Origin of the sequence: Pseudoalteromonas sp. CF6-2 (assembly GCF_021729425.1) — a bacterium.
GTDB classification, from domain to species: Bacteria; Pseudomonadota; Gammaproteobacteria; order Enterobacterales; family Alteromonadaceae; genus Pseudoalteromonas; species Pseudoalteromonas arabiensis.
Genome location: NZ_CP091442.1, coordinates 1,397,572 through 1,455,242, shown reverse-complemented (window position 1 = coordinate 1,455,242; position 57,671 = coordinate 1,397,572). Strand labels below are relative to the sequence as shown.

The window sequence follows — 57,671 nt, the reverse complement described above, 5'->3', positions numbered from 1 at the left end:
GTATAAATTAACAGTTAATTAGCTGGATGGATAAACAGTATGTTAATTGGGTTAGAAATTAAAAACTTTGCCATTGTGAGTAGTTTAAGTACGGAATGGCATCATGGTATGACAGCCATTACCGGTGAAACAGGTGCCGGTAAATCAATTGCAATAGATGCACTCTCATTGTGTTTAGGTGAACGAGCCGATGCAACAGCCGTTCGCCCTGGCACTGACCGTGCAGAAATTTGTGCGCAGTTTGATATTTCAACGCTTCCTTTAGCGCAGCAATTCCTAGAGCATCATTTGTTATCGAATGCTGATGGCGAATGTCTATTACGTCGTGTGATTTGCAAAAATGGTCGTAGTAAAAGCTACATCAATGGCAGCACAGTGACTGCTGCACAACTCAAAGAGCTTGGCCAGTACTTAATATCGATTCATGGTCAACATGCCCACCAGCATCTATTAAAATCTGATCATCAACTGCATTTACTCGATGCGTATGCTGGTCACACGACATTGCTTGCTGATGTTAAAGAGCGCTACAAAGCCTATCAAGCATTATTAAAAGAGTTTAACCAGCTTGAGCAACAACAACAGCAACAAGCTGCGCAAAAGCAGTTACTTGAGTATCAAGTTGCCGAATTAGATGAGTTTGCTTTACTACCTGGTGAGTTTGAAGAAATAGAAGCCGAGCATCACAAATTAAGCCACAGCCAAACTATTTTAGAATCATGCCAGCGTGAATTACAGCATTTATATGAAGCTGATGAACAAAGTGCATGCTCACTGCTACAGCACAGTGCACAGCAATTTATTGAACTTGCAGGGTATGATGAGAGCCTCACGGGTATCGCCACGCTTTTAAATGAAGCCGCAGTGCAAGTCGAAGAAGCTAGCCGAGAGATCCGTGGTTATGTTGACATGACAGATCTAGACCCAGCCCGTTTAGACGATGTAGAAACTCGTTTAACAGGCATCATGGACTTGGCGCGTAAGCATCACATTAAGCCTGAAGAACTTGTTGAGTTCCATCAATCAATCGCAAAAGAATTAGCATCAATTAGTTATAACAGCGACCGCCTTGGCGCACTTGAAAGCGAAATTAGCGACGCGCTTGAACAATACAAGCAAGCGGCTCAATTATTAAGTGAAAGTCGCCATCGTTATGCTGATACACTTAATCAGCTAATTAGCGATAGCATGGCTAATTTATCAATGGAAAATGGCAAGTTTGCGATTGATATACAACAAACACCCGACAAAACACCTAGCGCAATGGGTTTTGACACAGTCTCGTTTTTGGTATCGACTAACCCAGGTCAACCTTTACAAGCTCTATCAAAAGTTGCATCCGGTGGTGAATTATCGCGTATTAGTTTAGCTATTCAAGTGATTATTGCAGAGCGCGTGACCACGCCAACTTTAATTTTTGATGAAGTGGATGTGGGTATTTCAGGCCCGACAGCATCCGCCGTAGGAAAGCTGCTGCGCCAACTTGGGAAATCAACCCAGGTTATATGCGTTACACATTTACCTCAAGTTGCCAGCTCTGGACATCAACAGTTTTTTGTTGCCAAAGAAATTGCTCATGGCGAAACCTTTACGCAAATGAATACACTATCAAAAGATGGCCGTATAGACGAAATTGCACGTCTACTGGGTGGCGATAATATTAGCAAAACAGCAAGAGCAAATGCGAAAGAGTTAATAAGCGCACATGCATAATTTGTTAAGAGAAGTAATGGGCGCTTAAGCGCTCATAAATTGGACATTAAAATAATGATATTTCGCAAATTAGCTATATTTGTGACAGGTTCAATAGCGATGACATCAACCCCAGTAAGTGCATCACAGTCTATGGATACAGCAAGCCCTTTTATATCTGTTTGGCTGTATTTAGTCGAAGTATTGGTGATTGCTTTGCCTATTGTTGCTTTACTTTTACTGGTATTTAGTCGCTGGAAACACTTAAAATTTAAATTACAGCTACAAGCTGTTCTAAATGTGTCTGCTTTTTTGATGATCGCATTGGGCGGTATTTTAGGCTACTTTAGCCAAGCATTATCGACCATGATTTGGCTGTTTATGGGTAGCCACCTTATTGTAGTTGGCACAGCCTATTTACTCCTAAAACGTCATAAAATGAAAGTAAGGAATGCCTTGATTGGATGTTGGTAATGACCAATAGCGTAATAAATAAAACAACTAGCCTAAAGTAAAAAAGCAAGCTAAGCGCTTGCTTTTTTACTAACTAAGACAGCTTAATTAAACCTCTAGGTAATCCATAATACCTTCAGCAGCATTACGGCCTTCAAATATAGCAGTCACGACTAAGTCTGAGCCTCGTACGATGTCACCACCAGCAAATATTTTCGGATTAGTTGTTTGATGCGTAAACTCGCCTTTTTCTGGTGCGTTAATGCCGCCCCAATGGTTTATTTCAACACCATAAGGTTCTAACCAGTCCATTTTATGAGGTTTAAAACCAAACGCCATGAGCACTTTGGTGGCTTCAATAACATGTTCAGAACCGGCAACTTCTTCAGCACGACGACGACCATTTTCATCCGGCTCACCAAGTTGTGTTTTCACCATCTTAACGCCAGCGACTTTACCATGTTCGTCAACAACAATACCTTTAGGTTGTACGTTAAAAGTAAACTCAACGCCCTCTTCACGGGCATTTTTAACTTCGCGTTTTGAACCTGGCATATTTTCTTCATCACGACGATACGCACAGGTTACTTTCGTTGCGCCTTGACGGATTGAGGTTCTTACACAGTCCATCGCAGTATCACCGCCACCAAGCACGACTACTTTTTCGTTAGCCATATCAATGTAGGCTTGCTTATCCTCAGCATAACCCATAACACGATTTGTGTTACCGATTAAGAAAGGCAATGCATCAAACACACCATCGGCGTCTTCGTTCTCAAAACCTGCTCGCATACTTTGATAAGTACCCACGCCTAAAAACACGGCATCATATTCAGCCAAAATTTCATCAAGGGTAATATCAACACCCACTTCAGTATTTAGCTTAAACTCGACACCCATTTCAGTGAAAATTTCACGACGTTTTTGCATCACTTCTTTTTCAAGTTTGAATGAAGGAATACCAAATGTAAGTAAACCACCAATTTCAGGATGACGATCAAACACCACGGGTTTTACGCCGTTACGTACTAAAATATCCGCACAGCCTAAGCCTGCTGGGCCTGCACCAATGATAGCCACTTTTTTGTCAGACCAAACGACATAAGACATGTCTGGCTTCCAGCCCATCTTAAAGGCCGTATCAGTGATGTACTTTTCGATATTACCGATAGTAACAGCACCAAACTCTTCATCAAGTGTGCATGAGCCCTCACATAAGCGGTCTTGTGGACAAACCCGGCCACACACCTCCGGTAAACTATTGGTTCGATGAGAAAGCTCAGCTGCTTCTAAAATACGACCGGTACGAATTAACTTTAACCACTGTGGGATATAGTTATGGACTGGACATTTCCATTCACAATATGGGTTACCACAATCTAAACAACGGTCCGCTTGTGAATTAACTTGTGTTTCAGAAAACGGCTCGTATATTTCTACGAAAGATTGTTTACGTGCAGAAATTGGCTTTTTGCGCGGATCTACACGTTGTACATCGATAAACTGGTATACATTTTCGCTCATACTACCCCCTACTGAGCCTGAACACGAAGCTCTGCGCTGCTGCGCGCTCGGTGTCCGAGTAAACTTTTTACATCACTAGATTTTGGCTTGACCAATTTAAACATCGGCATGTATAAATCAAAGTTAGCTAAAATCTGCTCAGCGCGGTTTGAGCCAGTCAGCTCTAGATGCTCAGCAATTAGACCACGTAAATGTTCTTGGTGAGATGCTAAGCCTTCAAGCGTAACGATTTCAACAAGCTCTGGGTTAATGCGTTTTTCAAAGTCTTTGCCTTCATCAAGAATATACGCAAAGCCCCCTGTCATACCCGCACCAAAGTTAATACCCACTTTGCCAAGTACGCAAACCACACCGCCTGTCATATATTCACAGCCGTTATCACCCACGCCTTCTACAACAGCTTGCACACCTGAGTTACGAACAGCAAAACGTTCACCTGCAGAGCCAGCAGCAAATAACTTACCGCCTGTTGCTCCATATAAACAGGTATTACCTGCAATCGTGGCCTTATGGCTTTCAAACGATGAACCGAGCGGCGGACGAATTACCAGCTTACCGCCAGCCATGCCTTTACCAACATAGTCATTGGCATCACCAACCAGGGTCATTTCTAGCCCCCCCGCATTCCATACACCGAATGATTGACCCGCTGTACCATGAAGCTCAATAGAAACTGGGTCAGCAGCCATGCCTTGGTTGCCATGTTTTGAGGCAATATAGCCTGATAACATCGCGCCTACAGAACGGTCGGTATTACAAATACGGCTTACCAATGAGGTACCCGACTTTTCGTCAATTGCTTGCTTGGCTTTTTCAAGCAAGGTTTCATTTAGCTGACCTAAGTAGTGTGAGCTATTTGGCACACTACAATACAGGGTTTCACCTGTTGGGTTGTTAGGCGCAGCAATCACAGACGACAAATCCACTTTCTTTTGTTTCTCTGTCTTGCCTTCAATCGCTTCAAGTAAATCCAAACGACCAATTAAATCTGTTAAGCGTGCTACACCTAAACTTGCCATGATTTGGCGAGCTTCTTGTGCAATAAACTTAAAGTAGTTCATCGCCATTTCTGGCAAGCCATGATAGTGCTTTTGGCGCAGTGTATCGTCTTGTGTCGCAACACCGGTCGCACAGTTGTTTAAGTGACAAATACGTAAGTATTTACAACCAAGTGCCACCATAGGACCCGTACCAAAACCAAAGCTCTCAGCACCTAAAATAGCTGCTTTGATGATGTCTAGGCCTGTTTTGAGACCACCATCTGTTTGCAGACGAATACGGTGACGTAAACCGTTTTCAACTAATGCTTGCTGTGTTTCAGCAAGGCCAAGCTCCCACGGGCTACCAGCATACTTAACAGAAGTAAGCGGGCTTGCACCTGTGCCACCGTCATAACCCGCAATGGTGATTAAATCGGCATACGCTTTAGCAACGCCCGTTGCAATCGTACCAACCCCTGGTTCAGAGACTAATTTCACAGAAATCAGTGCATCTGGATTCACTTGTTTTAAATCGAAAATAAGCTGAGCTAAATCTTCAATCGAGTAAATATCGTGATGCGGCGGAGGCGAAATCAAGGTCACACCAGGCACTGAGTAACGTAACTTTGCAATATACGGCGTTACTTTTTCACCTGGTAATTGACCACCCTCACCTGGTTTTGCACCTTGCGCAACTTTAATCTGAATTACATCAGCGCTACGTAAATAATGTGGTGTTACACCAAAACGACCTGAAGCAACTTGCTTAATACGCGAGTTTTTCTCTGTGCCGTAACGAAGTTTATCTTCACCACCTTCACCCGAGTTTGAACAACCGCCTAAACGGTTCATTGCAATCGCTAACGCTTCATGTGCTTCTGGCGATAACGCACCAATACTCATTGCTGCCGAGTCAAAACGCTTATATAGCTCAGTTGCCGGTTCAACATCATCAATACTGATACCTGCATCTGGCACTTTTACTGCCAACATGTCACGCAAATTAGTGATCGGACGATTATTTACTAAATCAGCATAGGCAACATAATCACTGTATTCACCAGAACGCACTGCTTTTTGTAGCGTTTGAATAACATCTGGGTTATACGCGTGATACTCACCGCCATGCACATATTTCAATAAACCGCCATGGCTTAACAATTTACGCTTACTAAATGCCAGTTTATGAAGCTTGCGTTGATCGTCATCAAAATCAGTGAAACACGCCCCTTTAATACGACTTGCCACACCATTAAAACAGGTTTCGACGATAGCCTCAGACAAACCAACGGCTTCAAATAACATCGAGCAGCGGTATGACGCAACAGTGCTAATACCCATTTTCGACATGATTTTATAAAGACCCTTGTTTATCGCATTACGATACGCAAGCGTTACTTCACAATAAGTCTTATTGATCACCTTACTATCACTCATAGCAACCAGTGATTCATAAGCAAGGTATGGGTAAATTGCTGTTGCACCAAAGCCGAGTAATACAGCGAATTGATGAGCATCGCGAACACTGCCTGATTCAATGATAATGTTTGATTCACAGCGCAAGTTATTATCAACTAAACGTTTCTGAATAGAGCCTACCGCCATCGCAGCAGGAATTGGCAACTGTGTTTCGCTGAAGTTACGGTCGCTTAACACTAACATCACACAACCAGAAGCCGCTTTCTCTTGCGCTTCGTCACAAATACGTGTGATAGCGCTTTCAAGCCCCTCTTCTACTGTGTAAGTGATATCAATTTTGCAGTAGCTGTAATATTTATCATCAGCATTAAGTAACTGCTGCATATCTGCATACATCAAGATTGGTGTATCAAACTGCAAACGCTTAGCGTGACCAGTGGTTTCGTTAAATACGTTTTGCTCACTACCAATACAGGTTGCCAGTGACATAACGTGATTTTCACGAAGCGGGTCAATCGGTGGATTCGTTACTTGCGCAAACTTCTGTCTAAAGTAATCAAATAACGAGCGGTGACCTTCTGATAGTACGGCAAATGGAGTGTCATCACCCATTGAACCTGTCGCTTCTTGACCGTTTTCACCCATCACACGAATAACACTATCAAGCTCTTCGTTAGTGAAACCAAACATCTTTTGATATTTAAGCAATGTTTCGTCATCAAATGAACGATTACCCGCATCTTTTTCAGAGAGCTGCTCGAACGGTATTAAACGCTTAACATTTGCTTCGAGCCATGCTTTGTATGGATGACGTGACTTAAGATCTTGGTCAATTTCATCTGAATGCCAAATTTTACCTTGATGAGTATCAATAACTAACAGCTCGCCAGGGCCAACACGGCCTTTTTCAACCACTTCGTCTGGTGCATAGTCCCAAATACCCACTTCTGAGGCGAGTGTTATAAAACCATCTTGGGTGATCACATAACGCGCTGGACGTAAACCGTTGCGATCAAGGTTACAGGCTGCAAAACGACCGTCAGACATGACAATACCAGCAGGGCCATCCCATGGTTCCATATGCATTGAGTTAAAGTCGTAGAATGCACGTAGGTCTTCATCCATAGCACGGTTTTTTTGCCATGCAGGCGGTACAAGCATACGCATTGCACGGAATAAATCCATGCCACCCGCTAAGAACAACTCAAGCATATTGTCTAAGCTTGAAGAGTCAGAACCGCTTTCATTTACGAACGGTGCAGCTGATTGCAAATCAGGGATAAGTGGTGAGGCAAACTTATACGCACGGGCACGGGCCCACTGGCGGTTACCTTGAATGGTATTAATTTCACCATTGTGTGCTAAATAACGGAATGGCTGCGCTAATGGCCAACGAGGTTGTGTATTGGTAGAAAAACGTTGATGAAATACACAAATCGCACTGGTCATGCGAATGTCAGCTAAATCTAAATAAAAGTTAGGTAAGTCAACTGGCATCATTAAGCCTTTATAGACAGTGACCAAACCAGATAAGCTAGCAATATAAAAATGTTCATCGTTTTCAAGGCGCTTTTCTGCACGACGACGCGCAACATATAAACGGCGCTCTAAATCTTTCGGACGCCAGCCTTCTGGGGCGCTAACAAAAATTTGTTCAAAGCCTGGTAGTTGTTTTTTTGCAATTGGCCCTAAACATGACGCATCAGTCGGTACAACGCGCCAGCCTTGAATGCTCAAGGTTTCTTTTTCGAGTTCTTCACTCAACACATCTTTAGCTGTTTGCGCAAGTACAGGATCGGCATTCAAAAATACCATGCCTACGGCGTAGTTCTTTCCTAGGTGCCAGTCATGTTCGCTAGCAATAGCACGAAAGAAACTATCGGGTTTTTGCATTAATAAACCACAACCATCACCGGTTTTACCATCGGCAGAAATACCGCCACGGTGCTCCATACGATCAAGCCCTGTGATTGCTGTTCGGATCAAGCGGTGACTCGCTTGTCCATTGACTTGGGCTATCAAGCCAAAGCCACAATTATCTTTTTCTAATTTTGAGTCGTATAACATAGACCCCTCCCCTTGCTACAACGACCAGCCCTTTAGTCTCTTGTGACAGGGCTAGCAGACGAACAAAACTATCGCCAAATAATCTCTGAGTCAATAGAGTTTTGAATACATATTCATATTCATGAATATTTCTCATTTAAATGCACTTAGTAAATTCTATGCTAATTTTTTACATTTAGGCGTATTTTCACCGTTATTTTTTTATGACACTGGTGTCATATTTAACAACTTGTAAAAGAAAAATTTCAAAAACCACTCTTTACGTTAACGTAAACTGACAACTAAAATGAATAAATATTCACTTTTTGAATGATAATGCAGAATTTAGATATCACCTACTCATATAAACCAGACTCGCTAGGCACTTACTGTAACTCTTTAGATAACTATTTACGCTTACACTCCTAAAAGCTTGCTCTTTACGCGCACGTAAACCCACTTATTAAAAAGTGTCCGCTGCGGACACTTTTTCTGTCCGCGGACATTGAAATAACATCAATAAGATAAATAAACCCTTATAAATCAAAAGAATAAAAGTTGGCATATTGTTGGTATATAAAATTACATCAGCAGATTTAAGGACAGGACATGTTCACTTTTAGTTTATTTATTGCATCGCCACTCACCATGCTAGTAGTGGGTTTCATGATTATGTTAGTTGAGAACATTAAGGAACTATGATGATAAAAGATACCAGTGCTCAGGATATCTCGGTGACGAAGAAGAATAACTTTGCAAAACCAGTTGCACTAATTATCGGTGTATTATTAATTGGCTCGGTTGCTATAGGCAGTATTTTTGCGGACACCGAAGGCAGTATTTCCGTTGAGAAGGCAAGCCTACAAATCAGCAAAGTAACTCAGCAACCTCTCATTAGAGATGTCGCCGCCAGTGGCAAAATCGTTGCTGCAAATGCGCCCAAAGTATACAGCCCTGAACGCGGCTTTGTGGATTTGAAAGTAAAAGCAGGTGACAGCGTAAAAAAAGATGACGTCATCGCAATTGTAAAAAGCCCTGAGCTAACAAATGAGCTAAAACAGCAACAATCTGTACTTGCAAGGCTTGATGGTGAGCTTCAACGCAAGCAACTCGAAGCACGTAGACAAAAATTAAGCTTAACGAAAGCGCTCGACCTTGCTCAGGTTGAACTTAATGCTGCGGACCGTGAAAACCGTCGTGCCCAATTATCTATAAAGAAAAACTTAATAAGCCAAATTGATTTAGAAAAAGCAGTCGATGATTTAGCAAGAGCAAAACTTTCTTATAAACATGCTGAGCAAGAGGTTGCGCTTGCAAAAGATACCCTTGCCTTTGAGTTAAAAGCCGCAGAGCGAGATCTGGCAAGACAGCAGCTTATCGTTGATGATTTATTTCGCCAAGTAAATGACCTAACTATCATAGCCAGTGTGAGCGGCATCGTGGGGAATTTACTTGTGCAACAAAAAGAGGCCGTAACTCAAAGTCAGCCATTAATGACTTTGGTGGACTTAAGTAACTTTGAAGCCGAGCTTCAAGTGCCAGAAAGTTATGCTAATGAATTAGGTTTAGGGATGCAAGTCGAACTAACGCTCGGTGCTCGTCATGTGACGGGAACATTGTCAGCAATATCTCCGGAAGTAAACAACCGCGAAGTGACAACACGAGTACGATTTGATGATGAACTGGTTGGAATTCGCCAAAATCAACGTCTCACAGCCCGCATTCTCTTAGAAAATCGCGACAATGTTTTACAAGTAAAGCGCGGCACCTTTTTACAACAAGGTGGGACGCGTGCTTATCGAATTGATGGTGATATGGCTTACTTAATCGATATAAAAACAGGCGCTAGCAGTATTAACGCTGTGGAGCTCTTAGAAGGCGTTCAAGCTGGCGATCAATTAATCATCTCTAACTACGACCGTTATAAACAAGCACCGGTACTCGTTTTACGTTAACAACAAGGAATTATAATTATGCTTAAAATGAATAACATCAATAAAGTGTATCAAACTGAAATGGTACAAACTCATGCACTTCGTGATTTTAACCTACAAGTAGATGAGGGTGAATTTATTGCAGTGACAGGCCCAAGCGGCTCAGGTAAAACCACGTTTTTAAACATTGCAGGAATGCTAGAGCCATTTAATGAGGGCCAATATCTATTAGACGGAATTGATGTCGGTAAACTCAATGACAATCAACGTGCCGACCTTCGTAATCAAAAAATCGGTTTTATTTTCCAAGGTTTCAACCTCATCCCTGACTTGAACCTATACGAAAATATCGAAGTACCCCTTCGTTACCGTGGGATTAAAGCAGCCGAGCGTAAACGTCGAATTGAGCAATGTTTAGAGCAAGTTGGTCTAGCATCACGTGCAAAACACCTTCCTCAACAGCTCTCTGGCGGACAACAGCAACGTGTAGCTATTGCTAGAGCCCTTGCTGGTGAACCTCGTTTTTTACTTGCCGATGAGCCAACGGGTAACCTTGATAGCTTAATGGCTCGCCAAGTAATGGAACTACTTGAACAAATAAATCGTGATGGTGCAACTATTGTGATGGTTACTCACGATCCTGAACTTGCTCGCAGAGCACCTCGAAACATTCAGGTCGTTGATGGTCAACTCGCAGATCTAACCTTATATCAAGGCACTAAAAACTTAAAAGCGGCAGGGGTATAGTCATGTTCCTTCATTATTTAGATTTAAGCTGGCGTAGCTTTAAGCGCACGCCATTAGTGAGCTTTTTAATGGTGCTAGCCATTGCTATTGGTATTGGTGTCACGATGACAAGCCTCTCTGTTTATCACATGATGTCGGCGGATCCGATCCCTGAAAAAAGCAGCCAACTTTACAGCGTACAGCTTCAAATTATGGACGATGGCAGCACTTGGTGGACTAAGGACAACCTCCCCTTACAATTGACCTACCAAGACGCAGTGAATTTGAATAAAGCGGATGCAGGTGGCAAACGTGTAACTATGGTACGCACTGGTTTTTCAGTTTATTTAGACTCAGACAAAATAAAACCCTTTATAGGTCAAGCTCGCCTCACTACACCTGACTTTTTCGATATGTTTAATTTGTCATTTCTATATGGAGGTGTTTGGAGCGAGCAACAAGAGGCAAATGCCGCACCCGTTGTCGTGATCAGCAAAGAACTTAATGACAAATTATTTGCCGGCGAAAATTCGATTGGAAAAATTATCTACCTTGACGATGCCAGTTACGAGGTGGTGGGTGTTATTGATGATTGGGATATTACAACTAAGTATTACGATTTAAATAACGGCTCATTCAATAAAACAGAGCAGCTATTCCTCCCTTTTAGCCTTATGAAAGCTCGCCAGCTGGAAAACTGGGGTAACACAAATGGATGGAAACACGAAAAAACCAATACATTCAACGATAAGTTAAATTCAGAGTTAGTGTGGCTACAATTTTGGGTTGAACTTAAAACGCCTGAGGAAAAACAGGCTTACCAAGATTTCTTGATGGCTTACATGCAAGAACAGCAAAAGCTAGGTCGCTTCAATCGTAAGCAACTAGAGGCCAAGCTACGGGATGTAAATGAGTGGATGCAATACAACAATGTAGTCAGTGAAGATAATGAGATTCTTGTTGGTCTTAGCTTTATGTTTTTGGCTGTATGCCTTGCGAACATTCTTGGTTTACTGCTTGCGAAATTTTTACGAAGAGCTTCAGAGGTGGGTGTACGAAGAGCTCTTGGCGCAAGTAAACGACAAATTTTTTACCAGCACATCGTCGAAGTAGCCATGCTAGGATTTTTAGGCGGTATTTTGGGGATCATTCTTGCTCAAGTTGGCTTGTTAGGTGTGCGTCAAAGCTATAGCTATTATAAAAGCCTAGCAACCATGGATTTAAGCATGCTTTTGAGCGCTCCTGTTATAGCCATTAGTACCTGCGTTATTGCTGGACTTTACCCTGCTTGGCTGGTGTGCAAAACCAACCCTGCTATTTACCTGAAGAGCCAATAAGGAAAGTAACATGTTTGAAATTAAACCTATTTTTAACGCCTTATGCCGCTCAAAGGTTGGCGCAGTCTTATTACTTATACAAATAGCCATTACCACAGCCATTGTCAGTAATGCTGCATTTATTATCCAAGACAGAATTGGTTATTTAAGCCAACAAACCGGCTACCCTGAAGAAGATATCTTCGTATTCCATGTAATGATGTTTGGTCAAGACGTATCACTGTCTCAACAGTATGAACTCGATGAAGCCATGCTTCGCCAAATACCTGGCGTAGTCGATGCTGCGTATTCAAGTAATACACCGCTTTCAGGCAGTGGCTCATCATCAGACTTTAGTTTAAAGCCAGCGCCTGAAGAGGGTAAATCAGCGCGTACTTCTTATATGTTTATCGATGAGCATGGTCTCAATACTTATGGTGTGAAATTAATTGCAGGGCGCAACTACACAGAGGATGAGGTGATTGTCACTGACAATTACGATGAGCTCTCAAAGGTCACTGTTGTGACAAAAACCCTGCTTGATGAGTTATTCCCTGATGGCAACGGCCTTGGGCAAACCATTTATTTTGGTGATATCCCAATGAAAATCATCGGCGTGATTGATTTAATGAAAGGCCCATGGCTTAAAGATAGCCGCCCTGATAATGTCGCATTGCTCCCTTTTATTAAAGCAGGTAGTAATGCACGATTTGTAGTAAGAACTGAACCAGGCCAACGTCAATCTGTAATGAACCGTGTTGAAGAGGCCATGTTAAAAAACTACAACAAACGTGTTATTTCTCGCATTCGTGGCCTTGATGAAGACAAAGAACAATATATGGCAGAAGATACATTAATGATGCGTATGCTGATTGTACTTATTACTATCTTAGTCTTGGTGACTGCCCTGGGTATTTTTGGCCTGACTCTATTCAATATTAGTAAACGTACAAAACAGATCGGTACTCGCCGTGCATTAGGTGCAAGAAAATCTGCCATCATCAGCTACTTCTTAGTTGAAAACGCCATGATTTGTAGTGTTGGTTTAGTCATTGGCATCATTGCTGCTGTTTATTTAGGGCAGCTACTTATGCAGCACTTCTCTATTGCACAACTAGAGATTAGTTACGTACTTGGTACGGCTTTGTGTGTGTTTGTTATGAGCTTATTGGCTGTACTAGCTCCAGCAAAACGTGCGGCGAACATCTCACCGAGCATTGCAACCCGAACAATTTAGTTCTCCCAACCTATGCTACACTGGATTAACAGTGTAGCATTTACCTTGCACCTGATTAGGAAAATAACTAAAACAATAATATGGAAAAAATACTTATCGTTGATGACAACCCTGCTATCTTAGATGCGTTGTCATTATTACTCGAAATTCATAATTTTGAGGTTGTTACAGCAAGCAACCCTTTTGAGGCAACTCAGGCTGTACAGTACCAGCGTATTGCACTTGTTATTCAAGATATGAACTTTACCGCCGACACAACCTCAGGCGAAGAAGGCAAAGAACTCTTTTATGCCTTACGAGAGATTAACCCTCATTTACCGATCATTTTAATCACCGCTTGGACAGAGCTTTCCACGGCCGTTGAACTCGTCAAAGCAGGCGCTGCTGATTATTTACCAAAACCATGGGACGATACAAAGCTGCTTACCTGTGTAAATAATCTGATAGAACTGGGTAAGGCAAAACAACAAAACGAAACCTTTGCCCGCCACCAGCAAGAACGTGAAGCATCTGTACATAATGCCAATTTAGTTGGCCTAGTTTATAAAAGTACGGCCATGGAGCATATCGTCAATCTTGCCATTCAGGTTGCTAAGTCGGATATTTCGGTTTTGATCACAGGCCCTAACGGCAGTGGTAAAGAGCGGATTGCACAAATAATTCAAGCAAATTCATTATTGGCTGATAAACCTTTTATCACTGTGAATGCAGGAGCCCTACCAAGCGAACTTATAGAGGCTGAGCTATTTGGTGCAGAAGCGGGCGCGTATACCGGCATTACTAAACAACGTATTGGTCGTTTTGAAGCGGCCGATGGTGGCACCTTATTTTTAGACGAAATTGGTAACTTGCCGCTATCAGGGCAAATGAAACTATTACGCATTTTACAAACCGGCGAATTTGAACGTTTAGGTTCAACGCAAACCCGTAAAGTGAATGTTAGGGTTATTTCAGCAACCAATGAAGATTTAAGCCACGCAATTAAAACAGGTCAATTTCGTGAAGACCTCTACTACCGCTTAAATGTGATTGAGTTAAATTTACCACGCTTAGCTCATCGCCCAGATGACATTTTAGCCTTAGTTGCACACTTTTTACCTGAGCGCACACTGTCACTTAGCACTGAAAAAGCCCTCCTCGCCCATAATTGGCCTGGTAATGTGCGTGAACTTGAAAATGCTTGTAAGCGCGCAGCGGTATTGAAACCTACAGGCACCATTGAACTTGCCGATTTTGGCTTACAAGTTGAAAAAGAAAATACACTGAAGAGCAAAACGGAGCCAACAAAACAAGACATTGAACTAGCGATGCGAGAATACCAAGGTGTAATTGCTAAGGTAGCACGCCATTTTGGTCTTAGCAGACAGGCTCTATACCGTAGACTTGATAAATTTAAGATAGAATATTGATGCTCCGCTATAAACTCATCGCTTTATGCATTATGGCAGCGGTTCTGCCGCTACTGGCCACTAGCTACTTTTTGGCTATACCTTGGGCAAATATAGTACTCGCTTCTTTACTTTGTGCTTTTATATCTGGCTTTCTTGCTTATAAGTTGAGTGCGCCATTGGTCAATGGCATGGCCGCCCTTGAAACTGGCTTGCTGAATTTTAAAGATGGCGAACTTGCTTCATTACTTGCATATAACGGCAAGGACGAATTAGGCAATTTATGCCACCTTTATAATCAAACCGCCAAACAACTTCGCCAAGAAAAGCAATGGATTTACCAACGCGAATTAATGCTCGATAAAGTATTACAAAGCTCGCCGCAAGCGGTATTGCTGGTAAACGATCAAGACTTTATTGTATACAGCAACCACAGCGCACGCAGCCTATTTGAAAAAAAATCAGCACTTGAAGGATTAACACTCAAAAGCTTGCTTACGCACAGCTCTGAGCAACTTACACGCGCCGTCAACAAAGGCATTGATGGATTATTCACTTTAGATAGAGTAGATCAAGAATCACAAACTTGGCATATGGCTACCGGCCGATTATTACTAAACAACCAATTTCACCAATTACTTGTCTTTAAGCAATTAACGAGAGAGCTCAGTCGTCAAGAAGTCGAAGTGTGGAAAAAGGTCATCCGCATTATTAGCCATGAACTTAATAACTCGCTTGGTCCTATGTCATCCATGCTACATAGTGCTCAACTACTCACTAAAGAAGTTGATGAGCCACGTTTAAAACGAGTGTTTACAACAATAGAAGATCGTATCAAGCACTTAAATGAATTTGTACAAGGTTATGGTAAATTTGCCAAACTGCCCACCCCGCAATTAATCACAATAAATTGGACTAACTTAATTGAGCAATTAAAAAATCAGTGGCAGGTCAATGTGACTCTTAATGAGGATGTATCAACTCAGGCCGATCATACACACCTGGAACAACTGCTGATAAATCTGTTAAAAAATGCCCATGAGTCAGGCTCAAACCCAGAAGAGGTCAGTTTAACGGTGCAACAAGAAGCTAGCGGCACCCACATCACAGTGAGTGATAAAGGCAAAGGCATGAGTGAAGCCGTAATGGCCAATGCGCTTATTCCCTTTTACTCAACCAAAGCGACAGGCAGTGGCCTAGGTTTAGCACTTTGCAGGGAAATAGTCGAAGCACACCACGGGCAAATTAGCCTACACAACCGTGAGCAAGGTGGTTTGAGTGTACATGTTTTGCTGCCTGCTTAATAAAATTGCTATAAAAAAAGCCGCAAATGCGGCTCTTTCCTACACTAAATTCGATTATTCAGCGTCTTCTTCTTTGTACTTTGCAGCAGTTTCTGCAATCAGTGGTTGTAATTCACCACGCTGAAACATCTCAATAATAATATCACAACCACCGATAAGCTCGCCTTCAACCCAAAGCTGTGGGAAGGTTGGCCAGTTAGCGTATGCAGGTAACTCTGCACGGATATCAGGGTTTAGTAAGATGTCAACGTAAGCAAATGGTTCACCACACGACATTAGTGCTTGTGATGCTTGAGAAGAAAAACCACAGTTAGGTAATTTTGGTGATCCTTTCATATACAAAAGGATTGGATTTTCAGAAATTTGCTGTTTAATTTTATCGATGGTTTCCATTTACAACCTCAAAATACATTGGCTTACTACTTTGGCCTTGAAAAAGATTCACTGTGGCCTCAGATATATTACTTAGAATGGCAAACACAGCCACAATTTTAAATAGTCGTAGCAATAGCATTGCTGTTTGCTAAAACTTGAGTAAAATACTCAACAATTATAGTAACACTATAATACCACTTGGTATAGGTGAGTACGCTGTTTAGCTTGCTATTACCTATAACTAGGTGGACTATCAACCAAGAAGATGGAGATAAAAAATGGCATTTGAACTACCGTCACTACCATACGCAATCGATGCATTAGAGCCACATATTTCAAAAGAAACGCTAGAGTTTCACCACGGTAAACACCACAACACATATGTTGTGAAACTAAATGGCCTGATCCCGGGCACAGAATTCGAAAATAAATCTCTAGAAGAAATTGTATGTTCTTCAGAAGGTGGTGTATTTAACAATGCTGCACAAATCTGGAACCACACTTTCTACTGGAACAGCCTATCTCCAAACGGTGGTGGTGAGCCTACTGGCGCTATCGCTGATGCGATCAACGCTAAATGGGGTTCTTTCGAAGCATTCAAAGACGCATTAAACGATAAAGCTGTAAACAACTTTGGTTCAAGCTGGACTTGGTTAGTTAAACTAGCTGACGGCACACTTGATATCGTAAACACATCAAATGCTGCAACTCCGTTAACTGATGAAGGTGTAACACCAATCCTTACTGTGGATCTGTGGGAACACGCTTATTACATCGATTACCGTAACGTTCGTCCAGATTACTTAAAAGGTTTCTGGGCACTTGTTAACTGGGACTTCGCGAACGCTAACTTCGCTTAATCTTCTGTAACAAACAGTAATCAAAAAAAGGCGCTTCGGCGTCTTTTTTATTGCTAGTGCACGCCCTTCCTAAGCCGCAGCCAAGCCCTCACTCAAAAACCCTAATCAAGATGAGCTTTTTTCAATTAAATTCTTAATTTTCTTGCGCAAAAAGTCAAAATCCTGACTAAGCTTTAAATAACCTTTGCTTTTCTCTTAATCTAATTACACGTCATTTTAGCGGGTTTCCGGAGGTCTCTATGAGTATTTTTGAGCATTACCAATCACGATACGAAGCAGCGCAAGAAGAAGAATACAGTATTGAGGAGTTTCTCGAAATCTGTAAGAAGGATAAATCAGCTTATGCCAGCGCGCCTGAGCGGCTTTTAATGGCTATCGGTGAGCCTGAAATTATCGATACATCAACCGATGCCCGCTTAAGCAGGCTGTTTTCAAATCGCGTGGTCGCACGCTACCCTGCCTTCCACGATTTTTATGGGATGGAAGATGCAATTGAGCAAATCGTTGCGTACTTAAAACACGCAGCTCAGGGTTTAGAAGAGTGCAAGCAAGTTCTCTATCTACTTGGTCCGGTGGGTGGAGGTAAATCATCAATCGCCGAAAAGCTTAAATACTTGATGCAACAAGTACCTATCTATTCAATTAAAGGCTCGCCTGTTAACGATCATCCTCTAGCATTATTTGACCCAAATGAAGACGCTGAGCTTTTAGAAAAAGAATACGGAATTAAATCACGTTATTTAAAAACCGTAATGTCGCCATGGGCTGCAAAACGTTTAAGTGAATTTAACGGTGACATTAGCCAATTTAGAGTGGTTAAGCGCTACCCATCAATTTTAAATCAAGTCGCAATAGCTAAAACAGAGCCAGGCGATGAAAACAATCAGGACATTTCAGCACTCGTTGGTAAAGTCGATATTCGCCAACTTGAACACTTTGCACAAAATGACCCCGATGCATATGCCTACTCGGGTGCGCTTTGTTTAGCAAATCAAGGTTTAATGGAGTTTGTGGAAATGTTTAAAGCACCCATCAAGGTGCTACATCCACTACTTACTGCAACCCAAGAAGGTAACTATAATGGGACTGAAGGTATTAGTGCCCTGCCGTTTAACGGCATGATTTTAGCTCACTCAAATGAGTCTGAGTGGCAAACATTCAAAAACAATAAAAACAATGAAGCATTCCTTGACCGTGTTTACATCGTCAAAGTACCTTATTGTTTACGTGTTTCTGAAGAAGTTAAAATTTACAATAAACTGCTTGAAAACAGTGAACTACATGATGCACCATGCGCACCAGGCACATTAAAAACACTGGCGCAATTTACCACGCTTTCGCGAATGAAAGAGCCTGAAAACTCAAGTATTTATTCAAAAATGCGGGTATATGACGGCGAAAGCTTAAAAGACACCGATCCGAAAGCTAAGTCGTATCAAGAGTACCGTGACTATGCCGGTGTTGACGAGGGCATGACAGGGCTTTCTACCCGCTTTGCGTTTAAGATTCTATCGCGGGTATTTAACTTCGATACCACAGAAGTGGCTGCAAACCCTGTGCATCTATTCTATGTACTTGAGCAGCAAATTGAGCGTGAGCAATTTACTGCCGATGTTGAAGAACGTTACTTAAGCCACTTAAAAGGCTACCTTATTCCACAATACGTTGAGTTTATTGGCAAAGAGTTACAAACAGCCTATTTAGAATCTTACTCTGAATACGGGCAAAACATCTTTGATCGCTACGTCACTTATGCAGATTTCTGGATCCAAGATCAAGAATACCGTGACCCTGATACTGGCCAGTTATTTGACCGTGCGGCACTGAACGCAGAGCTTGAGAAAATTGAAAAACCTGCGGGTATTTCAAATCCGAAAGATTTCCGTAATGAAATAGTCAATTTCGTACTGCGTGCTCGTGCACACAACCAAGGCAAGAATCCACTTTGGACCAGTTACGAAAAACTTCGCACGGTTATCGAGAAGAAAATGTTCTCAAATACTGAAGATCTCCTACCGGTTATTTCCTTCAATGCGAAAACTTCGGCTGAAGATCAGAAAAAACACGAAGACTTTGTCAATCGTATGGTTGAGAAAGGCTATACCCAAAAACAAGTACGTTTACTTTCTGAATGGTATTTACGCGTTAGAAAATCGCAGTAAAAAACGTTTGTTTTAAGGGGGTTGTTATGGCGCATTTTATTGACCGACGCCTGAATGGAAAAAACAAAAGTACCTTGAATCGTCAACGGTTCATCAGGCGTTATAAAAAACAGATTAAAGAAGCGGTATCTGATGCCATTAATAAGCGCAGCGTCACCGATACCACCAGCGGCGAGAGTATTTCTATTCCGCAACGTGATATTAGTGAGCCTATTTTTCATCAAGGACGTGGTGGCGACCGTGAACAGATTCACCCAGGTAATGACCAATTTTCTACGGGCGACAAAATCAAGCGCCCGCAAGGAGGCGGCCAAGGGGGTGGCAGTGGTGAAGGTGAAGCGAGTGACTCCGGTGAGGGGCAAGATGACTTTGTGTTCTCTATTTCTAAAGATGAATACTTAGACTTGTTGTTCGAAGATCTTGAACTGCCTAATCTACAACAAAATCAGCTCGATAAACTCGTACAAATGAAAACCCATCGTGCTGGTTTTTGTAATGATGGCATGCCCAGTAATATTGATATTGTTCGTTCACTGCAGGGTTCACTTGCTCGTAGAGTAGCAATGACCGCAGGCAAAAAGCGCCACCTTGCTGAGCTTGAGGGTCAACTAGCACTGCTACAAGCAGAGGGAGAACCAGACAAGGCGGCTATTGCTTTACTTGAACGGCAAATCGAGGAGCTGCAAAGTCGTATTAAAGCAGTGCCCTTTATTGATAATTACGACTTACGTTTTCGTAACTATGAAAAACGACCACACCCTACAAGCAAAGCCGTGATGTTTTGTTTAATGGATGTGTCAGGCTCGATGGATCAAGCGACCAAAGACATGGCAAAACGCTTTTATATTTTGCTGTATCAATTTTTAACCCGAAGCTACAAAAATATAGAGGTTGTCTATATTCGCCACCACACTCAAGCCAAAGAAGTGGATGAACAGGAGTTTTTCTATTCTCAGGAAACGGGTGGCACTATAGTATCAAGTGCATTGAAACTGATGAATGAGATCATCGCCGAGCGTTATAACCCTGAAGAGTGGAACATTTACGCAGCACAAGCCTCTGATGGTGATAACTGGGCCGATGACTCGCCAAACTGTGGCGAAATTTTACGTAATAAACTGTTAAAGGCGGTGCGCTATTACGCCTATATTGAAATTACCGCCCGTGCTCACCAAAGTTTATGGCGTGAGTATCAATCTATAGCGCAAACCCACGACAATTTTGCAATGCAACATATCCGTGGCGTTGAGGACATTTACCCTATTTTCCGTGAATTATTTAAAAAGAATCGTCAGCAACAAGGCGCCGCATAGCCTTGCGAGTGAGGTAAAGTATGGCCGATAAACGTATTAGCGACGGTCCTGATTGGACATTTGACTTATTAGCAGAATATCAAACTGAGATTGAACGGGTAGCGAACATTTATAAGCTCGATACTTACCCGAATCAAATTGAGGTAATAACCGCTGAGCAGATGATGGATGCCTATTCGAGTGTGGGTATGCCGATTGGTTATAGTCACTGGTCGTATGGTAAAAAGTTCATTCAAACCGAACAAAACTATAAACGTGGGCAAATGGGCCTCGCTTATGAGATTGTAATTAACTCAGACCCGTGTATTGCCTATTTAATGGAAGAAAACACGCTACCAATGCAAGCTTTGGTGATGGCCCATGCTTGCTATGGTCACAACTCATTTTTTAAAGGCAATTACCTTTTTAAAACTTGGACTGATGCCAGTTCAATTATTGATTACTTATTATTTGCCAAAAATTATATTGCTAAGTGCGAAGAGAAATACGGTATCAACGAGGTCGAAAACCTCATCGACTCATGTCATGCCTTGATGAATTATGGTGTTGACCGCTATAAACGCCCACAACGTATTTCGCTATACGAAGAGCAAAAGCGCCAGCAAGAACGTGAAGATTACTTGCAATCTCAAGTTAATGAACTGTGGCGTACCATTCCAACCTCACAGCAAGAATCTAAAAAACGCGAACGCCGCTTCCCAGAAGAGCCGCAAGAAAACATCCTGTATTTTATAGAAAAAAATGCCCCGCTGCTTGAATCATGGCAGCGCGAAATCATTCGTATTGTGCGTAAAATTTCGCAATATTTTTACCCTCAAAAACAAACCCAAGTGATGAATGAAGGCTGGGCAACATTTTGGCATTACACCATTTTGAACCACCTATATGATGAAGGTAAGCTCACTGATGCCTTTATGCTCGAGTTCTTACAAAGCCACACCAATGTAGTGTATCAACCGCCCTACAACAGTAATTATTATTCAGGGATTAACCCTTATGCCCTTGGTTTTAACATGATGGTTGATATTCGCCGCATTTGTGAAAACCCGACCGAGGAGGATAAAAAGTGGTTTCCAGAATATGCCGGCAGTGACTGGTTAGAAACACTCCACTTTGCAATGCAAAACTTTAAAGACGAGAGCTTTATAAGCCAGTTTTTATCACCAAAAATTATTCGTGACTTTAAGCTCTTTACCATTATCGATCACGAAAAAGAACCAACGCTTAATGTCGGAGCTATTCATGATGAAATAGGTTACCACCAAGTAAGAGAGACGCTTTCAGCCCAATACAACCTAAGTAATCACGAGCCTAATATACAAATTTATAATGTTGATATAAGAGGCGATCGCTCACTCACATTGCGTTACGTGCCTCATAACAGTATCCCCCTTGCTAAATCTAAAGATGAAGTATTAAAACATCTTTATAGATTATGGGGCTTTAAGGTAAAACTAGAACAAGAGTCAGCAACTGGTGAGATCTCTGTAATAGGCGAGTGCCCAGCAAGTGATACAAGACACGCTACTGAATAGTTTGAATCTTAAAAAGACTAAAGTGCTAAACACCTTTAGTCTTTTAAATCTGAATAGGCTGTTACTTTGTTTCGACCATTTTCTTTTGAATGGTAAAGCGCGTTATCTGCCGCTTCAATCCATTTTTCATAACGATCAAATTTTTCGTCAAAACAAGCAAAACCAATGCTTACCGTTAATTTGATTTGCTGTTCTTTGTAGTAGATTGACGAGTTCTCAATTAACTCACGTAACCTTTCTGCAAATATAACGGCACCATCATAGTCGGTATCCAGTAGCGTAATGGCGAACTCTTCCCCACCGTAGCGACCTGCTAAATCGGTTTCTCGTAGGGTTTTACGCAGCAAGTCTGCAACATGGCGTAACGCTTCATCGCCCCCGCTGTGTCCGTGTTCATCATTAACGTTTTTAAAATGATCAATATCGAACATCAATAATGTACTGCAACCACCACTTCGCACAATACGCATGTATTCTTTGCGAAGTTTTTGCTCCCAAAACCCGCGGTTTGTCAGTTGTGTTAATGCATCCGTACGGCTCATTAGCTCAAGTTTTGAGTTTGCTTCTTCAAGTTCTTTTTTATTCACAGCTTCGTCGGTAACATCGTAAATAATGATACAAATATGAGAAACTTCACCTGTCGTCGTGGTTAGCGGTATAAAAGTCGCGTTTTGATACATATGATCCGCTTTGCCAGTAATAGGTCGGTAGTTCTTAAAGCGGAAAATATATGGTTGCTGTTCCCATATGGTGAATGAGCGATTATTAAGAATAAATACCGACTCGGATTTACTTCGAAACCACTTTTCATCAATTGATGGAAATAAATCGAACAGGTCTTTATCTTTCACCGCACTTGGTAATAGCCCTGAATGGTTCTCCATAAAGCCATTCCAAATACACACTTTATAGTCCCTGTCGAGCACCACAAGGCCTACATCAACAGTATTAAACATATCCATTAACCAATGGAGTTCATTCATATTAAAGTCGGCTGCTGGCATAAGTTTAATCTTCTAGTAAATAAGCTACTTTATATTTTAAGGTCTTCAACGAGTCCTCGGTGAATAGCAACATCAAATCACAATTGATATTATGATTTTCAATGCCGTAGCTGATCTCGATGGCCAGCGTTCGTTGCCAGCGAGATTTATTAGCTTTGACTAAGTCAGAGACATCACAATGCTGACCTAGAACAACAGGATGGCCTTGGCTGAAGCGCATATCAAGCTGCTTAGAGAGCCCTGATAAAATAGCACCAATTAAAATGTTGCTGACATCCATTAACAATTCAAGCTCAACTTTATTGTTTAACTCACCTTCGTAGTTCATTAATGAGGCGATTTCTTTAAAGCTTGAATCATTCAAAAGTAGCAGAGCTTCTCCTGATACTCCCCCACCAATAAAACCTTGGCAAACACCAGACGTTGAAGCATTTGCATCAATAGAGCGAAGTGCCATATCTAGCTCATTCACTTCTAATACATTCACATTAGGAATAGGCAACTTGACAAACACATTGAGTAAGCGCGCGAGTAAGTCGCCTGCCTGCCCCATCGCCACATTTGTGAGTTCTTGATATATATCTCGTACATCAGGATCGACCTGCTCACCCAACTTATTTGCTAGACGCTCACGCATGGCTTTATCTTTAATGCCATGATACTCAATGATACTTGCGAGTTTTTCAGGTGAACAAGGCTTTTGAATAAAGTCGATAGCCCCTAACTCAAGGACACGTTGATGTGCATTAGGTTGAATATCGCCAGACACGACGACAGTCAGGACATGTAGCCCTTGCTCTTGAATGGCTTGTAAAACCTCATAGCCATCCATTTCAGGCATATTTAAATCCAGAAATAATATTTCTGGCTGGAGTACCTTGATTTGCTCGATGCAATGAACTCCATTTTCTGCAAATTCAATTTTGATATCCCAATCATCTGGTAAAGAGCGCGCTAATTGCCTACGCGCTAATTTTGAATCATCACACACTAATACCGATGTCGACATACACTCTCTCTAAATCCGCACTTTTTAACTAGTCACAAACACAAAAAACTAACTTTATTATTGTTATTATTAATAAAAATCGAGCTGCGTACACATGTTAATCAAACTACCCTTTATTTACAATTTTAAATTACTGTAAACCTTGGCGCTATTAACTCAGTATAATACACTGATGTAAAATGCGTTAATTTGAAGGAATGAAGTTATGATACGCCCATTGATATTTGCAATTGGCTCACTGTGTACATTTAGTTACGCAAGCGAGTTACCAGAAAACACCCTTGATGCGGGTAAAGTATCTGCTCAATCAAAACCAGTTACTTTACTAGGTCAAGGTGTTGAAGTTGGTCAACAAGCACCTAATTTTAAAGTAGTAGATGATAGCTTTACACCAGTCACCCTAAATGACTACAAAGGCAAAGCGGTACTTATTAGTGTGGTGCCAAGCCTAGATACAGGTGTGTGTAGTATTCAGACTAAACATTTTAATGAAAAAGTAGCTGCCGAATACCCTAGTATCGCGATGCTGACTTTAAGTGCTGATTTACCGTTTGCGCAAAAGCGCTTTTGTAAAGCGGAGAATATAGACAAAGTGAAGGCACTTTCGGACTCTGTGTGGCGTAATTTCGGCGAGCAATATGGTTTAATTATTAAAGATATGGGTTTATTAACTCGCGCCGTATTTGTTTTAAATGACGAGCACAAAATCGTCTATAAACAACTTGTTGATAACTTATCGAAAGAGCCTGATTACAGTGGTGCAATTGAGGCTTTAAAAAAGCTTTAAAGCCTCATTGAGCAAAAAACCGCCAAAAGGCGGTTTTTTATTGCTCAGTTAATCCTAAGATTAACCAAGTAACTCACCAAGTTGTTGGCTTACTGTTTCAACAGCTTGTGTACCGTCTAATTTATGGTACTGCGTGTTACCTGCTTTTGCTTCAGCTTGGTAGTAATCAACTAATGGTTTAGTTTGGTCATGGTAGATACCTAAACGCTTACGCACTGTTTCTTCAGTGTCGTCATCACGAATGATTAGATCTTCACCAGTTATGTCGTCTTTACCATCAACTTTAGGTGGGTTGTAAACAACATGGTATACACGACCAGAACCTGGGTGTACGCGACGACCGCCCATACGCTCAACGATGATTTCGTCAGCAACGTCAAATTCGATAACGTGATCAACTACCACGCCATTTTCTTTCATTGCATCTGCTTGAGGAATAGTACGAGGGAAACCATCTAGTAAAAAACCTTTTTCGCAATCTGGCTTAGCAATGCGCTCTTTAACTAGACCGATGATAATTTCATCAGATACTAATTGACCTGCATCCATTACTTTTTTAGCTTCAAGACCAAGTGGTGTACCTTCTTTAATTGCTGCACGCAGCATATCGCCCGTAGAAATTTGTGGAATACCGTATTTGTCCATCAAAAACTGAGCTTGAGTACCTTTACCTGCACCCGGCGCGCCCAAAAGAATAATGCGCATATCATTGTCCTCTGTGTGATACTAATCTTAAAAATGGTCGATCAGTGGAGTTTTGTTTTTAAAGCCTGAATTCTTCCACAACTGAGGCTATACCTCAAGTAACTTATACCAATTGCCTATATTAGCAGCAATAAAAAAGGGAGCCTTGCTCCCTTTCCCAACTCATTCAGCTATAACGCTTATTTGCTTATATCTAGCATAAGTTTATTTAAGCGAGTTACAAAGCCAGCAGGGTCTTTTAAAGTACCGCGTTCTGCTAGTAACGCTTGATCAAGCAATACGTGTGACCACTGAGCAAACTTGTCTTCATCTTGTTCAACATTAAGGTGTTTAACAAGCTGATGCTCTGGGTTAAGCTCAAAAATTGGCTTTTGTTCAGGCACTGTCTGACCAACAGATTCCATTAACTTTTGCATTTGTGAGCTCATATCGTGCTCATCAGCAACAACACATGCTGGCGAGTCAGTTAGACGGTGCGTAAAGCGTACGTCTTTAACGCTATCACCTAGGGCTGTTTTAATACGCTCAACTAGGCCAGCAACTTCTTTTTCTGACTCTTCTTGCGCTTTTTTGGTTTCTTCATCATCCATGTTGCCTAAATCTAAGTCACCACGGGTGATTGACTGGAATGATTTTTCGTTGAACTCAGTTAAGTAGCTCATCATCCACTCATCAACACGGTCACTTAATAGCAATACTTCGATGCCTTTCTTACGGAAAATCTCTAAGTGCGGTGAGCTCTTCGCTGCGGCGAATGAATCAGCAACTACATAGTAGATTTTGTCTTGCTCTGGCTTCATACGCTCAATGTATTGTTCAAGCGATACATTTTGTGTGCTTTCATCAGTGTGTGTAGAAGCGAAACGCAGTAGCTTAGCAATGGCTTCTTTGTTTGCCATGTCTTCTGCAGGGCCTTCTTTTAACACCTGACCAAATTCGTTCCAGAAAGATTGATAATCTTCTTCACGGTTTTTCGCCATTCGCTCAAGCAATTTAAGTACACGCGATGTACAACCTTTACGGATTGCTTGCGTTACTTTGTTGTCTTGCAAGATTTCCCGCGACACGTTTAGTGGTAAGTCGTTTGAATCAAGTAAACCTTTCACAAAACGTAAGTAGCTTGGCATGAATTGCTCAGCGTCATCCATAATGAAAACGCGTTGTACATACAGTTTTAAACCTGATTGACGCTCACGGTTCCACAAATCGAAAGGTGCTTTTTTCGGGATGTATAACAAGCTCGTGTATTCTGTTTTACCTTCAACCTTGTTATGTGCCCAGCTTAGTGGCTCTTCCCAATCATGACCAATGTGTTTATAAAACTCTTTGTACTCTTCGTCTGTGACTTCTGACTTGTCACGAGTCCACAGTGCAGTCGCGCGGTTAATACCTTCCCACTCACCTGGCTGTGCTGGAATTTTCTCACCATCAGGCCCTTCAGATTCAGGTACTTCTGCTTTATACATTTCAACTGGAATAGAAATGTGGTCTGAGTATTTAGTTACGATGCTACGTAAACGGAATTCATCAGCAAACTCTGTTTCGTCTTCACGAAGATGAAGGATGATTTCCGTACCACGCGCAGGCTTGTCAATCTCTTGTAACGTGTACTCGCCCTCGCCCGCTGACTGCCATTCAATACCTTGGCTTTCACCCGCTTTACGCGTGCGCACTGTTACTTTATCAGCCACGATAAATGCTGAGTAAAAACCGACGCCGAATTGACCAATCAATTGTGAATCTTTGCTTTGGTCACCTGTTAGATTTTGGAAAAATTCTGCGGTGCCAGATTTTGCAATCGTACCTAATGAATTGATCACATCTTCACGGCTCATACCAATACCGTTATCAGTAATGGTTACCGTGTTTGCGTCTTTATCGGCACTGATACGTACTTTTAAATCCGCATCATTTTCGTATAAATCGCCATTTGAAAGCGCTAGAAAACGCAATTTATCTGCCGCATCTGACGCGTTTGATACCAGCTCACGTAGGAAAATCTCTTTATTAGAGTAAAGAGAGTGAATCATCAGGTTTAATAATTGTTTGACTTCTGTTTGAAAGCCTAATGTTTCTTTTTGTGCTGCAGTCATTGTGTAAATCTCCAATTAACAAAGTGTCTTATCTGCACTATGACTCTTTATATGGGGCAGGCTTTTTGAACTTCAAGGCAAAAAATTAAATTTACGGGTAAAATCGAATGTAGACACAAAAAAGCCTGCATAGAGCAGGCTTTTAATACCATTTAGTTTTGGTTTACGGCGCGTCGCCCGCTAAATGCATGCATCAGTGTCATACCATCAAGTAAGTCGAGCTCACCACCAACAGGGACACCATGAGCAATACGAGATGCACCTACTTGGTACTTATGACAAAGCTCTGCAATGTAATGGGCTGTGGTTTCACCTTCAACACTTGGGTTGGTTGCGAGGATCACCTCATTAATGCCACCTTGTTGCAACCTGCTTTCAAGAATATCAAGGCCAATCTCTTTTGGTCCTATGCCATCAATTGGCGACAAGTGACCCATTAATACAAAGTAAAGCCCTTGGTATTGACCGGTTTGCTCAATAGCCAGCACATCGGTTGGTGATTCTACCACACACAATAAACCACTATCTTGACGTTTAACACTTAAACAGATATCGCACACGGGTTGCTCTGTAAAAGTACGACACGACTGACAATGTCCTACTTCCTCCATAGCTTTAGTCAATGCATGACCAAGCTGCTTGCCACCTTGACGGTCTCGTTCAAGCAAATGAAAAGCAATGCGCTGTGCCGACTTAGGACCAATACCAGGTTGGCATCTCAATGCTTCAATCAGCTGTGTTAAACTAGGCGATAGTTGCATATAGAATCACTTAGAAAGGCATTTTCATACCTGGTGGTAATTGCATACCGCCAGTTACTTTGCTCATGCGCTCTTGTGTTTCTTCTGCAACACGGCGTACAGCATCATTACACGCTGCCGCAAGCAAATCTTCGATCATGTCTTTGTCGTCTTCCATTAGGCTTTCATCTAATTCAACACGACGTACATTGTGGTTACCAAGCATAGTTACTTTCACTAGGCCTGCACCAGCTTCACCTACTACTTCTAGGTTAGCGATTTCGTCTTGGGCTTTTTGCATGCGCTCTTGCATTTGCTGCGCTTGCTTCATCATGTTACCCATTCCACCTTTAAACATAACTGTCTCTCTTTCTAAAACTACTTTAATTGGCATGAAGATAAGGGCTATTGTAACTAATTACAATGCCTGAATACTGTTTTCATCGATTATAGCGCTAAATAACTGCTGAAATTGCACTATGTTTTCATCACTATTTATTACATCAATGGCTTGTTGATGACGACCTGCATCAATCTTTTGTTGGATCAAATACGGAGAGTCAATAACACCATCAGCAAACTCGATACTCAGTTCTACATTATGACCGTAAATTTCACTTAATGCAGCATTGAGCTTTTGCCTTAGTACTGCACTGTCTAAGTGACGCTGTGATGAGTCAACTTCAATGTGCATTTGATTATTATTCTTTGTGAAAATCGAGTGCAATGCAAATTGTCGCATTCGACCACCTAGCCCCATACGTTTTATTAAATACGCCCATTCATCTTGTTCGTGTGCAAATTTAATACTGCTGATCGGGCTTTCAAAATCATCAGGTACAGGAATACTGGCTTCTTCAATCACAGGCTCTGGCGCTTTTTGTGGGTTGATTTGCTCAAGCAACTCAGGCGCTAAGTTTTCGGTGATTGTTTGATGCTTTTCTCTAAAGTCGACTTTTTTTACTTTATTATGACTCTCCCCCGTCAGCTGGGGGCTGGGCTTTTTTACTTCAACAGCCACTTGTCGCTGCTGAGGTTGATGATTCGTAGCAACTGCGCTTTGTTGCGCTGGCGGCTCTGCTTTGGGCTTCGCTTCAGGCTGTGGTTCTGCTTTAGCATTAGTTTGCGTTGCTGCACCACTTAAACGCCCTGCACCTGAAATATTGCGGTCTTGTAAAATACGAGCAATGGCCGACTGCGCATGACTTTGCTGCTGTTGTAATTGTGCTGGTGCTGTTTGCTGTTGCTGAGGCGCAGGTACTTCATTGGCAGTAAAGCCCTGATCATAGGCGCTATTCATCACATCATCGTATTGCGCAGCAAGTGATGGGTCCATTTGCGCATCATGATCGTCCATGTAATCTTGCGAAGAATACTCTGGTGATGAGTATTCAGCTGCAGGCACTTGCTCTGAGAAGCTTTGCTCTTGCTGTTGTGGCGCAGCTTTAACTTCTGCGGTCAATCCAGTTGTAGCGGATTGCTGGGGCTGCTGGTTAGCATCTAGCTGTTCTACTGCTGTTGCTTCAATTTGCTGAGCAGACTTAGGGCTTTGCGCCATTTCTGCTGTAGCAGCTTGAATAGGCTCTGCTTCAACAGGTTCAGCTTGTGTTGGCTGAGGCTTTGAAGGTACAGCCGTTGTCTTAGCAGAGCTTTGTGCTAAAAGTGCTTGCTCTGAAGCTGCTTGTTCACGTTGCGTCGATGATCTTTTCAAAATATCACGCAATGCGCCTGCACCGCTAGGTTTAACCTGCTGTTGGCTATTTGTTGGTGTTTGACTTTGCGCAAATTGCGTTGGTTGGAATGCGAGCAAACGCAGCATGATCATTTCAAAACCTAGTTTGGCATCCGGCGCCCATTGCAGATCTTTTTTACCATTCAAAAGTAGCTGGTAATAAACTTGTATCTGCTGCGCATCCGTTGTTTGCGCAACCTGTTCTATAAACTCACGATTACTCTCATCAAGTGCTGCTGCGCTGGGCACCAGCTGTACTAGCTGAATTAAATGAGTAAGTGCAATCAGATCATCAAGCAAAGCAACAAAATTAGGATTACGGCTGACTAAGTTTTTTATCTCAGCTAACAGCGCATCCCCATCTTGGCAAAGTACTGCGGCTAACATCGTTTGGCTATAGTGTATATCCATTAAACCAAGCATACTCTGTACGGCTTGATAACTTATATTGCCATTCGTTTGTGCCACCGCTTGGTCAGTTAAGCTGAGCGCATCGCGCATGCTGCCATCAGCGGCTTTCGCAAGTGCTTGTAATGATTTATCATCAAAGCTGAGTTGCTCTTGTTGTAAAACATGGGCAAGCTGCTCATGAATTTCTGATTGCGACAACGCATTTAAATTAAACTGTAAACAACGCGATAAAATCGTCACTGGTAATTTTTGCGGATCGGTCGTTGCTAATAAAAACTTCACATGCTCTGGTGGCTCTTCCAGTGTTTTTAGCAAAGCATTGAAACTATGCTTTGACAGCATGTGAACTTCATCGATTAGGTAAACTTTATACCGACCACGGGTTGGTGCGTATTGCACGTTATCAAGAATTTCGCGGGTATCTTCTACCTTTGTGCGTGAAGCCGCATCGATTTCTAATAAATCAATATAACGGCCGGCTTCAATGTCAGTACAACTTGAACATTGCCCGCACGGCTCTGCAGAGATACCCTTATCGCAGTTGAGGCTTTTTGCGAATATACGTGCGATGGTTGTTTTACCCACCCCACGGGTTCCAGTAAAGAGATAAGCATGATGGAGTCTATTTTGTGTTAATGCATTAACCAATGCTTGCTTAACATGAGACTGCCCCACTAACTCGTGAAAGGTTTGTGGTCGCCATTTCCTTGCTAGAACCTGATAACTCATTAATTATTCGCCTTCGAATTCAACCAACTTTAAAATTTTGATGCCCATATCAGCAACACGTTGCTCACCACCCAGCTCTGGTAAAGATACAACAAACGCAGCATCGGTTGCATGACCACCCAGTTTAGCAACTAGTTTTGCTGTTGCTTCAATTGTGCCACCTGTAGCAAGTAAATCATCAACTAATAACACTTTATCACCAGCAACTATAGCATCGGTATGAAGCTCTAATGTATCTTCACCATACTCTAATTGATAGTTTTGTGAAATGACTTCACGAGGAAGTTTACCTGGCTTACGAACTGGAATAAATGGAATACCTAGTGCATATGAAAGTGGTGCACCAAAAATAAAACCACGAGATTCTGTACCAATTATTTTTGTAAAACCTTGATCTTTATACGCTGAAATAAAGCTGTCAATGGTTGCTTTAAACGCGTCTGCGTTTGCCATTAGGGTTGTTACGTCACGAAACATAATACCCGGTTTAGGGTAATCAGCAATTGTTGCAATGCTCTGTTTGATGAGCGTTGAAGTTGCTTGAGTCATAATTATACTGCTCAAAAATTTTATCTAACAAAGCTCGAGAGTATAACATCACCTTCGTAGAAAGTCGGTAGCAAGATCCAAAATTAATCCTTGAACTGTATCAACAGTAATAAAAAAGGCTGCATAATGCAGCCTAGTGTCTTAAATTTACTTGCGTAAATTAAGATAAAGCAGTGATCCAACCAAGGATAGCGTTTAGACAGCCAATGCCAGCAAATACGGCTAAAAACGCAATAAAATAAGTTGCATTGAACGGATCTTTAAAGTCTTTATCATTCGACATAGTTACTACCTTTATTTAAGCACGACACAATAAGGCGCACATGATAGTCGATGTATCCCTATCAATAAAGGCTTTTTGCGGTATTTTAGAGCAATGATTTAGTAACGATCACACCACGTTCAGCCATTGCACTTAAGGTATTAAGTGCGCCTTGGTATAACTGTTCTTGACTAAATTGAGGAGCGTGTTTTGCAACTTCTTGGCAGAGCGAATTTAAATTTATACCCGGTTTCGTTTCAATGATACTTAATAACAATGCTGTCATCGCATTTGTTGATAAAAACTGTACCTCATCATCACTATCTCGATAAACAACGAAATAACATGGCTCAGTAAGCGAGCTTTGTGGTTGGTAGTCTACACTGATTGTATGAACGGGGTACGTATAACTTAAATTACGTGCCAAACTACTTAAAAACAAACCCGCATTTGTAACCTGATTTGTTTGTAAAGCTGTTTCGTGTTCCTGCGGTTGTGCAACAGATACATCCAATTCAACCCACTCATAATGTGTCAACTCTAACATAAAATCAGGGTCTGTAGGCTGCTTTGAGTAACTTGTAGCAATAAACTCTAAAAACTCACCAGCAATATCAAGAAAATATGGAGACTTACAATTATGCTGACTAAAAAAGAGGCGAATTATATTTTGCCAATCACTTGGTGTATACAGGCTCTTTAGAACAGGAAAGGCAGAGCTTACAAAACCTTCAACATTATTGAAAAACAGATCACGATAAATCGCCATTCTACGCCCTTCAATATTTATTGGCTTTTTATTGTGTTTTGGGTCACGAATATAGGCCATAAATTGTTGCTGAACTTCTATAAAATGACTAGGCACTGTATTTCACCTTACTTGCTGAAAGTTGTAATTTTTCAATGGTGCTTAGCTCTGTTAGCAACTCCGCCATCGGTGGAATATTAAAATCCCGCTCAAGAAGAGTTGGAAACACCCCGTGAAAAGAATACGCTTTTTCAAGCAGCTGCCAAACAGGATCAATGACAGGGGAACCATGTGTATCAACCAGCAAGTCTTCAGCTTCTGTGTAATGTCCTGCCACGTGCCCATAAGCAATTCGCTGACTTGGTAAACCTTTTAAAAATTGCTCCGCATCATAACCATGATTAATTGAGTTAACATAAATATTATTTACATCAATTAAAAGCTTACAATCAGACTCTGCTAATACGGCGTTAGTAAACTCCAGCTCTGTCATTTCTTGACCTGGCGCAGCGTAATATGAAACATTTTCTATTGCAATCTGCTGCTCAAGGATATCCTGAACTTGTTTAATACGCGCAACAACGTGTTTGATAGCTTCTTCTGTAAATGGAATAGGCATTAAATCATACATATGCCCTTCACCTGAACAATAACTTAAATGCTCACTAAAAAAGCGAATATTATGCTCTTTAAAAAAAGCCTTTAGTGATTTCACAAATTCTACATCAAGTTCAGCAGGTGAACCTATAGACAAAGATAAACCATGACAAACAAACGCGTTGCGTTCAGTTAATTGCTTAAACTGTTTTCCAAACCGACCACCCAACTTTAACCAATTTTCAGGTGCTACCTCCAGAAAATCAATTGGTTTAGGGACACCTTTTAACATTTCATCAAGCATTTCTCGGCGCAGGCCTAATCCTATTTGCCCAAATACAGATGTTGTTTCAAATGACATACTACCTCCTACTAAAAAGGGCCTAAATGGCCCTTTTAAAAGCTAAGTGAACGCTTAGTGGTTTGAACCACATTTACCTTCGCCACACTTACCTTCTTTTGCAGCTTTTTTATCGCCGCCACATTTACCTTCGCCGCACTTACCTTCTTTGCCAGCTTTTTTATCACCGCCACATTTGCCTTCGCCGCACTTACCTTCTTTGCCAGCTTTTTTATCGCCGCCACATTTACCTTCGCCGCATTTGCCTTCTTTACCAGCTTTTTTATCGCCGCCACATTTGCCTTCGCCGCATTTGCCTTCTTTGCCAGCTTTTTTATCGCCGCCACACTTGCCTTCGCCGCATTTACCCTCTTTGCCAGCTTTTTTATCGCCGCCACATTTCCCTTCGCCACACTTCCCCTCAGCAGCATCTAACTGATAACCTGCTTGCATTTGCTGAAACTCAAATGGATTTGCGTGTGCGTCACTTGCTGCGAAGCTTGACGCACCAATAACAACGGCACCTAGTGTTAAGGCGATTGAATTTTGCTTAATTGTGTTCATATGATGACTCTCTTTTTCATAACGGTTATTAGATTAGACCCGACAAATAAAAATTACTTTCATACTTTTCTAATTTAATCGACATTCTACAAATACAAATTACGATTTATCATAGTGGCAATAACAGGTAGAATACGCATCCATTTTTTGTTAAGTAAAATTTATCCATGCAATTAGTTTTAGCACCGATGGAAGGCGTTGTCGATTTTAAGATGCGACAACTCCTAACAGACTTAGGTGGATTCGATTTATGCGTCACAGAGTTTGTACGTGTCGTTGACGCAACACTACCAGAGCGTGTATTTCATCGCTACTGCCCTGAGCTAAAAACAGGTGGTTATACACGTGCTGGCACACCGGTCAGAATTCAACTATTGGGGCAAGTCGCGAATGCTTTAGCTGATAATGCAGTCAAAGCGATCCGCCTTGGCTCGCACGGGATAGACTTAAACTTTGGATGTCCGGCAAAAACGGTAAATAAAAGTAAAGGCGGCGCGGTACTTTTAAAAGATCCTGAGCACATGCATAACATTATTAAAGCGGTTAGAGAGGCCGTCGACCCCGCTCATCAGGTGAGTGCCAAAATAAGGCTAGGCTTTGATGATGATAGCAATAGCCAAGAAATTGTTGATGCCGTTGTGAGCGCGGGCGCATCAAGCTTAGCTATTCACGCAAGAACCAAACGAGATGGCTATAACCCGCCTGCCTATTGGGAGAAAATCCCACCTTTAATCAAAGGTAAAGCAATTTCGGTTGTCGCCAATGGCGAAATTTGGCAGATTGAAGATGCTCTCTTATGTCAAACCAGAAGTCAGTGTAATGATTTAATGATAGGCCGTGGCGCATTGGCTATGCCTGACTTGGCAAAGCAAATTAAAGCCCATGTGAATGGTGAAACCTATACTCCAATGCAATGGGAGCATGTTATTTACCATATTATTCACTCTTCCATGCACCAAGATGAGAGCAAATGTGAAAAATATTTTGCTTCACGTACTAAGCAATGGCTAGGTTACTTGAAACGTCAGTACCCACAAGCAAATGCCCTTTTTGATGAAATTAGACGCTTAAAAGCCAAGGATGAAGTCGCTGATGTACTAAGAAAGTATGCCAAAGCGCCGAGTATTGATACAAATCATAATTAACGAACGCATTTTGTTTGATAATGCCAGTATTGCCCACTTGGAAGATACCGCGATGAACAATACTGAAATACAAACAAAGCTATCTGCTGAACTTGCGCAGGTAAGACAACGTTTACTTGATATGCTGGCAGATTCTGATCAAGGCTATCATCAGCAACTGCTATCGCAACTCAAGGATACCCCTCCCTCAGATTGGCTTGAACTTACAGCAAATAACTTAGGACCTGAATATCAGATACTCATCTCACGACTGGAAAAATTAGAAGCCGCCTTGTGTCAAATAGACATTGGTCAATATGGCTATTGCTGTGATTGTGAGGAAAAAATTGATGATGAGCGATTACTTACTGATCCTGCCACTCAACGCTGCAGACGCTGCGCTCCTTAGAGCGCGGTGCCTTCTTCTTTGCTTACGAAAATAAAGCTCATACCCGGATATAATACAATATCCTCAATCAGCCACTCAGCTTGTGCTTGCTCGACACCTAAACGCTTCATTAAATTCACGCGCGCTTGCTGCTCACTCCACGTGTGATAATGAATGCCCAGATCTGTTTCCATCATTACCTGCCAAAAGTACTGCTCAGCGAGAGTTAGTTCGCGTTTACTTTGTCGCGGGTCGACAAATTCTAACTGCCAGTCAAGACCGTTATGTTGATGATTATCTGAAAAATAATTCATGACTAATGGCGTCGAATGCGAGTCTGACACTGGTAATACAAAATCAGTACTTACCTGTTGTTTGAGTGACATTTGTATCTCACTAAGCCAATTTAATGGAGCTTTAGTCTCACCACTAAAATAGTTCAATTTACTTTGATACCAATCTTTACCATTTGCTAAGCCAACTAAACCAAGTTTGCTGCGCGGCTGATATTGAGTTAAGTATTGATCCAGCTTATTTAGCGCGGTTTGTACACTCTCATCATTATTACCAAGATGAGATTTTACCATTTCATGTAAAAACTTTAATTCGATTTTATTAAGCTTTAGATTACTTTGTTCTGCTGTAATAAGCTGGGTTTCTACAAGCTCTAACCAACTAGCTAATGACTGCGCTGAGTAATCACCTTGCGAGCTAGCTTGACTCACAACATCCCGTTGCACAGGCCATACAAAATAACGCTCAGGATATCGCTCAGCAATGATTAAATAGTTTAATTGGGCCTGCTGCGATTCGTTTAATTGGGTGTTTTTTAAACCTTGATAAGCAAGATGACGCGCTTCTAAATAGTGCTCAGAAAAAGGCCAAACACTTGCTTTTGAGGAGTTTGCTGTGTTCAGTAATAAATAATTAATATTACGAAGTTCTTGTTGCCCTTCTTGAAACGTGTGGAATTTTGTAGATTGCTCAGAGCAAGCTACCAACATTACACTCGCAACAAGTAACAATACGATCTGTCTTAGCATTTTAAAATTCCATAAAAAAAGCCCCAGAGGGGCTTTTTAGTTTAAAACAACATCAATTAGATTTTTACACCGTTACGAGCGGCTTTATCTTTGATGAAAGTTGACCAGCTCTTCGCGAATTTACGCGTGCGCGGATCATCCATTGCTTTAACAATAGCGTTGTAAGCTTGCTTGTACTTTTCTTGGTAGTAGTAAGCTTCAGCTAAGTCAGAGTAGATTGTTCCTTTTTTATCAGAACCTAACTCTAATGCCTTATTCAAACGAATAACGGCTGCACTATAATTTTGCGACTGTAAAAGTAACGAACCAGCTTTGCGGTAAAGCTCTGCATCGTCGTCAAATTTAGCTGCTTCTTCATAGTATTTAGCTGCTTTTTCAATATCTTTTGAACGGTGGTAATTTGACGCCACAGCACTGATATTTTGCTTAGTACGCTTAACTTTTTCTTCATTAATTGCCTTTTCAAGCACCACAGCTGCTTTATAAGGAATTTCTGTTAACGAATAAAAGTTTGAAAGTACTTTGTATTCGACTTCATTTTCAAAATAGCCATTTTTATAGGCAACTTCCATGGTCGCTAGACCTTTTTGGAAGTCTTCGGTTTGTAGGTAATATTTACCTAAACCAACCCAAGCTTTTTTGTCTTCAGGCCAAACACGAACAATCTCTTCAGCTACACCAACCATATTTTTGTACTGTTTAAGTTCAAAATAGGCCGCTAACTTTAATTGGTAAGAAGCTTTAGCAGGTTCTTTTGCCAATTTGATTGCTTTGTCTGCAGCAGGAAGTACGTCTTTATACTGTTTTAACTCGTAATTTGCTTGCGCAATACGTGTATAAACTTTGTCGTCTTCCTCACCTGTGAAGTCCATCCAAGCATAATACGCATCTTTTGCTTTTGCGTATTGCTCAGTACCCGCGTACATATCACCTAGTAGCTTAAGACCTTGCTCTTGATCGGCAAAGTTTAAAACATCAGGCTTTACTGCCGCTGAAATATGCTTGATCGCTAGGTCGTATTGCTCTTTCTGAGCATACATTTGACCTAAGTAGCGGTCGACTGTTGCCTTATCGAATTCATCCGAAGGATCAATTTCTTTAAGAAGTGCAATCGCTTCATCAAGCTTTTCTTCATTGTACAAGTCAAACGCTTTAATAACTTTTTTACCAACGCGCTCACCCATCACTTTAGTTTTTGCTTTTTTACGCGCTTCAATTTTCGCGTAATCTGGCGCAGCTAAAGCCGGTGCAGTGAAAGCTGCACCCGATAGTGACATAAGAATTGCAAGTGCAGTTACTTTAGATAAATTTCTCATTACTCGCCTCCTTAATTGCCTTGGTTAAGTTTAAAGTCTAATTGTACTTGAAGACCAAATTGCTTTTGTGGTTTTCCGTCAATAACTTTAGGACGGTACTTCCACTTACGCAGTGCACGCTTAGCTTCGCGGTCGAAGATACGTTTAGGATCGGCATCGATTACCTCAACGTCTTCTACCCCACCCACTTCATTGATAGTGAATGAAAGTTGAACCCAACCTTCTTTACCATCACGCGCTGCTTGCGTTGGGTATTTTGGTTCAATACGAACGATAGGTGTCGCATCACCGTCACGTCCAAATGCACCTGGACCACTTAGGCCACCGGCCGTGCCACCCACATCGATACTTGGCATATTAAATGACAATGCACCAGTGTTAGGGTTGCTGTTTTCCGGCTGAGGCGGCTGCGGTTTAGGCGGCTGCTTTGGCGGTGGTGGAGGCGGAGGCGGAACACGCTTCCTCTCCTGCACCTTAGATTCAGGCGGATTCGTCATAATTTCGACTACGATCTGCTCTTTTTGTTCAGTCGCACGGTCAGCTCCACCGGAGATGAGGTACGCCATGAAGTAGAACAAGCCGAAAGTAACTGCCCCACCTGCAATCAGTGAAAACAGAAAACGAATCATTACTGATCTCCAGCTATTGAAATTCTTAGGTTATCACCCGTCGCTTTAATCTGGTCCATAACTTTAACCACTACGCCGTGTTTTGCTTCTTTATCAGCTTGCAAAATTACAACTTCTGTAGGTTGTTCTGCTAATAAACTTTCAATCTTTGCTGAAACACGTTCAACATCAACTTGTTGTTTATCAATCCAGATTGCACCGTCAGCACGAATAGCAACAAAAATGTTAGCATTTTTCTGCTTCGTAGCTTGGGCCGCTTTAGGTTTATTGACTTCGATACCAGCCTCTTTAACGAACGATGTAGTTACGATAAAGAAAATAAGCATGATAAATACGATGTCAAGCATTGGCGTCATATCAACCGCTGCTTCTTCTTCTTCACGAAAACGTTGTTTACGTGCCATATTTAATTCTCTCTCTAGTGATGAGGCATGCTATCTACAAGTTTAGCTTTCGCCATTCTCGCTCTTGCCTCAAGGCGTGAGCTGAAGAATACTCCAGATAGTGCCGCAACCATTCCAGCCATTGTTGGGATCGTTGCCATTGAAATACCTGATGCCATTAAACGTGCGTTACCAGTACCTTGGGTAGCCATGGTTTCGAAAACCGCGATCATACCCGTTACAGTACCTAATAAGCCGATTAAAGGACAAATAGCTACCAATGTCTTAATCAACAACATACGCTGATCTAATTTTTCAGACGCTTCAGAAATCCATGCTTCACGGATTCTGTGTGCGTACCAAGACGTAGTGTCTTGGCGGGCATCCCACTGAGCTACAATGTTCTTCGTCATACGAGGAAACTCAGCTAGTAGGAACCAATAGCGCTCAATCATTAAAACCCACATAAGAAAGAGTGCTATCGCGACCACGTATAAAACCTGGCCGCCTGTGCCAACAAAATCCCTGATAGATTCCCAGATCTCCATCAGGACTAGCATTAGGCTTTCTCCTTCTCCGCGTGAGCTGCGATGATACCAGCGCTTTGCTCATCAAGGACATGTAGAACCGACTTACTACGACCCGCAACAATTGAGTGAAGTAGAATAAGTGGTAGAGCTGCAATTAGACCTAACGCTGTAGTAACAAGTGCTAGAGAGATATTACCAGCCATGATCTTCGGATCACCTGTACCGAACAATGTGATTGTTTGGAACGTAAGGATCATACCGATTACCGTACCTAGTAGACCTAGTAATGGAGCGATTGCTGCCAAGATCTTGATGATGTTGATACCCGCTTCGATGCGAGGCGTTTCACGTAAGATTGCTTCGTCAAGTTTAAGCTCAAGGTTTTCAACGTCTTGATTCTTGTTGTCAGCATAAACCTTAAGAATACGACCCAGTGGGTTGTTTGTATTCGGCGTAGAAAGGTTTTTAAGCTGGCTCTTAATCTTAGTGCTAGTAAGCGCAAGATCAATGAAACGTACTACGAAGATTAGTAGACCAACAAGTAATAATACTGTGATGATGTAACCTACTTCAGCACCTTGCTCGTAGTATTCCATAAGCGATTTTTTCTGCGTGTTGATACGTAAGATTGCGCCGCGTGTAGGGTCAACAAATACGCCTGTGTAGTTATCAGCAGAAGTGTTTTCTAAATCAGAAATACCAGAAAGGATGTAGCTATCAGGTTGCTTACCTAGTGGTTGAATTGATTTAGTTTCTGGAGAGTAAATTAAATAACCGTCGTCAGTTACTAAGTTAAAGTTACCGATACGTGTTACTTTTTTCACTGTAGCTGAACCGTCAAGACCAGCAACTTCAGTTTCGAAAGTTGAAACTTTAGCTGATTCTGTCATTTCAGTTTGAAGTGCAATCCAAAGCTCTTCTAATTCACGAACAGTTGGTAGCTCTTTAGCTGCTGCAAGTGAACGAAGTACTTCAGCACGTCCTGGTTTTTCAGCAGAAACAAGTGATGCTTCGATAGTACCAATTGCATCTGCAGCTGAACGGCGTACAACACCGAACATTTCGCCCAACGTACCTTGTGCATTAAGAAGCTCTTGCTCTTTTTCTGCTAAAGTATTTTCGTTTTGCGCATATTCTTTAGATAAGCGGTCGCCACGTGCTTTTTCAGCAGCTAGCTCGCTTTTCGCTTTATTAAGTAACGCTTGCTTGTCAGCACGAGCTGAAAGGAACTCTTGTTCACGTTGCTTATTTAATTTACCTTCAGAGATACGTTCTTGCTTTACTTGCTCAAGAATTTTGTCTAAAGCACCAGTGTTTGCGTGTGCATTAAGCGCGGTACCTGCAGAAACAGATAGTACTGCTGCAACAGCAAAACCTTTAAATAGTTTCTTCATTATTGATTACTCCGCGCCAAAGATTGGTAGTTTAACAAGTTCTAATGTCGCTTGTTTACGCGCCATACGGATAACTTCTTTAACAGGTTTAAGGTATTCTTCACCTAATTCTTTCCACTGTTTTGTATTGTTATCCCACACCCACGCATGCTTAAGGTCAAAAGACTGAGCTACGTATGTGATACGACCTAAACGACCAAAGTCAACGTTGATGCTTTTGCCATCAACTTCAAGTGTACCTTGAGAAGCAGTTACTGCTGAGCTGTATGCAGCTTCAACTGTGTATGCTTCTAGCACTTGGCGGAATTTTTCAGATGTAGTCACTGACGCTGATGCCATGATGTCACGAAGTCTTTCAACACGTGCAAGACGGTTTTCAAGATTGAACGGAACGTCCGCTTTGATGAATTGCTCAAGCGTATCGATCATGCGATACATCAAAGGCACAACGTTTTGTTTCGTGTTATCGATTGTCGCGATTTGACGGTCAAACGATTCGATAGATGCGTTTTGGTCAGCGACCAAACGTGCTACGTGATCGTTGTACACTTTCATAAGCTCAGTTTCATCAACAATGCTACGGTACTCAGCGATTAGCTCTTGAGTTTGACCATAGATATTGTCAATTTTAGTTTGAGACTTAACAGCAGCCTTTTGAATTTGTTGACCTGCATCTTGCACATCTTTCAAAGGATCTGCAATCACATTGCTGCTTGCAAATGCAAATGCGCCAACCAACGCAGATGCTACAAGACTCTTTCTGATTTTAACAGACATAGTTCCCAACCAATTAAGTAATGTTACTTTTATAATTTAATTATCCTCCGAAGAGGACAACCCTGATATCTTTTAATAGATATCAACCCTCCAATAATGCTAAATGCATCTAGCTCTGTCAACTTGATGTTCGGGTTTCATCGGAAAAAATTGGTTACTCGTCGTTGAAGGGAAAATAGCCAAAACAACGAATTAACAAAAAAATAACAGAGGTGTTCGTAGTAAAGTTCTATAGCCCTTTACTGGTAAACATTGGGTCTTGTTTGTATTTTTACTTAAACATAAATGTAACATTTTGTAAAAACAGAAAAGGGCTGTTTAACTTGAAAAAAAAAATCTTTTAAATCGTCTAAAAAATCTCTTTTGAAGAATTTTTATGCACTCAGTGAGCAAAACTGGACAGCTTGCGAACAATATCAGGCTATCCACTTGGGTGGGTGTATTGATTAAACTTCATAATTTAGGTTGGATGGCTAAAAAATTGCGCGGTCTTTTACAAGCTTTGCTAATGAAATAATTGAGTCAACTTCAAGCTTTTCAAATATTTTTGCTTTATAAGTACTTACCGTTTTGTTGCTTATGAAAAGCTTTTCCCCTATATCTTTGTTCGACAATCCTTGCAATAGATAGTTCATGACAGCCAACTCTCGTTCTGTCAGTAGTTCATCGATATCTTTCTCAGAAGCAATTAGATGCTCTTGCGGGAAAAATGTATAACCTCGTAAAATCATTTCTACTGCAGCGGATATATCCTCAAGGCTTTCAGCCTTGTTTACAAACCCTTGAGCCCCCAATTTAGCAGCTGTGCGAATAATATGCTTATCGTGTTTTGCGGATAAAAAGAGCACTTTACCGGCAAAGCCATTACTTACAGCACGCTTGTAGAGGCTAAATCCATCTGAGTCTTCAAGTTCAATATCCAAAATTGCGAGTGCAATATTATTGGTTTTTAGAAACTGTAACGCTTCCTTTTGACTTGCAACAGCCTGAACTTCGTTTACGAGAGTTGATTTTGCTAGCACCATTTTAATTGCAGTAGCCACCATTGGGTGATCATCTACTAGCAAAATATCATTTCCTATGCTCATCAATTAGTAAACCTTCATTATAATTCATCAAACAACTGTCACTAAACTCAGATTTTTTCTGTTTTAAGTTTAACTAAGTTTAGCGGGTTATTTTACGATTGGTGAAATAAATGCAATCAAACGTAGAACGTTTCACGCATCGCACTATTATTCCCAATACAACAGTAAATGTATTTTTATAAAAACTGCCAATACAGCATATAATACTTTAATTATAGAAAGTAGGTTTTTAAGGAATAGTTAGCTAGTTACAGGATAAATACTGAGGAAAACTTACTTCAATAAGCCTTTAGGAGGAAATCTAATTCGGGACGTTTCTTTAGTCTTAAATGGAGAAGGAATTTTGGTGAAACAGAAACTGCCTCACCAAAATATATTCAGGTTCACATAATTACTTATGCTACTTCTACATTCTCAGCTTCAGGGCCTTTTTGACCTTGTTTGATGCCGAAAGATACTTGTTGGCCTTCGCTAAGCGTGCGGAAGCCTGTACCTGTAATAGCGCTGAAGTGTACAAATACATCAGGACCATTTTCTTGTTCAATGAAACCAAAGCCTTTAGCTTCGTTAAAGAACTTAACTTTACCAGTAACCGTGTTTGACATACTAAATTTTCCTGTAAGTCAATAATTAAAAATTCAGCCGTAATGGCTCTATCCTCCCTGAGTGAATGCCCAATAAACTTGGGGTAAAGTACAGGAAGAACCAATAACCAAACCGGTAACCGTACAAGCCGCACATTATCCGTAAATTCAATACGCAAAAACTCAAAGCAACTACAGACTAACACATTAATTTTATTTTAGCTCTATTAATCGAAAATTATTTTGAGGTCAACTGCCACAGCAAAAATATATGACGATAGTATTTATAAGCAATTAAAATATAATGAAAAAGCCCACTAAAAAAAGTGGGCTTTGAAGCAGGTTGCTTTATAAGCTACTTAACTAGCCAATCCATTTGCGCTTCGGCTTTGATTGGTACCACTTGTGAATCACCTAGCTTATAGCTTGCAGGCACCGTCCAACTTTCTCTTACTAGTGTAATGGTGTCTTTATTTCGCTCCAGCCCGTAAAAATCCGGACCAAAATGGCTCGCAAAGCCTTCAAGCTTGTCCAAAGCGCCCGCCTCTTCAAACGCTTCAGCATATAATTCAATGGCAGCATGAGCTGTATATGCGCCCGCACAGCCACACGCCGCTTCTTTTTTGTCTTTATAGTGCGGTGCAGAGTCTGTGCCTAAAAAGAATTTTTTACTTCCACTTGTAGCAGCTTCAATTAGCGCCTGCTGGTGAATATTTCGCTTTAAAATTGGTAAGCAATAGTAATGTGGGCGGATACCACCGGCTAACATATGATTACGGTTATAAAGCAAATGATGCGCTGTAATTGTTGCAGCTACATTCTCAGGGGCATTGTTAACAAACTCGACAGCATCTTTTGTAGTGATATGTTCAAGAACAATTCTAAGTGTTGGAAAGTCAGTGACTACATCAGCTAAGATTGTTTCTAGAAATACTTTTTCACGGTCAAAAATATCAATTGATGAATCGGTTACTTCGCCATGTATAAGTAGCAACATGCCCACTTCTTGCATAGCTTCAAGCACCGGATAAATATTTTTAATAGAGGTCACACCTGAATCTGAGTTTGTTGTCGCGCCTGCAGGGTATAATTTAGCCGCAACAATTTTACCTGTCGCTTTGGCTTTTTTAATTTCTTCAGGGGTTGTTTTATTTGTAAGGTAAAGCACCATTAAAGGCTCAAAATTACCTTGCGGACCAGCGGCTTTAATTCGCTCATAATAAGATAATGCACTGTCTGTACAGGTTGCCGGAGGAACAAGATTAGGCATAATAATCGCACGCCCCATATAACGGCTAGCATCACGAACGGTGTCGGTAAGTTGATCACCATCACGCAAGTGTATGTGCCAATCGTCTGGGCGAGTGATTGTTAAAGTTTGCATCGAATTTAAATCTGACATTGCTGGTTTCCACGGCTAAAGTTAGAGGGATAGCGTAAACTATGAGTAAATAACCTCGCTTATTTACTCAAGCGCATATTCAGGTGACTAGTTTACACCAGTTAAGGTTTTTTTTAAAAATAACTTTGTGGATATATAAATAGTAGGTTAAGTTAATAAATTAACAGCTAATTTGAGTCAGTTTTCTTTTTATGTCTAACAGGTTAGATACCGCTTTTGCACTTGAGGTCAAAACAGACCAACTACGTATAATAAATCAGTTTTCATCCTCATTGATGCAGCTTGATACACTTGAAGAATTACTGGATTACGTAACATCTCAGGTTGTAAAACGTCTTGGCTTTATTGAGTGTGTTATCTATTTAGCTGATGATGAAACACGTACATTAAAAGAAGTTGCTTCAATGGGAACAGCAAGTTCTTCAGATACCTACCACATAGACAGAACTGAAATCGATTTTGATCAAGGGATCACCGGTTATGTCGCATCGTCAGGACTCCCTCTAATGGTTGGCGATGTCACTCAAGATAGTCGTTATATAGCGGATGCCCGCCCTGCTCTTTCTGAGTTATGTGTGCCCCTTGTTTATAAAGAAAAGGTCTTAGGGGTGATTGATTGCGAGCACCCACAAAAACATTACTATACAGATGCACATTTAGAGGTGCTCTCAACTGTTGCTCATTTACTGAGTGCAAAAATAAATCAAGTTCGCACCGTTGAAAATTTACAACAAACAGTAAAACAGCTAAATGATGCTCAAAAGCTTGAAAATAGTATGTTGCAAATTGCAAATTTAACCTATCAATCAAGCGAGCTAGACAGCTTTTTTGAATCGCTCCACTGTATTATTACCTCTTTACTGCGAGCTGATAACTTCTTTATTGGCCTGTATGACAAACAACTAGATGTACTTGATTTAGTCTATATTATTGAAGAAGGTGTTCGTTCAAACGCACATAAAAAGATTTCCAAAGAATTACTCAAGGACACCGCCTCGTATTACCTTTTAACAACAGACCAGTCTCTGTTATTTAATAAAGAAGAATTTGCAAAGCATATAAAGGCAGGCCATTTTAAAATGGTCGGCAGACAAGCAGAATCTTGGCTCGGTGTGCCTTTTAAGGTTAATGAGCGTATCAGTGGCGTAATTGCAGTTCAAAGCTATAGTGAATATTACCATTACAGTGAACATGATCGTGCTCTTCTGACTTATGTAAGCCGACAAATAAGTATGGCAATTGACCGTCAACTTTCGCGCCAAGAACTGGAACATAAAGCGCTGCACGACGAGCTCACAGGCTTGGCAAACCGCTCATTACTTATCGAACGAGTTAAACACGGGATCTTACGCTTGGCTCGTTCTGATGAACAAAGTCAACATGCCCTACTTTATTTAGACTTCGATCGCTTTAAGAGTATTAACGATTCGCTCGGTCATGAGGTTGGCGATCATTTTTTAGTCAAAATTTGTGAGCTAATACAAGGAACAATTAGAAATACAGATACATTCGCACGCTTGGGTGGTGACGAATTTGCTATTTTTATGGAAAACATCACTGACAAACAACAAATTGATGATGCACTTGCACGTATCCAACTGGCACTTGCAGAGCCTCTCAATATCGATGGTCACCTATTGCAAGCTTCAACGAGTATCGGTGTTGCATTTTGTACAAGTGAAAAAGACAAGGCTTATAAGTTACTGCAACATGCTGATGCAGCTATGTACGAAGCAAAATCTTCAGGTCGCGGACAAGTCAAATTTTTCAATAACACAATGCGCAAAAAATTAAAGTCACATGCAGATATTGAAAATGACTTACAACATGGCATTGAGCATAACGACTTTGAACTTTACTACCAGCCTATTTTTACTATTCAAAGTAATGAAGTTGTTGGTTTTGAAGCGCTTGTTAGATGGCATCACCCTAGCAAAGGTTTAGTGGCCCCCAATGATTTTATTCCGATCGCTGAGGACACAGGGCAGATTATTAATCTTGATTTGCACTTATTAGAACTTGCCGCAAAGCAGATATTCGCTTGGCATAAACAAGGAACACCTTTTTTACGTGTCACTGTCAATGTGTCATCTAGGCATTTTGCAAGCCTCGACTTTGTGAGTCAGATACATGACTTATATAAAAAGTATCAATTACCACTGGGCTCTTTATGTTTAGAAATAACAGAATCAGGCTTAATTGGTAACCTAGAGTTGGCAACAAAAATAATAGAAGGCCTTGCTCCGCTTGAAGTCAAACTATGTTTAGATGATTTTGGTACAGGTTACTCTGCACTTGGTTATTTACATCAACTGCCCATTCATATTTTAAAAATTGATAAAAGCTTTATTGATCATTTAAGGAAAGAGCATAACCCACTTGTTGACGCTATTCTTTCATTAGCCCAATCATTAAAACTGGATGTAGTGGCGGAGGGAATTGAAACAGAGCAACAATTAAACATTTTAAAACAAACACAATGTAAGTTTGGCCAAGGCTTTTTAAAGGCCAAACCTATGCCAGCCAGTGAAGCTGAAAAAATAATTCTAAATGGTCTTTAAAGCCTAAGAGTTACTTAGGCTTAGTATGTTTATGAGGTTAGCCTAACTCTCGGCGTAACTCTTTAGCGGCATTAACCATATTTTGTAATGCTAAGCGTGTTTCTTCCCAACCGCGGGTTTTTAGACCGCAGTCAGGGTTGACCCAGAGCCTCTCTACTGGCACTTTTTTAGCCGCTTTGTGAATTAAGTTCTTAATCCAAGCAATATCGGGGATATTTGGGCTGTGAATATCATACACCCCTGGCCCGATATCATTCGGATAATCAAAATCCTCAAATGCTTTTAATAGCTCCATATTTGAACGAGATGTTTCTATCGTGATGACATCTGCATCCATGTCTGCAATACCCGCTATGACGTCGTTAAACTCCGCATAACACATATGAGTATGAATTTGTGTTTCATCTGCCACTTTCGATGCACAAACACGAAACGCATAAGCAGCCCAGTCCAAGTACGATTGCCAGTCACTTGATTTTAATGGTATACCCTCTCTAAAAGCGGGCTCATCGATTTGAATTATCTTTATACCAGCTTGCTCTAAATCGACAACCTCATCACGAAGCGCTAATGCTATCTGCTTAGCAATGGTAGGTTTATCTAAATCATCACGGATAAATGACCAAAATAGAATAGTCACCGGACCCGTTAGCATGCCTTTCATTTTCTTCGTTGTTAGAGATTGTGCATAGCGCGTCCATTCAACTGTCATAGATTGCTCTCTCGACACATCGCCCCAAATAATCGGGGGTTTTACACAACGCGTTCCATAACTTTGTACCCACCCAAATTGGGTGAATGCAAAGCCTTGCAAAAACTCCGCAAAGTACTCAACCATATCGTTACGCTCTGCCTCACCATGCACCAAAACATCGAGCTGTAACGCCTCTTGCTCTTCAACAGCATAGCGAATTTCTGCTTCCATCTGCTGACGATACTCAGCAGCAGGCAAAACCCCCGCTTTAAATTCTTTACGTGCTTTACGTATCGATTGAGTTTGCGGGAAAGATCCTATCGTGGTGGTCGGTAGTAAAGGTAGCCCAAGTGCGCTTTGCTGTTTGGCTATTCGAACGGAGAATGGACTAGACCGTTTAGCATCTTTGTTAGTTAGTGTACTCAGACGGTTTTGCACATCTTGATTATTAACTCTCGCTGATATTAAACGTTTCTTAACTGGCTCACTGTAATCATACAGCAACTGTGTTTGCCCTGTGTTAAGCGCATTACGCAATAGTTGTAACTCTTCGCCTTTTTGTTTGGCAAAAGCAAGCCACGATTTTATTTCCCCCTCTAATTGCTGCTCTTGGTCTAAATCGACAGGTGTATGAAGCAACGAACAAGATGGCGCAAGCCACAGGTTATCGCCTCTTTTTTTAGCTAACGCGTGCAATACAGAATACTTTTGCGTTAAATCACTGCGCCATATATTACGACCGTCAATAATACCCAGTGAAAGTACCTGTTGCTGTGTGATTAAGGTATCAAGCTTTGATATATCGACATTTCCTGCAACACAATCAAAATGCACACCGTCTACAGGGTAATTAGCTATATCGGCAACATAATCATTTACTGAGTCAAAATAACTGGCAAGTAGTAACTTCACACCTTGTCCTGAGAGCGTCGCAAAACTTGTTTTAAGTGCTTTTTGCTGGCCAGAGTTTAATTCTAAGGCAAGAACAGGTTCATCTATTTGAACCCACTCAACACCCAGCTTCGCAAGCTTAGCTAATACCTGTTGATAGACAGGTAAAAGCTTTTCTAGTAATGATAACGTATCAAACGGCTTTCCTGCAGGCTTAGCCAAATGTAAATAAGTCACAGGGCCAACCATCACAGGCTTCACCTTGTGGCCTAATTGATGAGCTTCTTGCACATGCTCAAATAGTTCAGTCCAAGTCAGTGCGAATGTTTGATCTTCCGATAACTCAGGAACAATATAGTGATAATTTGTATTAAACCATTTTGTCATCTCACTTGCTGCACATTGACATCCAGTAGGCGCTTGCCCTCTAGCAATTCTAAAAAGTGTATCTAAGTCAACGTTACCTTCCTCACTATAGTGGCGCTTTGGAATTGCTCCCACCAAAAGTGATGTATTCAAAACATGATCATACCAAGCAAAGTCACCTACAGGCAGTAAGTCAATACCGGCATTAGCTTGTAGTGCCCAGTTTTCTTGTCGAATAGACTTACCTCGTTCGAGTAATACTTGCTGGTTTATTTTTCCTGCCCAATAAGATTCTATTGCGAACTTTAACTCACGTTTCTTTCCTATTCGAGGAAAGCCTAAATTATGTAGTTGTGCCATACCCATTCCATTTAGCTGTTTAGATGTCTAAAACATTAGCGATGAGATAAACCTAATTCAACTGATGCTTTCTCAGTTTCAACTTGAGGTAATTTCATGGATTTAAAAAATAATTTAAGTAAAATATAAATGACAACGCTGTCAATTTATTTAGTAAAAGTATATTGTAAATATGAGGTAAAATTCCTCTGAAACTTTAGACGTCTAGACGTTGAAAAAACATAATTGTAGGCGTACTATGTCCATAATCTGAGTTTGACTCACATTTTTCATGAGATTTTTTAAAGATGATCGATATTAAACACTTAAAAACCATAGCAACCCTTAAAGAAACAGGATCTTTGGTCAATACAGCCCGAGAGTTGTTTCTAACGCAATCGGCTTTATCGCATCAAATTAAAGATCTTGAGAATAAATTAGACTGTCAACTTTTCGAGCGTAAAACGCAGCCTGTGCGCTTCACGCCACAAGGTATGCTGTTACTGGAGTTAGCAAACGAAGTTTTACCGCGTGTTGAAGCGACAAAATGCCGTTTAAAAGAAAGCCTTAATCAGCCAATTTCAAACCTGCGCTTAAGTGTCGAATGCCATGCTTGCTTTCACTGGCTATTACCGACTATAAAAGAGTTCAACAACTTTTGGCCAGATATTAAAGTCGATTATGAAAGAGGCTTTAGTTATGACGCTATTCCTGATCTAATCAATGATGAACTGGACTTAGTACTCACCTCTGATATCCGTGAGCCAGACAAATTAGAATACGCACACTTATTTGACTTTAAGTTAAAACTGATTGTTTCACCTGATCATGAACTGGCCAAAAAAGCCTATGTCACCGCACTGGATTTAAAAAACGAAACGATAATTTCTTACCCCATTCCACGTGAACGCCAAGATATCTTTAAACATTTTATCCAAAATGCACGATTCGATGGCACGCTGAAAACGGTTGACCAAGGCTTATTGATTTTCCAGTTGGTGAGTGCTGGTATGGGGGTTGCGGCTTTGCCCGATTGGTTAGTGACCCCTTATGAAAGCCAAGGGCTTATTAAATCGATTCCGTTAGGTGCGTTAGGGTTAACACGCCCGATGTATTTAGCAATGAAAAAAAATATGAAAGATAACCCTGTTTATCGCCACTTTTTAAATACCTGTAAACAAAATAACGGCCGTTAATAAAAGCTCACGTAACTGACATGGTTACATGGGCTTTTATGCTCCCTTGCTGGTTCAGTCCATTGGCCCGTGAAATATGCGCCACTGCTTTGATGCAAAGGCGCAGTAGTCTCCATAGAATCAGACAGGATTATCGATATCAATAAAGGTGACATCAAAACCATGCTGCTCAGCTAATAACTCACCCAGAGCTTTAATGCCATAGCGCTCTGTCGCATGGTGACCTGCTGCAAAAAAATCGATACCTTGTTCACGTGAGCTGTGAATCGTTTGTTCAGATGCTTCACCTGTCAAATAAGCATCAATATCCTGCGAGGCAGCTAAATCAATATACCCTTGCCCACCACCAGTACACCAAGCAATAGTGTCAATTTTCTCTTCTCTAACTAAGCTTGTTAACGGTGCGCGATTGAGTACTTGGGCAATTTTGTCGGCAAATTCTTCACCCGTTAATGGTGTTTTTAAACGCCCTTTTACCGGCACACTATTAGGACCGGATTCAAGCCCAGCAGTAAACTCAATATCGAGTAACTTTGCCAATTGCGCGTTATTACCAATGTCGGGGTGTATATCTAGCGGCAAATGATAGCCATATAAATTAATATCATTCTTTAAAAGCGCTGCAATACGGCGTTTTTTCATACCCGTAATTGACTGCGACTCCCCTTTCCAAAAGTAGCCGTGATGTACCAAAATTGTATCTGCATTTTCGGCTATCGCTGCATCAATCAATGCTTGGCTTGCTGTTACACCCGTTACTATTTTTTTTACCTCGCTCGCGCCTTCAACTTGTAAACCGTTGGGGCAGAAATCAGCGATTAATTCAGGCTTAAGAATGTCATTTAGTAATTGAGTAAATTGTTTGCGTTGCATATAAAACCGTTCTCCAACCCTCTATTTTGTGCAAATTTTGGCGGTTATGAGCGAAAAATGAAAGGAAAATCGCAAAAAATTGAAAAGTAAGCTGAAAATAGGTATAAATATATATTCTTAATCTGTGTTTACAACGTATAGGGTCTCTGATGAGCAAACTAGACAAAACAGAAGTGTTAAATGCCTTCGAAGCAGCATACGAAGCAGCGAATGGTAAGAAACCTGAAATTACTACAAAACCTGGTTGGTATAGCATCGATGGTGGCAAAAACTTGCGCCTAGCCGATGTTGCAGCGCTGACTGAAGAGCTTACTTCTGGTAAAACAGCTGAGCCTAAGGCAGAAGAAGCACCAAAAGCCCCAGCGAAAAAAACCAAAACTAAAACCGCTGCGCCAGCTAAAACAGCAAAAAAAGCATCATTCACTGTTGTTAAAGCAAACGATGATGGTTACAAAGCTGAAGAACTTTGGATCGTTAACCTAGCTGAAAAAGACCACGATTGTCGTTTACCACGTGGTGTTGTGTAATTTACTTACACTTAATAATTTTAAAAACCACTACTCGTTAGTGGTTTTTTTATATTCATCCAGCTGAATATTTAATAGCCATTGACTAAAATAACCAAATAGCACAATAAAAATAGTGCCAATCAATACAGGCATTACTAAGAAATCCCAACTTTGCAAAGATTGCATAATCAAAATTGGATTTGCCCCTGCCGCGGGATGTATTGTGTCTGTCAACATCATGAGACTGATTGCCAGCCCTGTGGCGATAGCAATTTCAACAGGCCCTACACCGACATAATTTACAAATACAACGCCAATTAATGCAGTCAAAAGGTGCCCTCCGATGACATTTTTCGCTTTCGCAAGCGGGCTGTGTGGTACACCAAATACCAACACCGCAGTTGCACCAAATGGTGCCATCAACCAAATACCGTAATTTCCTAATTGCTGTAAATAGGCCAACACAAAAATTGCCATACAAGCAATTACACCTGCGATAGCCGCTTTACTCACCTTATTTTCCATAACGCCTCCTAAAAGTAGACCGATTTGTCTACTCGGCAAATGGTAGACAAGTCGGTCTACTTCTGTCAAGCTATCATTAGTCGCCAATTGAGATCTTGTTATGGATAAACGAACACATATTATTTTGACCGCCCTGTCACTTTTTTATCAAAAAGGCATTCATAGTGTGGGAATAAACGAGATTATTAGTGTCGCGGGTGTCGCTAAAAAAACCATGTACCACCATTTCGTAAGTAAAGATGAACTATTACTAGCGTGCCTTAGTGAGCGACATAACAGGTTTTTAAATTGGTTAACGCAAGCCACCAGCAAGCAAACAACTATTGAAGAATTTAAAGTCGCTTTGATCAGCTGCCATGAAGCGTGGTTTAATTCTAAAGTGACTGAATTAGGTGATTTTAATGGCTGTTTATTTATTAACACTGCAGCCGAATTTGCTGATCCTGCCAACCCAATTAATCAAGCCTGCAAAGAGCATAAAATGGCAGTGCAGCAGTTAATAAAACTGCGCTTATCAGCGTGTAATAACATGGAAAGTTCGCAGCTGGACTCGTACAGCCACTATTTGATGACACTCGTTGAGGGTATGATCTGCCAAGCAAAACTGGTAGGAATTAAACAGTTTCCTCATTTAAAACAATGAATAAACAATAAAAAAGCGGCACTATGGCCGCTTTCAGTTTAGATTTTCGCTATGTTAGATTTTTTCAAAATATAACTTTTCGCGTTTTTTTTCACCCACTTCGTTCATGGTTGCAGCATCAAATAAACGACCATTAATCATGGTGTAATCGATTTTATCTGTATCACGAATATTCGTTAGCGGGTTACCGTCAATAACGATTAAATCGGCAAGCTTACCCGCCTCAAGTGAACCGATATTTTTATCAAGGCCAATGTATTTAGCAGGATCTAAGGTTGCTGCACGAATTGCTTCAAGTGGTGTCATACCACCTTGCGCAAACATCCAAATTTCCCAATGTGCGGCTAAACCTTCACGTTGACCATGAGCACCTAGGTTCACTAAAACACCTAAGTCTTGCAGCTCTTTGGCAACACGGGCATTGTTAAAGTGATTATAGTGATGATCGGGCGCCTTAACACGACGCATTGAGCGAGGTAAAAGCTGATTCTTTGGCACAAACTTACTTAAGCGTGGGTGATTCCACACATCGGTCTTATCGTACCAATAATTTTCACCCCAAATACCACCGTATGCGACACCCAGTGTCGGTGTGTAACCTACATCACTTTGTGACCAAAGCTGGCGAATATCATCATAGATATTGGCAACAGGAATTGAGTGTTCAATACCCGTATGACCATCAACCACCATGGTTAAGTTGTGCTGCAGTAGTGAACCGCCCTCTGGCACAACCATCATTTCAAGTTCACGACCTGCCTCAATCACTTGCTGGCGCTGTTCACGGCGTGGTTGGTTATAGGATTTAACACTAAACGCGCCCACTTTCTTTAAGCGCTCAAGGTGGAATTTGGCATCTTCTAACGAATCAATATGCGACGTGTAACCTGGCATATTCGCACCATATAAAATGGTACCCGTGGAGAAAATACGAGGGCCGACAATCATGCCTGCTTTTTGCATTTCGCTTGCAGCAAAAATCTCAGTGGTGTCGTTTGATGGATCGTGAATCGTTGTTACACCTAACGCTAAACCTGCTAAGTTCTTCCAGTTTTGCTGTGGAATGATCTCATCGCTACCTTGCGAGCCATGCGCATGCGCATCAACAATCCCTGGCATAATCGTCTTGCCGGTTACATCAATTACCTCAGCACCTTTAGGAATAGCAACACTGTCTTTACTGCCAACCGCTTTAATATGCTTACCATCAGTTACAATAACGCCGTTTTCAATAACCTGCTCACCGTTCATGGTGATAATGCGCGCGCCAGTGAACGCAAAGACTGAGTTAGGCTCCGCCATGGTTTTTGTAAAACCGATGTTGTCGCCGCTTTTAACTTTAAAATCAGTCTCTGCATTTTGGTTAATATCAAATAAACCCGCTAGACTTGCATGATATAACTCAGGGCCTAAGCTCCAATAAAGTTTATCGCTTGTGCCACTCCAGCTGATGTTCTCACCCGCGCGAACAGAAAGCTGCTCAATTGGGAATTGGCTATCTTTCGGGCCAATATTAATGGTTTTGCCGCGCTCAACAAATGGCGTAACAAATACTTTAAAACGCTCTGCAAACGCTAAGTATTGACCATTCGGTGATACTCTAAACTCTGTTGCATGCTCTGATTCATAAAGTTTACGAACTTGCTTTGATTCAAGTTCAACAACACTTAATGTTGGCTTTGGCCAAGGACTCATCACATATATACGGTCGTTCGCTGCACCAAATTGCGGCTGATAACCTGATTTAGTGATAAGTGTTGAATCACCGCCTTTAGCACTTACTGAGTAAATACCAGGCTCTAATGACCATGTCGGGTTAAGGATACTGCCGCCAGACGCTTTACGATAAACAACCGTTTTACCATCTGGGCTAAATGTTGGCTCTACATATTTACCTGGTTCTTTAGTAATCGTATCGCCACGGCCACTGCGCGCAGATACAACACGGATTGAGCCCTGTTCGTTATCATCCCATGTGGTGTAAACAATCTTCTTACCATCACGTGAGAACTGCGGAAATAATTCAAAGTGATCGTCTTGCTTAGTCAAGCGCTTCACTTTGCCAGACTCTAAATCACGTTTATAAATATGACCTAGCGCTTCAAAAATAGCCGTTTCACCATCCGGTGAGATTTGTACATTGCGCAGCATTTTCACATCAAAATTGTCGCTATCAATATTTTGTGTAAAGCGCACGGCTTTTTGAATTTGCTTATTAGTTTCAACTTTAAATGGAATAGCCGAGACAGACTTATCATCAACATCTAGTTTATGGATTGACCCACCCGCCCAAAAGACCAGTTGTTCGTTATCTGGTGTCCAAGCAATTGTTGGGTATACGCCATGAATAGCCCATGTCTCTTGCATATCACGCTCAAGCTCACCATAAAGCTTTGTATGCTCACCGGTGTGCAGATCATATAAATACAAGCTAGTTTGGAAGTCATCACGCTTGATATACGCAAGCTTTTTACCATCTGGTGAAGGTGTAGGTCGAATAGCCCCGCCCATACCATCAATAATTGTTTCAATCTCACCGGTTTCACGGTCATAGCGTTTAATTTTATAAATACCCGCTACAGAGTCTTTAGAGTAATGGAATGTTTTACCCGGCGTTGCATCATGCGAGAAATACACATAACGACCATCCGGTGAGAACATTGGTTCACCTAAGTCTTTTTGGTCATTTTCGCGTGCAGTTAGCTGTACACCTTTACCACCCGCTTTGTGGTAAAGCCATACTTCACCAGCCCCTAAAGAGCGGCTTGCAGTAAAATGCTTACGCGCAACTAAGTAGTCACCATCAGGGCTCCAAGCAGGGCTATTTAACAAACGAAATGTTTCGTTCGTTACTGCTTTCTGGTTTTCACCGTTTAAATCCATAACCCATATGTTATCGCCACCACCTTGGTCTGAAGTAAACGCAATGTGCTTACCATCAGGGCTAAAGCGTGGTTGCATTTGCCATGCAATATCACTGGTTAATTGCGTTGCAGTACCACCCGACATTGGCATGGTATAAATATCGCCAAGTAGGTCAAACACCAGAGTTTTACCATCAGGGCTAATATCCACATTCATCCACGTGCCCTGCTCAACACTAATTTTAGCGTCTAGGAATTGGCCTTTTGGTGCGTCCACCTGCCATTTGTCATCATTTGATTGCTCTGCCGCCACTACTTGCCCAGTTAGAGCAAGTGAAATCGATACAGCTAGGGCTGTATGAAGCATTTTCTTCATTGAAATCTCACTTTTTATTGTTTTTGCACACTTTTAAGATTGCACCAAATAGCATAGCAAGATTCCAGTGATTCGTGTTAAACAGACGTAAATAGTCGACTAATGCCACGCAATGGGATCAAACTGATAATAGCCAACTAGCAAGTGATAAATTTCAGGATCAAATTGTCTCAGTTCAGCGGGTTTTTCTAAAAAGGTTTCGGTGATGACAGCAAAAAACTCAGCTTCATTGGTCGCGCCATAACTATGAATAACATGTGGCATACCGTAAGCTAAATGGGTTTTGAGTTGATTAAACGCGCGACTAAATACTTTTGCCCATTTTTGGTAATCTTCATTACTGGCAAGCAGCGGTGTACCTGTGGTTTTACCCGTTTCTTGGTCTAGTTGATGGGCAAATTCATGAAACACTAAATTATGACCATCGCTTGGCAGGCGATTCCCCTCTAGTACATCATGCCAGCTAAGCACTAATGTACCTCCAGGCCATGACTCTCCTTGACGAACAGCGTTGTGATAACTTACTAAACCTGCACCATCTCGCGAAGTCTCGGGCGCATAATAAGCACTAGGGTACAATAAAACTTCTCTTACATTACGGTACAAAGGCCAGGGTTTATTGAGCACTAACAAACACGCATC

The 57,671-nt window shown here is 41.3% G+C and carries 49 protein-coding genes (1 of these 49 running past the window's edge); 19 read left to right on the top strand and 30 right to left on the bottom strand.

Annotation, left to right across the window (positions count from 1 at the left end; translation table 11 throughout):
- Window positions 1-39: 39 nt before the first annotated feature.
- Together recN and L3Q70_RS06720 are read left to right on the top strand one after the other, a co-directional pair.
- Complete coding sequence (recN, locus tag L3Q70_RS06725) at window positions 40-1,713, top strand: DNA repair protein RecN (protein ID WP_237115115.1); 1,674 nt, start codon at window positions 40-42, stop codon at window positions 1,711-1,713.
- A 54-nt stretch (window positions 1,714-1,767) separates the two neighbouring features.
- Window positions 1,768-2,166 (top strand): hypothetical protein, encoded by a 399-nt coding sequence (locus tag L3Q70_RS06720; RefSeq protein WP_237115114.1) that lies wholly within the window; start codon window positions 1,768-1,770, stop codon window positions 2,164-2,166.
- An 87-nt stretch (window positions 2,167-2,253) separates the two neighbouring features.
- Here L3Q70_RS06720 and L3Q70_RS06715 read toward each other — a convergent pair whose 3' ends face one another.
- Together L3Q70_RS06715 and gltB are read right to left on the bottom strand one after the other, a co-directional pair.
- A complete protein-coding gene (locus L3Q70_RS06715) occupies window positions 2,254-3,669 on the bottom strand; it encodes an FAD-dependent oxidoreductase (RefSeq protein ID WP_062570744.1) in 1,416 nt (471 codons plus the stop codon).
- Between the two features lie 8 nt (window positions 3,670-3,677).
- A complete protein-coding gene (gene gltB / locus L3Q70_RS06710) occupies window positions 3,678-8,135 on the bottom strand; it encodes a glutamate synthase large subunit (protein ID WP_237115113.1) in 4,458 nt (1,485 codons plus the stop codon).
- A gap of 680 nt (window positions 8,136-8,815) precedes the next feature.
- On the opposite strand from gltB, the gene L3Q70_RS06705 reads away from it, so the two are divergent.
- From L3Q70_RS06705 to L3Q70_RS06680, 6 genes are all read left to right on the top strand, one after another.
- Complete coding sequence (locus L3Q70_RS06705; protein WP_237115246.1) at window positions 8,816-10,069, top strand: HlyD family efflux transporter periplasmic adaptor subunit; 1,254 nt, start codon at window positions 8,816-8,818, stop codon at window positions 10,067-10,069.
- Window positions 10,070-10,087: 18 nt separating this feature from the next.
- Complete coding sequence (locus L3Q70_RS06700) at window positions 10,088-10,795, top strand: ABC transporter ATP-binding protein (protein WP_237115112.1); 708 nt, start codon at window positions 10,088-10,090, stop codon at window positions 10,793-10,795.
- Between the two features lie 2 nt (window positions 10,796-10,797).
- Complete coding sequence (locus L3Q70_RS06695; protein WP_062570740.1) at window positions 10,798-12,111, top strand: ABC transporter permease; 1,314 nt, start codon at window positions 10,798-10,800, stop codon at window positions 12,109-12,111.
- 10 nt (window positions 12,112-12,121) lie between these two features.
- The gene (locus tag L3Q70_RS06690; RefSeq protein WP_062570739.1) at window positions 12,122-13,327 is read left to right on the top strand and encodes an FtsX-like permease family protein; all 1,206 of its coding nucleotides are present in this window, start codon (window positions 12,122-12,124) and stop codon (window positions 13,325-13,327) included.
- A gap of 80 nt (window positions 13,328-13,407) precedes the next feature.
- Window positions 13,408-14,736 carry a sigma-54 dependent transcriptional regulator gene (locus L3Q70_RS06685; protein WP_193988660.1) on the top strand — a complete coding sequence of 443 codons (1,329 nt, stop codon included), beginning with the start codon at window positions 13,408-13,410 and terminating at the stop codon, window positions 14,734-14,736.
- Window positions 14,736-16,019 carry an ATP-binding protein gene (locus L3Q70_RS06680; RefSeq protein WP_193988659.1) on the top strand — a complete coding sequence of 428 codons (1,284 nt, stop codon included), beginning with the start codon at window positions 14,736-14,738 and terminating at the stop codon, window positions 16,017-16,019. The genes L3Q70_RS06685 and L3Q70_RS06680 overlap by 1 nt, the downstream gene beginning before the upstream one ends.
- Window positions 16,020-16,073: 54 nt before the next feature.
- Here the strand turns inward: L3Q70_RS06680 and L3Q70_RS06675 are convergent, their stop codons facing one another.
- Window positions 16,074-16,412 (bottom strand): Grx4 family monothiol glutaredoxin, encoded by a 339-nt coding sequence (locus tag L3Q70_RS06675; RefSeq protein WP_062570736.1) that lies wholly within the window; start codon window positions 16,410-16,412, stop codon window positions 16,074-16,076.
- Between the two features lie 260 nt (window positions 16,413-16,672).
- Here L3Q70_RS06675 and L3Q70_RS06670 point away from each other — a divergent pair, with 260 nt between their 5' ends.
- The 4 genes from L3Q70_RS06670 (at window position 16,673) to L3Q70_RS06655 (ending at window position 22,264) form a co-directional block, all read left to right on the top strand.
- Window positions 16,673-17,254: a Fe-Mn family superoxide dismutase gene (locus tag L3Q70_RS06670; protein WP_036967613.1), complete on the top strand. Its 582-nt coding sequence runs from the start codon at window positions 16,673-16,675 to the stop codon at window positions 17,252-17,254.
- A 239-nt stretch (window positions 17,255-17,493) separates the two neighbouring features.
- Window positions 17,494-19,416, top strand: a complete 1,923-nt coding sequence (locus L3Q70_RS06665; protein WP_237115111.1) for a PrkA family serine protein kinase — start codon at window positions 17,494-17,496, stop codon at window positions 19,414-19,416.
- A 26-nt stretch (window positions 19,417-19,442) separates the two neighbouring features.
- Complete coding sequence (locus tag L3Q70_RS06660) at window positions 19,443-20,729, top strand: YeaH/YhbH family protein (RefSeq protein WP_237115110.1); 1,287 nt, start codon at window positions 19,443-19,445, stop codon at window positions 20,727-20,729.
- A gap of 20 nt (window positions 20,730-20,749) precedes the next feature.
- Window positions 20,750-22,264: a SpoVR family protein gene (locus L3Q70_RS06655; protein WP_062570733.1), complete on the top strand. Its 1,515-nt coding sequence runs from the start codon at window positions 20,750-20,752 to the stop codon at window positions 22,262-22,264.
- 35 nt (window positions 22,265-22,299) lie between these two features.
- Here the strand turns inward: L3Q70_RS06655 and L3Q70_RS06650 are convergent, their stop codons facing one another.
- Both L3Q70_RS06650 and L3Q70_RS06645 read right to left on the bottom strand, forming a co-directional pair.
- Window positions 22,300-23,268 (bottom strand): diguanylate cyclase, encoded by a 969-nt coding sequence (locus L3Q70_RS06650; protein ID WP_062570732.1) that lies wholly within the window; start codon window positions 23,266-23,268, stop codon window positions 22,300-22,302.
- 4 nt (window positions 23,269-23,272) lie between these two features.
- The gene (locus tag L3Q70_RS06645) at window positions 23,273-24,277 is read right to left on the bottom strand and encodes a response regulator (RefSeq protein ID WP_062570731.1); all 1,005 of its coding nucleotides are present in this window, start codon (window positions 24,275-24,277) and stop codon (window positions 23,273-23,275) included.
- 205 nt (window positions 24,278-24,482) lie between these two features.
- Between L3Q70_RS06645 and tpx the strand changes: the two genes are divergently transcribed.
- Complete coding sequence (tpx, locus tag L3Q70_RS06640) at window positions 24,483-25,064, top strand: thiol peroxidase (RefSeq protein WP_237115109.1); 582 nt, start codon at window positions 24,483-24,485, stop codon at window positions 25,062-25,064.
- A gap of 60 nt (window positions 25,065-25,124) precedes the next feature.
- Here tpx and adk read toward each other — a convergent pair whose 3' ends face one another.
- The 10 genes from adk to L3Q70_RS06595 form a co-directional block, all read right to left on the bottom strand.
- A complete protein-coding gene (gene adk, locus L3Q70_RS06635) occupies window positions 25,125-25,769 on the bottom strand; it encodes an adenylate kinase (protein ID WP_058585238.1) in 645 nt (214 codons plus the stop codon).
- Window positions 25,770-25,948: 179 nt separating this feature from the next.
- Complete coding sequence (gene htpG, locus L3Q70_RS06630; RefSeq protein ID WP_193988656.1) at window positions 25,949-27,862, bottom strand: molecular chaperone HtpG; 1,914 nt, start codon at window positions 27,860-27,862, stop codon at window positions 25,949-25,951.
- A gap of 152 nt (window positions 27,863-28,014) precedes the next feature.
- The gene (gene recR, locus L3Q70_RS06625) at window positions 28,015-28,623 is read right to left on the bottom strand and encodes a recombination mediator RecR (RefSeq protein ID WP_237115108.1); all 609 of its coding nucleotides are present in this window, start codon (window positions 28,621-28,623) and stop codon (window positions 28,015-28,017) included.
- Window positions 28,624-28,633: 10 nt separating this feature from the next.
- Window positions 28,634-28,960: a YbaB/EbfC family nucleoid-associated protein gene (locus L3Q70_RS06620; protein ID WP_016707773.1), complete on the bottom strand. Its 327-nt coding sequence runs from the start codon at window positions 28,958-28,960 to the stop codon at window positions 28,634-28,636.
- A gap of 60 nt (window positions 28,961-29,020) precedes the next feature.
- Entirely contained in the window at window positions 29,021-31,474 is a 2,454-nt protein-coding gene (gene dnaX / locus L3Q70_RS06615) for a DNA polymerase III subunit gamma/tau (RefSeq protein ID WP_237115107.1), read from the bottom strand.
- A gap of 3 nt (window positions 31,475-31,477) precedes the next feature.
- Window positions 31,478-32,023 (bottom strand): adenine phosphoribosyltransferase, encoded by a 546-nt coding sequence (apt, locus tag L3Q70_RS06610; protein WP_062570723.1) that lies wholly within the window; start codon window positions 32,021-32,023, stop codon window positions 31,478-31,480.
- Between the two features lie 160 nt (window positions 32,024-32,183).
- The gene (locus tag L3Q70_RS20330) at window positions 32,184-32,306 is read right to left on the bottom strand and encodes a hypothetical protein (protein WP_256213662.1); all 123 of its coding nucleotides are present in this window, start codon (window positions 32,304-32,306) and stop codon (window positions 32,184-32,186) included.
- 85 nt (window positions 32,307-32,391) lie between these two features.
- The gene (locus tag L3Q70_RS06605) at window positions 32,392-33,150 is read right to left on the bottom strand and encodes a putative DNA-binding domain-containing protein (RefSeq protein ID WP_267145287.1); all 759 of its coding nucleotides are present in this window, start codon (window positions 33,148-33,150) and stop codon (window positions 32,392-32,394) included.
- A complete protein-coding gene (locus L3Q70_RS06600) occupies window positions 33,143-33,991 on the bottom strand; it encodes a DUF692 domain-containing protein (RefSeq protein WP_062570722.1) in 849 nt (282 codons plus the stop codon). The genes L3Q70_RS06605 and L3Q70_RS06600 overlap by 8 nt, the downstream gene beginning before the upstream one ends.
- Before the next feature lie 54 nt (window positions 33,992-34,045).
- On the bottom strand, window positions 34,046-34,534 hold the full coding sequence (locus L3Q70_RS06595) for a hypothetical protein (protein ID WP_062570721.1): 489 nt from the start codon (window positions 34,532-34,534) through the stop codon (window positions 34,046-34,048).
- 167 nt (window positions 34,535-34,701) lie between these two features.
- On the opposite strand from L3Q70_RS06595, the gene L3Q70_RS06590 reads away from it, so the two are divergent.
- Both L3Q70_RS06590 and L3Q70_RS06585 read left to right on the top strand, forming a co-directional pair.
- The gene (locus tag L3Q70_RS06590; protein WP_062570720.1) at window positions 34,702-35,679 is read left to right on the top strand and encodes a tRNA-dihydrouridine synthase; all 978 of its coding nucleotides are present in this window, start codon (window positions 34,702-34,704) and stop codon (window positions 35,677-35,679) included.
- A gap of 52 nt (window positions 35,680-35,731) precedes the next feature.
- Window positions 35,732-36,067, top strand: coding sequence for a TraR/DksA C4-type zinc finger protein (locus tag L3Q70_RS06585; protein ID WP_062570809.1), 336 nt, complete (start codon window positions 35,732-35,734; stop codon window positions 36,065-36,067).
- On the opposite strand, the gene L3Q70_RS06580 is transcribed toward L3Q70_RS06585, so the two are convergent.
- The 10 genes from L3Q70_RS06580 to pyrC form a co-directional block, all read right to left on the bottom strand.
- A complete protein-coding gene (locus L3Q70_RS06580; RefSeq protein ID WP_237115106.1) occupies window positions 36,064-37,089 on the bottom strand; it encodes a hypothetical protein in 1,026 nt (341 codons plus the stop codon). The genes L3Q70_RS06585 and L3Q70_RS06580 overlap by 4 nt on opposite strands.
- 56 nt (window positions 37,090-37,145) lie before the next feature.
- Window positions 37,146-38,405 (bottom strand): tetratricopeptide repeat protein, encoded by a 1,260-nt coding sequence (locus L3Q70_RS06575; protein ID WP_062570718.1) that lies wholly within the window; start codon window positions 38,403-38,405, stop codon window positions 37,146-37,148.
- A gap of 11 nt (window positions 38,406-38,416) precedes the next feature.
- Complete coding sequence (locus L3Q70_RS06570) at window positions 38,417-39,034, bottom strand: energy transducer TonB (protein WP_062570717.1); 618 nt, start codon at window positions 39,032-39,034, stop codon at window positions 38,417-38,419.
- Window positions 39,034-39,438 (bottom strand): biopolymer transporter ExbD, encoded by a 405-nt coding sequence (locus L3Q70_RS06565; protein ID WP_058585247.1) that lies wholly within the window; start codon window positions 39,436-39,438, stop codon window positions 39,034-39,036. Before L3Q70_RS06565 ends, L3Q70_RS06570 begins: the two co-directional genes overlap by 1 nt.
- A gap of 14 nt (window positions 39,439-39,452) precedes the next feature.
- Window positions 39,453-39,977: a MotA/TolQ/ExbB proton channel family protein gene (locus L3Q70_RS06560; RefSeq protein ID WP_062570716.1), complete on the bottom strand. Its 525-nt coding sequence runs from the start codon at window positions 39,975-39,977 to the stop codon at window positions 39,453-39,455.
- Complete coding sequence (locus tag L3Q70_RS06555; protein ID WP_062570715.1) at window positions 39,977-41,341, bottom strand: MotA/TolQ/ExbB proton channel family protein; 1,365 nt, start codon at window positions 41,339-41,341, stop codon at window positions 39,977-39,979. Before L3Q70_RS06555 ends, L3Q70_RS06560 begins: the two co-directional genes overlap by 1 nt.
- A gap of 6 nt (window positions 41,342-41,347) precedes the next feature.
- Entirely contained in the window at window positions 41,348-42,118 is a 771-nt protein-coding gene (locus L3Q70_RS06550; RefSeq protein ID WP_062570714.1) for a DUF3450 domain-containing protein, read from the bottom strand.
- A 473-nt stretch (window positions 42,119-42,591) separates the two neighbouring features.
- The gene (locus tag L3Q70_RS06545) at window positions 42,592-43,206 is read right to left on the bottom strand and encodes a response regulator transcription factor (RefSeq protein WP_062570713.1); all 615 of its coding nucleotides are present in this window, start codon (window positions 43,204-43,206) and stop codon (window positions 42,592-42,594) included.
- Window positions 43,207-43,601: 395 nt separating this feature from the next.
- Complete coding sequence (locus L3Q70_RS06540) at window positions 43,602-43,811, bottom strand: cold-shock protein (protein WP_036967526.1); 210 nt, start codon at window positions 43,809-43,811, stop codon at window positions 43,602-43,604.
- A 334-nt stretch (window positions 43,812-44,145) separates the two neighbouring features.
- Window positions 44,146-45,192: a dihydroorotase gene (gene pyrC / locus L3Q70_RS06535; RefSeq protein WP_237115105.1), complete on the bottom strand. Its 1,047-nt coding sequence runs from the start codon at window positions 45,190-45,192 to the stop codon at window positions 44,146-44,148.
- Window positions 45,193-45,383: 191 nt separating this feature from the next.
- Between pyrC and L3Q70_RS06530 the strand changes: the two genes are divergently transcribed.
- Window positions 45,384-47,753 carry an EAL domain-containing protein gene (locus L3Q70_RS06530; protein ID WP_062570711.1) on the top strand — a complete coding sequence of 790 codons (2,370 nt, stop codon included), beginning with the start codon at window positions 45,384-45,386 and terminating at the stop codon, window positions 47,751-47,753.
- Between the two features lie 37 nt (window positions 47,754-47,790).
- Here L3Q70_RS06530 and metE read toward each other — a convergent pair whose 3' ends face one another.
- On the bottom strand, window positions 47,791-50,064 hold the full coding sequence (gene metE, locus L3Q70_RS06525; protein WP_237115104.1) for a 5-methyltetrahydropteroyltriglutamate--homocysteine S-methyltransferase: 2,274 nt from the start codon (window positions 50,062-50,064) through the stop codon (window positions 47,791-47,793).
- A 287-nt stretch (window positions 50,065-50,351) separates the two neighbouring features.
- Here metE and L3Q70_RS06520 point away from each other — a divergent pair, with 287 nt between their 5' ends.
- On the top strand, window positions 50,352-51,239 hold the full coding sequence (locus L3Q70_RS06520; RefSeq protein WP_062570709.1) for a LysR substrate-binding domain-containing protein: 888 nt from the start codon (window positions 50,352-50,354) through the stop codon (window positions 51,237-51,239).
- A gap of 120 nt (window positions 51,240-51,359) precedes the next feature.
- On the opposite strand, the gene L3Q70_RS06515 is transcribed toward L3Q70_RS06520, so the two are convergent.
- Window positions 51,360-52,112, bottom strand: a complete 753-nt coding sequence (locus L3Q70_RS06515; protein ID WP_062570708.1) for a Nif3-like dinuclear metal center hexameric protein — start codon at window positions 52,110-52,112, stop codon at window positions 51,360-51,362.
- A 149-nt stretch (window positions 52,113-52,261) separates the two neighbouring features.
- Here L3Q70_RS06515 and L3Q70_RS06510 point away from each other — a divergent pair, with 149 nt between their 5' ends.
- Window positions 52,262-52,639, top strand: a complete 378-nt coding sequence (locus L3Q70_RS06510) for a hypothetical protein (RefSeq protein WP_062570707.1) — start codon at window positions 52,262-52,264, stop codon at window positions 52,637-52,639.
- 30 nt (window positions 52,640-52,669) lie between these two features.
- Here L3Q70_RS06510 and L3Q70_RS06505 read toward each other — a convergent pair whose 3' ends face one another.
- Complete coding sequence (locus L3Q70_RS06505) at window positions 52,670-53,146, bottom strand: HPP family protein (RefSeq protein ID WP_062570706.1); 477 nt, start codon at window positions 53,144-53,146, stop codon at window positions 52,670-52,672.
- Window positions 53,147-53,246: 100 nt separating this feature from the next.
- Here L3Q70_RS06505 and L3Q70_RS06500 point away from each other — a divergent pair, with 100 nt between their 5' ends.
- The gene (locus L3Q70_RS06500; protein ID WP_237115103.1) at window positions 53,247-53,789 is read left to right on the top strand and encodes a TetR/AcrR family transcriptional regulator; all 543 of its coding nucleotides are present in this window, start codon (window positions 53,247-53,249) and stop codon (window positions 53,787-53,789) included.
- Between the two features lie 54 nt (window positions 53,790-53,843).
- Here L3Q70_RS06500 and L3Q70_RS06495 read toward each other — a convergent pair whose 3' ends face one another.
- Both L3Q70_RS06495 and L3Q70_RS06490 read right to left on the bottom strand, forming a co-directional pair.
- Window positions 53,844-57,029 carry an amidohydrolase family protein gene (locus L3Q70_RS06495; protein ID WP_237115102.1) on the bottom strand — a complete coding sequence of 1,062 codons (3,186 nt, stop codon included), beginning with the start codon at window positions 57,027-57,029 and terminating at the stop codon, window positions 53,844-53,846.
- A 99-nt stretch (window positions 57,030-57,128) separates the two neighbouring features.
- Window positions 57,129-57,671, bottom strand: the 3' portion of a protein-coding gene (locus tag L3Q70_RS06490) for a M90 family metallopeptidase (RefSeq protein WP_193988645.1). 282 nt of this gene lie beyond the right edge of the window; 543 of the gene's 825 nt are visible here — the last part of the coding sequence; the start codon falls outside the window, past its right edge; it ends in the stop codon at window positions 57,129-57,131.

What these genes read in the sequence shown, in the direction of transcription:
- recN (WP_237115115.1), top strand. Translation starts at nt 40, where the DNA reads ATGTTAATTGGGTTAGAAATTAAAAACTTTGCCATTGTGAGTAGTTTA.
- L3Q70_RS06720 (WP_237115114.1), top strand. Translation starts at nt 1,768, where the DNA reads ATGATATTTCGCAAATTAGCTATATTTGTGACAGGTTCAATAGCGATG.
- L3Q70_RS06715 (WP_062570744.1), bottom strand. Translation starts at nt 3,669, where the DNA reads ATGAGCGAAAATGTATACCAGTTTATCGATGTACAACGTGTAGATCCG.
- gltB (WP_237115113.1), bottom strand. Translation starts at nt 8,135, where the DNA reads ATGTTATACGACTCAAAATTAGAAAAAGATAATTGTGGCTTTGGCTTG.
- L3Q70_RS06705 (WP_237115246.1), top strand. Translation starts at nt 8,816, where the DNA reads ATGATAAAAGATACCAGTGCTCAGGATATCTCGGTGACGAAGAAGAAT.
- L3Q70_RS06700 (WP_237115112.1), top strand. Translation starts at nt 10,088, where the DNA reads ATGCTTAAAATGAATAACATCAATAAAGTGTATCAAACTGAAATGGTA.
- L3Q70_RS06695 (WP_062570740.1), top strand. Translation starts at nt 10,798, where the DNA reads ATGTTCCTTCATTATTTAGATTTAAGCTGGCGTAGCTTTAAGCGCACG.
- L3Q70_RS06690 (WP_062570739.1), top strand. Translation starts at nt 12,122, where the DNA reads ATGTTTGAAATTAAACCTATTTTTAACGCCTTATGCCGCTCAAAGGTT.
- L3Q70_RS06685 (WP_193988660.1), top strand. Translation starts at nt 13,408, where the DNA reads ATGGAAAAAATACTTATCGTTGATGACAACCCTGCTATCTTAGATGCG.
- L3Q70_RS06680 (WP_193988659.1), top strand. Translation starts at nt 14,736, where the DNA reads ATGCTCCGCTATAAACTCATCGCTTTATGCATTATGGCAGCGGTTCTG.
- L3Q70_RS06675 (WP_062570736.1), bottom strand. Translation starts at nt 16,412, where the DNA reads ATGGAAACCATCGATAAAATTAAACAGCAAATTTCTGAAAATCCAATC.
- L3Q70_RS06670 (WP_036967613.1), top strand. Translation starts at nt 16,673, where the DNA reads ATGGCATTTGAACTACCGTCACTACCATACGCAATCGATGCATTAGAG.
- L3Q70_RS06665 (WP_237115111.1), top strand. Translation starts at nt 17,494, where the DNA reads ATGAGTATTTTTGAGCATTACCAATCACGATACGAAGCAGCGCAAGAA.
- L3Q70_RS06660 (WP_237115110.1), top strand. Translation starts at nt 19,443, where the DNA reads ATGGCGCATTTTATTGACCGACGCCTGAATGGAAAAAACAAAAGTACC.
- L3Q70_RS06655 (WP_062570733.1), top strand. Translation starts at nt 20,750, where the DNA reads ATGGCCGATAAACGTATTAGCGACGGTCCTGATTGGACATTTGACTTA.
- L3Q70_RS06650 (WP_062570732.1), bottom strand. Translation starts at nt 23,268, where the DNA reads ATGCCAGCAGCCGACTTTAATATGAATGAACTCCATTGGTTAATGGAT.
- L3Q70_RS06645 (WP_062570731.1), bottom strand. Translation starts at nt 24,277, where the DNA reads ATGTCGACATCGGTATTAGTGTGTGATGATTCAAAATTAGCGCGTAGG.
- tpx (WP_237115109.1), top strand. Translation starts at nt 24,483, where the DNA reads ATGATACGCCCATTGATATTTGCAATTGGCTCACTGTGTACATTTAGT.
- adk (WP_058585238.1), bottom strand. Translation starts at nt 25,769, where the DNA reads ATGCGCATTATTCTTTTGGGCGCGCCGGGTGCAGGTAAAGGTACTCAA.
- htpG (WP_193988656.1), bottom strand. Translation starts at nt 27,862, where the DNA reads ATGACTGCAGCACAAAAAGAAACATTAGGCTTTCAAACAGAAGTCAAA.
- recR (WP_237115108.1), bottom strand. Translation starts at nt 28,623, where the DNA reads ATGCAACTATCGCCTAGTTTAACACAGCTGATTGAAGCATTGAGATGC.
- L3Q70_RS06620 (WP_016707773.1), bottom strand. Translation starts at nt 28,960, where the DNA reads ATGTTTAAAGGTGGAATGGGTAACATGATGAAGCAAGCGCAGCAAATG.
- dnaX (WP_237115107.1), bottom strand. Translation starts at nt 31,474, where the DNA reads ATGAGTTATCAGGTTCTAGCAAGGAAATGGCGACCACAAACCTTTCAC.
- apt (WP_062570723.1), bottom strand. Translation starts at nt 32,023, where the DNA reads ATGACTCAAGCAACTTCAACGCTCATCAAACAGAGCATTGCAACAATT.
- L3Q70_RS20330 (WP_256213662.1), bottom strand. Translation starts at nt 32,306, where the DNA reads ATGTCGAATGATAAAGACTTTAAAGATCCGTTCAATGCAACTTATTTT.
- L3Q70_RS06600 (WP_062570722.1), bottom strand. Translation starts at nt 33,991, where the DNA reads ATGTCATTTGAAACAACATCTGTATTTGGGCAAATAGGATTAGGCCTG.
- L3Q70_RS06595 (WP_062570721.1), bottom strand. Translation starts at nt 34,534, where the DNA reads ATGAACACAATTAAGCAAAATTCAATCGCCTTAACACTAGGTGCCGTT.
- L3Q70_RS06590 (WP_062570720.1), top strand. Translation starts at nt 34,702, where the DNA reads ATGCAATTAGTTTTAGCACCGATGGAAGGCGTTGTCGATTTTAAGATG.
- L3Q70_RS06585 (WP_062570809.1), top strand. Translation starts at nt 35,732, where the DNA reads ATGAACAATACTGAAATACAAACAAAGCTATCTGCTGAACTTGCGCAG.
- L3Q70_RS06580 (WP_237115106.1), bottom strand. Translation starts at nt 37,089, where the DNA reads ATGCTAAGACAGATCGTATTGTTACTTGTTGCGAGTGTAATGTTGGTA.
- L3Q70_RS06575 (WP_062570718.1), bottom strand. Translation starts at nt 38,405, where the DNA reads ATGAGAAATTTATCTAAAGTAACTGCACTTGCAATTCTTATGTCACTA.
- L3Q70_RS06570 (WP_062570717.1), bottom strand. Translation starts at nt 39,034, where the DNA reads ATGATTCGTTTTCTGTTTTCACTGATTGCAGGTGGGGCAGTTACTTTC.
- L3Q70_RS06565 (WP_058585247.1), bottom strand. Translation starts at nt 39,438, where the DNA reads ATGGCACGTAAACAACGTTTTCGTGAAGAAGAAGAAGCAGCGGTTGAT.
- L3Q70_RS06560 (WP_062570716.1), bottom strand. Translation starts at nt 39,977, where the DNA reads ATGCTAGTCCTGATGGAGATCTGGGAATCTATCAGGGATTTTGTTGGC.
- L3Q70_RS06555 (WP_062570715.1), bottom strand. Translation starts at nt 41,341, where the DNA reads ATGAAGAAACTATTTAAAGGTTTTGCTGTTGCAGCAGTACTATCTGTT.
- L3Q70_RS06550 (WP_062570714.1), bottom strand. Translation starts at nt 42,118, where the DNA reads ATGTCTGTTAAAATCAGAAAGAGTCTTGTAGCATCTGCGTTGGTTGGC.
- L3Q70_RS06545 (WP_062570713.1), bottom strand. Translation starts at nt 43,206, where the DNA reads ATGAGCATAGGAAATGATATTTTGCTAGTAGATGATCACCCAATGGTG.
- L3Q70_RS06540 (WP_036967526.1), bottom strand. Translation starts at nt 43,811, where the DNA reads ATGTCAAACACGGTTACTGGTAAAGTTAAGTTCTTTAACGAAGCTAAA.
- pyrC (WP_237115105.1), bottom strand. Translation starts at nt 45,192, where the DNA reads ATGTCAGATTTAAATTCGATGCAAACTTTAACAATCACTCGCCCAGAC.
- L3Q70_RS06530 (WP_062570711.1), top strand. Translation starts at nt 45,384, where the DNA reads ATGTCTAACAGGTTAGATACCGCTTTTGCACTTGAGGTCAAAACAGAC.
- metE (WP_237115104.1), bottom strand. Translation starts at nt 50,064, where the DNA reads ATGGCACAACTACATAATTTAGGCTTTCCTCGAATAGGAAAGAAACGT.
- L3Q70_RS06520 (WP_062570709.1), top strand. Translation starts at nt 50,352, where the DNA reads ATGATCGATATTAAACACTTAAAAACCATAGCAACCCTTAAAGAAACA.
- L3Q70_RS06515 (WP_062570708.1), bottom strand. Translation starts at nt 52,112, where the DNA reads ATGCAACGCAAACAATTTACTCAATTACTAAATGACATTCTTAAGCCT.
- L3Q70_RS06510 (WP_062570707.1), top strand. Translation starts at nt 52,262, where the DNA reads ATGAGCAAACTAGACAAAACAGAAGTGTTAAATGCCTTCGAAGCAGCA.
- L3Q70_RS06505 (WP_062570706.1), bottom strand. Translation starts at nt 53,146, where the DNA reads ATGGAAAATAAGGTGAGTAAAGCGGCTATCGCAGGTGTAATTGCTTGT.
- L3Q70_RS06500 (WP_237115103.1), top strand. Translation starts at nt 53,247, where the DNA reads ATGGATAAACGAACACATATTATTTTGACCGCCCTGTCACTTTTTTAT.
- L3Q70_RS06495 (WP_237115102.1), bottom strand. Translation starts at nt 57,029, where the DNA reads ATGAAGAAAATGCTTCATACAGCCCTAGCTGTATCGATTTCACTTGCT.